The organism is Bartonella sp. JB63 (assembly GCF_002022665.1).
Taxonomy (GTDB): Bacteria; Pseudomonadota; Alphaproteobacteria; order Rhizobiales; family Rhizobiaceae; genus Bartonella.
This window is the reverse complement of the sequence record NZ_CP019788.1, coordinates 1,038,087-1,095,757: the sequence shown is the minus strand read 5'-3', so window position 1 is coordinate 1,095,757 and position 57,671 is coordinate 1,038,087. Positions and strand designations below refer to the sequence as shown.

At 36.5% G+C, this 57,671-nt stretch carries 34 protein-coding genes and 2 pseudogenes (1 of these 36 only partly in view); 27 read left to right on the top strand and 9 right to left on the bottom strand.

All coding sequences use genetic code 11. From position 1 onward, the window contains the following. Nucleotides 1-51 precede the first annotated feature (51 nt). The 18 genes and pseudogenes from BJB63x_RS06805 to BJB63x_RS04670 form a co-directional block, all read left to right on the top strand. Nucleotides 52-2,289: pseudogene (locus BJB63x_RS06805) on the top strand (Vomp family autotransporter); the annotation flags it as partial. A 1,001-nt stretch (nucleotides 2,290-3,290) separates the two neighbouring features. Then, nucleotides 3,291-4,460 (top strand): hypothetical protein, encoded by a 1,170-nt coding sequence (locus BJB63x_RS04750; protein WP_078719662.1) that lies wholly within the window; start codon nucleotides 3,291-3,293, stop codon nucleotides 4,458-4,460. Continuing rightward, entirely contained in the window at nucleotides 4,429-16,620 is a 12,192-nt protein-coding gene (locus tag BJB63x_RS06675) for a YadA-like family protein (protein WP_236823848.1), read from the top strand. The genes BJB63x_RS04750 and BJB63x_RS06675 overlap by 32 nt, the downstream gene beginning before the upstream one ends. 496 nt (nucleotides 16,621-17,116) lie before the next feature. Continuing rightward, nucleotides 17,117-21,280, top strand: coding sequence for a YadA-like family protein (locus BJB63x_RS04740; RefSeq protein WP_078719215.1), 4,164 nt, complete (start codon nucleotides 17,117-17,119; stop codon nucleotides 21,278-21,280). Next, a complete protein-coding gene (locus BJB63x_RS04735; protein WP_078719214.1) occupies nucleotides 21,280-21,861 on the top strand; it encodes an invasion associated locus B family protein in 582 nt (193 codons plus the stop codon). Before BJB63x_RS04740 ends, BJB63x_RS04735 begins: the two co-directional genes overlap by 1 nt. Before the next feature lie 1,016 nt (nucleotides 21,862-22,877). Further along, nucleotides 22,878-23,594, top strand: a complete 717-nt coding sequence (locus BJB63x_RS04730) for an RlmE family RNA methyltransferase (RefSeq protein ID WP_078719213.1) — start codon at nucleotides 22,878-22,880, stop codon at nucleotides 23,592-23,594. 174 nt (nucleotides 23,595-23,768) lie between these two features. Continuing rightward, nucleotides 23,769-24,782 (top strand): GTPase ObgE, encoded by a 1,014-nt coding sequence (gene obgE, locus BJB63x_RS04725; RefSeq protein ID WP_078719212.1) that lies wholly within the window; start codon nucleotides 23,769-23,771, stop codon nucleotides 24,780-24,782. Between the two features lie 15 nt (nucleotides 24,783-24,797). Next, nucleotides 24,798-25,931: a glutamate 5-kinase gene (proB, locus tag BJB63x_RS04720; RefSeq protein WP_078719558.1), complete on the top strand. Its 1,134-nt coding sequence runs from the start codon at nucleotides 24,798-24,800 to the stop codon at nucleotides 25,929-25,931. A gap of 52 nt (nucleotides 25,932-25,983) precedes the next feature. After that, complete coding sequence (locus BJB63x_RS04715; RefSeq protein ID WP_078719211.1) at nucleotides 25,984-27,240, top strand: glutamate-5-semialdehyde dehydrogenase; 1,257 nt, start codon at nucleotides 25,984-25,986, stop codon at nucleotides 27,238-27,240. Between the two features lie 29 nt (nucleotides 27,241-27,269). Then, nucleotides 27,270-27,863: a nicotinate-nucleotide adenylyltransferase gene (locus tag BJB63x_RS04710; protein WP_078719557.1), complete on the top strand. Its 594-nt coding sequence runs from the start codon at nucleotides 27,270-27,272 to the stop codon at nucleotides 27,861-27,863. A gap of 59 nt (nucleotides 27,864-27,922) precedes the next feature. Continuing rightward, a complete protein-coding gene (gene rsfS, locus BJB63x_RS04705) occupies nucleotides 27,923-28,366 on the top strand; it encodes a ribosome silencing factor (RefSeq protein WP_078719210.1) in 444 nt (147 codons plus the stop codon). A gap of 1 nt (nucleotide 28,367) precedes the next feature. Then, nucleotides 28,368-28,850 carry a 23S rRNA (pseudouridine(1915)-N(3))-methyltransferase RlmH gene (rlmH, locus tag BJB63x_RS04700; RefSeq protein WP_078719209.1) on the top strand — a complete coding sequence of 161 codons (483 nt, stop codon included), beginning with the start codon at nucleotides 28,368-28,370 and terminating at the stop codon, nucleotides 28,848-28,850. Nucleotides 28,851-29,031: 181 nt separating this feature from the next. Then, the gene (locus BJB63x_RS04695) at nucleotides 29,032-30,225 is read left to right on the top strand and encodes a murein hydrolase activator EnvC family protein (protein WP_442855938.1); all 1,194 of its coding nucleotides are present in this window, start codon (nucleotides 29,032-29,034) and stop codon (nucleotides 30,223-30,225) included. Next, entirely contained in the window at nucleotides 30,215-31,525 is a 1,311-nt protein-coding gene (locus BJB63x_RS04690) for a S41 family peptidase (protein WP_078719207.1), read from the top strand. Before BJB63x_RS04695 ends, BJB63x_RS04690 begins: the two co-directional genes overlap by 11 nt. 60 nt (nucleotides 31,526-31,585) lie before the next feature. Continuing rightward, a complete protein-coding gene (locus tag BJB63x_RS04685; protein ID WP_078719206.1) occupies nucleotides 31,586-32,107 on the top strand; it encodes an RNA pyrophosphohydrolase in 522 nt (173 codons plus the stop codon). A 106-nt stretch (nucleotides 32,108-32,213) separates the two neighbouring features. Then, entirely contained in the window at nucleotides 32,214-32,771 is a 558-nt protein-coding gene (locus BJB63x_RS04680; RefSeq protein ID WP_078719205.1) for an invasion associated locus B family protein, read from the top strand. A gap of 313 nt (nucleotides 32,772-33,084) precedes the next feature. After that, entirely contained in the window at nucleotides 33,085-33,378 is a 294-nt protein-coding gene (locus tag BJB63x_RS04675) for a YggT family protein (protein ID WP_078719204.1), read from the top strand. Nucleotides 33,379-33,412: 34 nt separating this feature from the next. Further along, on the top strand, nucleotides 33,413-33,745 hold the full coding sequence (locus BJB63x_RS04670; protein ID WP_078719203.1) for a DUF167 domain-containing protein: 333 nt from the start codon (nucleotides 33,413-33,415) through the stop codon (nucleotides 33,743-33,745). A gap of 46 nt (nucleotides 33,746-33,791) precedes the next feature. On the opposite strand, the gene ppa is transcribed toward BJB63x_RS04670, so the two are convergent. The 3 genes from ppa to mgtE all read right to left on the bottom strand — a co-directional run bounded on the left by ppa (nucleotide 33,792) and on the right by mgtE (nucleotide 37,749). Then, on the bottom strand, nucleotides 33,792-34,319 hold the full coding sequence (gene ppa, locus BJB63x_RS04665; protein ID WP_078719202.1) for an inorganic diphosphatase: 528 nt from the start codon (nucleotides 34,317-34,319) through the stop codon (nucleotides 33,792-33,794). Between the two features lie 67 nt (nucleotides 34,320-34,386). Further along, nucleotides 34,387-36,210: a translational GTPase TypA gene (typA, locus tag BJB63x_RS04660; RefSeq protein ID WP_078719201.1), complete on the bottom strand. Its 1,824-nt coding sequence runs from the start codon at nucleotides 36,208-36,210 to the stop codon at nucleotides 34,387-34,389. 159 nt (nucleotides 36,211-36,369) lie between these two features. Beyond that, nucleotides 36,370-37,749 (bottom strand): magnesium transporter, encoded by a 1,380-nt coding sequence (mgtE, locus tag BJB63x_RS04655; protein ID WP_078719200.1) that lies wholly within the window; start codon nucleotides 37,747-37,749, stop codon nucleotides 36,370-36,372. Nucleotides 37,750-38,070: 321 nt separating this feature from the next. On the opposite strand from mgtE, the gene BJB63x_RS04650 reads away from it, so the two are divergent. Then, nucleotides 38,071-40,089: a M3 family metallopeptidase gene (locus BJB63x_RS04650; protein WP_078719660.1), complete on the top strand. Its 2,019-nt coding sequence runs from the start codon at nucleotides 38,071-38,073 to the stop codon at nucleotides 40,087-40,089. Nucleotides 40,090-40,350: 261 nt separating this feature from the next. Here the strand turns inward: BJB63x_RS04650 and BJB63x_RS04645 are convergent, their stop codons facing one another. Further along, on the bottom strand, nucleotides 40,351-41,613 hold the full coding sequence (locus BJB63x_RS04645; protein ID WP_078719687.1) for a lytic murein transglycosylase: 1,263 nt from the start codon (nucleotides 41,611-41,613) through the stop codon (nucleotides 40,351-40,353). A 250-nt stretch (nucleotides 41,614-41,863) separates the two neighbouring features. Between BJB63x_RS04645 and galU the strand changes: the two genes are divergently transcribed. Beyond that, entirely contained in the window at nucleotides 41,864-42,796 is a 933-nt protein-coding gene (gene galU / locus BJB63x_RS04640; RefSeq protein ID WP_078719659.1) for a UTP--glucose-1-phosphate uridylyltransferase GalU, read from the top strand. Nucleotides 42,797-42,798: 2 nt separating this feature from the next. Then, nucleotides 42,799-43,795 (top strand): annotated as a pseudogene (locus BJB63x_RS04635) (KpsF/GutQ family sugar-phosphate isomerase). 237 nt (nucleotides 43,796-44,032) lie between these two features. Here the strand turns inward: BJB63x_RS04635 and BJB63x_RS04630 are convergent. Further along, nucleotides 44,033-44,407: a hypothetical protein gene (locus tag BJB63x_RS04630; protein ID WP_078719198.1), complete on the bottom strand. Its 375-nt coding sequence runs from the start codon at nucleotides 44,405-44,407 to the stop codon at nucleotides 44,033-44,035. A 211-nt stretch (nucleotides 44,408-44,618) separates the two neighbouring features. On the opposite strand from BJB63x_RS04630, the gene BJB63x_RS04625 reads away from it, so the two are divergent. The 3 genes from BJB63x_RS04625 (at nucleotide 44,619) to guaB (ending at nucleotide 49,500) form a co-directional block, all read left to right on the top strand. Next, the gene (locus tag BJB63x_RS04625) at nucleotides 44,619-46,001 is read left to right on the top strand and encodes a sigma-54-dependent transcriptional regulator (RefSeq protein ID WP_078719556.1); all 1,383 of its coding nucleotides are present in this window, start codon (nucleotides 44,619-44,621) and stop codon (nucleotides 45,999-46,001) included. 277 nt (nucleotides 46,002-46,278) lie between these two features. Continuing rightward, nucleotides 46,279-47,850: a phospholipase D family protein gene (locus BJB63x_RS04620; RefSeq protein WP_078719555.1), complete on the top strand. Its 1,572-nt coding sequence runs from the start codon at nucleotides 46,279-46,281 to the stop codon at nucleotides 47,848-47,850. 150 nt (nucleotides 47,851-48,000) lie between these two features. Further along, nucleotides 48,001-49,500, top strand: a complete 1,500-nt coding sequence (gene guaB / locus BJB63x_RS04615) for an IMP dehydrogenase (RefSeq protein ID WP_078719197.1) — start codon at nucleotides 48,001-48,003, stop codon at nucleotides 49,498-49,500. A 572-nt stretch (nucleotides 49,501-50,072) separates the two neighbouring features. Here the strand turns inward: guaB and BJB63x_RS04610 are convergent. Next, a complete protein-coding gene (locus BJB63x_RS04610) occupies nucleotides 50,073-50,939 on the bottom strand; it encodes a universal stress protein (protein ID WP_078719196.1) in 867 nt (288 codons plus the stop codon). A gap of 243 nt (nucleotides 50,940-51,182) precedes the next feature. Here BJB63x_RS04610 and BJB63x_RS04605 point away from each other — a divergent pair, with 243 nt between their 5' ends. From BJB63x_RS04605 to BJB63x_RS04595, 3 genes are all read left to right on the top strand, one after another. Then, nucleotides 51,183-52,469 (top strand): RsmB/NOP family class I SAM-dependent RNA methyltransferase, encoded by a 1,287-nt coding sequence (locus tag BJB63x_RS04605; RefSeq protein ID WP_078719195.1) that lies wholly within the window; start codon nucleotides 51,183-51,185, stop codon nucleotides 52,467-52,469. Between the two features lie 131 nt (nucleotides 52,470-52,600). Beyond that, nucleotides 52,601-54,157 carry a glutamine-hydrolyzing GMP synthase gene (gene guaA, locus BJB63x_RS04600; RefSeq protein ID WP_078719194.1) on the top strand — a complete coding sequence of 519 codons (1,557 nt, stop codon included), beginning with the start codon at nucleotides 52,601-52,603 and terminating at the stop codon, nucleotides 54,155-54,157. A 165-nt stretch (nucleotides 54,158-54,322) separates the two neighbouring features. After that, complete coding sequence (locus BJB63x_RS04595) at nucleotides 54,323-55,045, top strand: glycerophosphodiester phosphodiesterase (RefSeq protein WP_078719193.1); 723 nt, start codon at nucleotides 54,323-54,325, stop codon at nucleotides 55,043-55,045. 265 nt (nucleotides 55,046-55,310) lie between these two features. Here the strand turns inward: BJB63x_RS04595 and BJB63x_RS06800 are convergent, their stop codons facing one another. The 3 genes from BJB63x_RS06800 to ugpE form a co-directional block, all read right to left on the bottom strand. Next, nucleotides 55,311-55,487, bottom strand: coding sequence for a type ISP restriction/modification enzyme (locus BJB63x_RS06800; RefSeq protein ID WP_442855937.1), 177 nt, complete (start codon nucleotides 55,485-55,487; stop codon nucleotides 55,311-55,313). 390 nt (nucleotides 55,488-55,877) lie between these two features. Next, complete coding sequence (locus BJB63x_RS04585; RefSeq protein ID WP_078719192.1) at nucleotides 55,878-56,915, bottom strand: sn-glycerol-3-phosphate import ATP-binding protein UgpC; 1,038 nt, start codon at nucleotides 56,913-56,915, stop codon at nucleotides 55,878-55,880. A gap of 2 nt (nucleotides 56,916-56,917) precedes the next feature. Next, nucleotides 56,918-57,671, bottom strand: the 3' portion of a protein-coding gene (ugpE, locus tag BJB63x_RS04580) for a sn-glycerol-3-phosphate ABC transporter permease UgpE (RefSeq protein ID WP_078719191.1). Its footprint extends 98 nt past the window's final position; 754 of the gene's 852 nt are visible here — the last part of the coding sequence; its start codon lies off the right edge, out of view — the gene reads right to left on this strand; its stop codon occupies nucleotides 56,918-56,920.

Below are 57,671 nucleotides of genomic sequence, written 5' to 3'. Positions count from 1 at the left end.
GGTAAAGCTCCAGATTATGTGATTAATGAAGTTACCTATAATGATGTTGGTTCGGCATTTGAAGGTGTTGATGTTGCTTTTACGGAGATTAACGAAACAATATCGGATTTAAAGGAAAATAATCTTGTCCAGCAAAATGGAAATATGGGCCTTATTACTATTGGTAAGAAAACGGGTGGTAATGAAATTAATATTAAAAATAGTGCGGGTAAAGAGCGGAGGATTTCTGGTGTTGCAGATGGAACGCTCTCTAACAAATCAAAGGATGCCGTGAATGGTTCACAGCTTTGGACGACGAATCAAAATGTTCAGGAGCTGAATGATAATGTTGATAAGGTAAGTGGAAACGTAACAACTATTGCGAAAAATGTATCCAAGTATTTTGGTGGTGATACAGATGTTATGAGCGGTAAAGCACCGACTTATGTAATCAAAGGTGTTAAATATAACGATGTTGGTTCTGCTTTTGTTGGTGTTGATGGTTCTATTACACAAATTAATAATCAAATATCTGAAATTACAAAGAATAATCTTGTTCAGCAAGACATAAATACGCAGCTTATTACTATTGGTAAAGGAATGGGTGGTACTAAAATTGATATTTCAGAAGGACAAGGGAAAGATCGAACACTTTCGGGTGTGAAAGATGCGGTAAGAGACAATGAAGCCGTTAACAAAGCTCAATTGGATCAAAGTTTGAAGGATATTACTCAAGATTTCGAATTTTTAAGTGGTGCTGTGGTTCTTTATGATAAGAAGTCAGATGGCAGCGTTGATTATGAAAATATCACTTTGGGTGGGAATAGTAAACCGGTTGCTCTTCATAATGTTAAAGATGGTAAAATTTCTAGTGAATCGAGTGATGCTGTTAATGGAAAGCAGATTAATAAGTTCTCTAACGAGATTGCGAACATTTTTGGTGGTGGCACAAGATTCGGCAATGGTGCTTTTACACGTCCAACTTATACTTTATCCGATGTGACAACAGAAGGAGAGGTGCAAAGAAAGATCTATAATGATGTTGGTTCAGCTTTTGTAGGGCTTGATATGAATATCAGGAATATAAATAAACACATCGAGTATGTGGTTGATGATTTTAATGAGAAAATTACCAATTTTTCTAGTGATGCTTTGTTGTGGAGCGATCAAGAAAAAGCCTTTGTTGCGCTTCATGGCTCTAAGGGACAAGTAAAAGAAAATAGCAGACTGACATTTCTTTTAGATGGAGAAATTGCTGTTAATTCGACAGATGCCATTACAGGGAATCAACTTTTCGAGACAAATAGTAAGCTTGCTTCTTATTTTGGGGGGAGTGCTGAATATAAGAATGGCCAGTGGAAAGATCCTACTTTTACAGTTTATCAATTTGGTCCTAATGGTTTAGTTTCCCAAAAGGGTTATAATAATGTTACTGATGCTTTTGCTGGTGTAAATGGTGGGATGTCTGCTTTAAATGATCGGATTAAAAAGATTGAAAATCAAGGTGGACAGGGTGGACAAGGTGGTTTTGATCCAGATGCTTTAAAATGGAATGAAGAAAAAGGTGCCTATGATGCAAGTCGATACGGGGAAGATGGTAAGATTACCAATGTTGCGGATGGTAAAGTTGAAAAAGACGCGAAAGATGCAGTAAATGGTGGGCAACTTTGGGATACCAACCAACGTGTGACCAATGTTGAAAATAAAGTAGAAAACATCTCAAACACAATTAACGGTGTGGTTGAGGGCGCTGTTCAGTATGACAAAGATGAAAAGGGAAAGAAAACCAATAAAATCACTTTAGCAGGAGGTGATGCCGGGAAGCCTGTTGTTATTGATAATGTTGCGGATGGCAAGATCGAAAAAGGCTCGAAAGAAGCAGTAAATGGTGGTCAGCTGCATGATTACACCAAGCAACAGATGGAGGTTGTTCTTGACGATGCGAAAAAATATACAGATGAAAAGGTCAAGAATATTGTTGTAGATGCTATTGATGACGCTGTAGATAAGGCAAAAGACTACACGAATATGAGATTTGATCTTTTAAATTATGGCATTGAAGAAACACGTAAAGAAGCGAGACAAGCTGCAGCGATTGGTTTAGCAGTTTCTAATTTGCGGTATAATGACACTCCTGGTGCGTTAAGTGTTGCATTTGGAGGTGGTTTATGGCGCAGCCAATCTGCTCTTGCTGTTGGTGCCGGTTATACCTCTATTAATGGAAATGTTCGCTCCAATGTTTCTGTGACAGGTGCTGGAGGTCATTGGGGTATTGGTGCAGGATTAACCTTCACTCTACCAGTGCGCTGATATAGAGATTTAGCTGTGATTGCTATGTATTGCTATTAATAAAAATGCATTAATATTTAATACAAAAATAGATAATTTTATTAAATTTCCGTTGCATCTTTTTCTAAAAAATGAGAAAAAGATGCAATTTTTTGATGAATATAAGTTTATGTAAATTAATAAAGCAATTTTTGTAGTTATTATTAATAAAATACACACTTTACACTACATAACCTCTGTTATTAGATTATATAGTTTATTTCGATTTTTTCTGTTCTATAAATCATTTTCTTTAAAAACACAACAATAGTTATTGTTGCAAGTGATAAAATAAATCTAAATTCTAACAGAGCTGTTATTAAACAACAACTTTGAAAGAAAAATTAAAAAACTCATCTTCTTAAAGACAGAGTTAAGAACAATAGCAAAGAATTCTATAAAAATAAAAACACTGAGAAAACTGATATAACCACACCTTAACGAATCACAATAACAGAATCACAACCTTTTAAATCGCTAATTACGAATCACCACTTTACAAGATTCACCCTATGAAACTCTCTTAAATATCAAATTTCCCTAGGGCTATGAACACAAAACCCACCCAAAACAAAAAATACCTTGAAATCCCACTCATTGTGCTTTATGCAAGAAGAGGGAGCATACATAAAAATATTAATAAAAACCTCATTATGTATTTCACTTTAAAGAAAACATCAACAGCTATTAAGGAACAAACTTAGATAACACTCTTTAGCACTCCACAATAACCCTTAAACACAAACAAAAAACCAAAGGACTCACTTTTAATAAATAAACCACTCTAATCTGCAAACTCTAAATATAAGGTAAATATGTCTTTTTAATGTCATCTCTTACATAATTTACCAAACACAACACCATCTTCATTGTAGTTATCACCTACAAGGATTACAAATCTGACTTCAGGATACCTAGTAATGTCTAAATGTGTTTTTTTGATGTCTAAAATTTATTTTTAATTTTTATTGAGGAATTTCTTCATGAAAAAAGTATGTTCTGCACAAAAGGTCAATAATTTAAAAGATTGTTCTTTTTCTTTTCGTTCACCTTTATTAAAAGCTGTTTCGTTAGGGACAGCGATGACATCACTTTTATCGAGTGTTTCACCTGTTATTGCAGCAAATTTTGTTCCAACGGAGCAACAAATAACGATTCAAGATTCAAAAAATTTACAGATTGGTCATTTACTTTCTTCAAATGTTTTTCATAAAAGTTCAAAGGATTGTAATGAGAATGTTTATTTTTCTACTAATCGGTTCTGTGGTGTAGATATTGTTGCTTTTAATTCTTTTGATTCAAAGAAAATAGTTTCAGAGAGGATAATCACTGAAGGGAATTACGACAATCTCATTGAGCGTAAAAAGGTTGTTGGTTATAAGCCTGAGAATTCTACGATTTGGCATGTTGATGGTAGAATGACTATTGTAGATCCTATTGATTCTAGAAGATTATACCTAGCTATAGGTCAGGATCCAGTATCGGAAGGCTATTCGTCTGTTGCAATAGGTAATGTTGTTGTACAATCGGGCCATGTGACAAATGAGGGGAATAGTATCCGAGTAGATGGGGGGAGTGTTGTAGGTGATGGTGCAGAAGCAAAAGGACTTAATAGTATTGCACTAGGTGTTTATGGAAGATATCCTAATAATATTGGTGGTATGAAGCGCTTGTCCGGTCCACAAGCATTATCTACAGACGCGATTGCTATAGGCGCTTCAGCTCATGTCGGCGAAGGCGTAGACGAAGGGGTTGCTATTGGTGCGAGAGCCCGTGTTAACGTATTGGGGGGTGTCGCTGTAGGAACGTTTAGCATCTCTAATAGACCCAGAGGTGTAAAGGGCTATGATCCTCTGGGGAAACAAAATTTAGGTGTGGTGTGGGTAGGTCTGAATGGTGGCTTTGAAGTTGGGAATCGACAAATTACCGGGGTGTCCGCTGGGAGTGAACTTAGTGATGCTGTGAATGTTGCTCAGTTAAAATCTTTACAAGAATGGGTGAAAAACAATGCAGGGGGTTGGAAGCTTTCTGTTAATGGACACCTTGCATCAGATGTTTATTCAGGGAGTGTTGTTGATTTTTCACCATCTCTTAATAATAATCTTATAGTTTCAGTGTTCAGTGATAGAGGCGGTAATAGAAGTAGTATTTGACCTTGCGAAGGAGATTACTGTTGATAGCGTAAAATTAGGAGCATCTACCTTAAGCGAAAACAGCTTAGTGTTTGCAAGTAGTGTAAGTATAGGGCATAATGGGATCTCCGCGGGAAACAGAAGAATCATAAACTTGGCAGATGGTGCTGCAGAGAGTGATGCTGTTAATTTTAAACAGTTGAAGGAAGTAAAAGAATTAGCAGAAAAAGCAGGGGGTTGGAAGCTTTCTGTTAATGGGACATCTGCAACAGATGTTGCTTCAGGGAGTATTGTTGATTTTTCATCATCTGGTAGTAATCTTATAGTTTCAAAGGACGGTGATAAAGTAAAATTTGACCTTGCGAAGGAGATTACTGTTGATAGCGTAAAATTAGGAGCATCTACCTTAAACAAAGACAGCTTAGTGTTTGCAGGTGGTGTAAGTATAGGGCATAATGGGATCTCCGCGGGAAACAAAAAAATCACAGGATTGGCAGATGGTGCTGCAGAGAGTGATGCTGTTAATTTTAAACAGTTGAAGGAAGTAAAAGAATTGGCAGAAGGTAAGACAGGAGGTTGGAAGCTTTCTGTTGGTGGAGCAGCTGCAACAGATGTTGCTTCAGGGAGCACTGTTGATTTTTCATCATCTGATAAAAACCTTGTAGTTTCAAAGGATAGAGGTAATTCTAATAAAGTAATATTTAGCCTTGCGAAGGAGATTACTGTTGATAGCGTAAAATTAGGAGGAGCATCTACCTTAAGCAAAGACAGCTTAGCGTTTGCAGGTGGTGTAAGTATAGGGCATAATGGGATCTCCGCGGGAAACAAAAAAATCACAGGATTGGCAGATGGTGCTGCAGAGAGTGATGCTGTTAATTTTAAACAGTTGAAGGAAATAGAAAAAAAAGCAGGGGGTTGGAAGCTTTCTGTTAATGGAACAGTTGCATCAGATGTTGCTTCAGGGAGTATTGTTGATTTTTCATCATCTGATAAAAACCTTGTAGTTTCAAAGGATAGAGGTAATTCTAATAAAGTAATATTTAGCCTTGCAAATGATATTACTGTTGATAGCGTAAAATTAGGAGCATCTACCTTAAACAAAGACAGCTTAGTGTTTGTAGGTGGTGTAAGTATAGGGCATAATGGGATCTCCGCGGGAAACAAAAAAATCACAGGATTGGCAGATGGTGCTGCAGAGAGTGATGCTGTTAATTTTAAACAGTTGAAGGAAGTAAAAGAATTGGCAGAAGGTAAGACAGGAGGTTGGAAGCTTTCTGTTGGTGGAGCAGTTGCAACAGATGTTGCTCCAGGGAGCACTGTTGATTTTTCATCATCTGGTAGTAATCTTATAGTTTCAAAGGATAGTAAAAAAGTAAAATTTGACCTTGCAGATGATATTACTGTTGATAGCGTAAAATTAGGAGCATCTACCTTAAACGAAGACAGCTTAGCGTTTGCAAGTGGTGTAAGTATAGGGCGTGATGGGATCTCCGCGGGAAACAAAAAAATCACAAACTTGGCAGATGGTACTGCAGAGAGTGATGCTGTTAATTTTAAACAGTTGAAGGAAATAGAAAAAAAAGCAGGGGGTTGGAAGCTTTCTGTTGGTGGAGCAGTTGCAACAGATGTTGCTCCAGGGAGCGCTATTGATTTTTCATCATCTGGTAGTAATCTTATACTTTCAAAGGATAGTGATAAAGTAAAATTTGACCTTGCAAGTGATATTACTGTTGATAGCGTAAAATTAGGAGCATCTACCTTAAACGAAGACAGCTTAGCGTTTGCAAGTGGTGTAAGTATAGGGCGTGATGGGATCTCCGCGGGAAACAAAAAAATCACAAACTTGGCAGATGGTACTGCAGAGAGTGATGCTGTTAATTTTAAACAGTTGAAGGAAATAGAAAAAAAAGCAGGGGGTTGGAAGCTTTCTGTTGGTGGAGCAGTTGCAACAGATGTTGCTCCAGGGAGCACTGTTGATTTTTCATCATCTGGTAAAAACCTTTTAGTTTCAAAGGACGGTGATAAAGTAAAATTTGACCTTGCGAAGGAGATTACTGTTGATAGCGTAAAATTAGGAGCATCTACCTTAAACTCAAGTGGTTTAGTGCTGAAAGGTTCTGGAGATCGGAACGAAGTAGGAGGAGTTTCTTTAAATTCGGGCGGCTTAAAATTTACAGATGCTAAAGGTAGCATAACTGGTCCAGTTATATCAGTCGCTGGAATCAGTGCTGGAAATGAAAAAATTACAAATTTGAAGGATGGAACGATTTCAGCGCAATCTACAGAAGCGATTACGGGAAAGCAGCTTTTAAAGACGAATAGCATGGTTGCTGAATATTTAGGAGGAGGGGCCAATTCTACAACTGAAACAGCACCGACGTATAATATTCGAGGCAAATCGCATCGTGATGTAGGATCTGCATTTGTTGGAGTTAATGATTCTCTTACAGATATTTATTCGCAGCTTACGAATGTAGAGGGAGGTAGTCTTGTACAGCAAGAAGAAAGTGAAGATGACAGTGGTCGTATCACGGTAGGAGCGAAGGTTGGTGGTACAGAAATTAATCTTTCGAACAAGGACGGACAAGGACGGACACTTTCAGGTTTGAAAGATGGAAAGGTTTCAGAGCAATCTACAGAAGCGATTACAGGAAAGCAGCTTTTTAAAGTTGAAAGTGAGATTACCGGTACGAATAACAAGCTCACTGAGACTAATCAGAAACTTTCTGATTTGAGTATGGGTGTTGATGATTTATCTGTTGAAGTTAAACAATCTACCTTTAATATAGGAAAGCTTGAAAAGAATGCTTCTGCTTATTTAGGAGGTGGAGCAGATCTTTTAGCCGAAACAGCACCGACGTATGAGATTCAAGGCGAGTTGCATCGTGATGTAGGATCTGCATTTGTTGGAGTTGATGATTATCTTACAAAGCTTAAAAGTACTGTAACTGGAAATATTGAGGATATTGAACAAAATAGTTTGTTGTGGAGTGACAGTGATGATGCTTTTGTTGCGCTTCATGTTAAAAAAGAAGAAAAAGGAGAAAAGAAAGAAAGAAGCAAACTTAAGTTTCTCCTTGATGGAGATATAGCAGAGGCTTCTACAGAAGCGGTTACAGGTGGACAACTTTATGAGACGAATACTAAAGTTGCTGAATATTTAGGGGGTGAATCAGGTTATGCAGAAGGTGAATGGACAGCTCCGACATTTGCACTTAAGTTACTTCGAGAAGATGGTTCTACTGAAGAGAAAAAATACAATAACGTAGCAGATTCGTTAAAAGGATTGAGTGAGTCATTTGTAGAGAATAATCTTATTCAGAAAGAAACAAGTGAGAGAGAAGATGTTAATGGTCGTATCACGATAGGAGCGAAGGTTGTTGGTACAGAAGTTAATTTTTCGAACAAGGATGGACAAGGACGGACACTTTCAGGTTTGAAAGATGGAAAGGTTTCAGCGCAATCTACAGAAGCGATTACGGGAAAGCAGCTTTTAAAGACGAATAGCATGGTTGCTGAATATTTAGGAGGAGGGGCCAATTCTACAACTGAAACAGCACCGACGTATAATATTCGAGGCAAATCGCATCGTGATGTAGGATCTGCATTTGTTGGAGTTAATGATTCTCTTACAGATATTTATTCGCAGCTTACGAATGTAGAGGGAGGTAGTCTTGTACAGCAAGAAGAAAGTGAAGATGACAGTGGTCGTATCACGGTAGGAGCGAAGGTTGGTGGTACAGAAATTAATCTTTCGAACAAGGACGGACAAGGACGGACACTTTCAGGTTTGAAAGATGGAAAGGTTTCAGAGCAATCTACAGAAGCGATTACAGGAAAGCAGCTTTTTAAAGTTGAAAGTGAGATTACTGGTACGAATAACAAGCTCACTGAGACTAATCAGAAACTTTCTGATTTGAGTATGGGTGTTGATGATTTATCTGTTGAAGTTAAACAATCTACCTTTAATATAGGAAAGCTTGAAAAGAATGCTTCTGCTTATTTAGGAGGTGGAGCAGATCTTTTAGCCGAAACAGCACCGACGTATGAGATTCAAGGCGAGTTGCATCGTGATGTAGGATCTGCATTTGTTGGAGTTGATGATTATCTTACAAAGCTTAAAAGTACTGTAACTGGAAATATTGAGGATATTGAACAAAATAGTTTGTTGTGGAGTGACAGTGATGATGCTTTTGTTGCGCTTCATGTTAAAAAAGAAGAAAAAGGAGAAAAGAAAGAAAGAAGCAAACTTAAGTTTCTCCTTGATGGAGATATAGCAGAGGCTTCTACAGAAGCGGTTACAGGTGGACAACTTTATGAGACGAATACTAAAGTTGCTGAATATTTAGGGGGTGAATCAGGTTATGCAGAAGGTGAATGGACAGCTCCGACATTTGCACTTAAGTTACTTCGAGAAGATGGTTCTACTGAAGAGAAAAAATACAATAACGTAGCAGATTCGTTAAAAGGATTGAGTGAGTCATTTGTAGAGAATAATCTTATTCAGAAAGAAACAAGTGAGAGAGAAGATGTTAATGGTCGTATCACGATAGGAGCGAAGGTTGTTGGTACAGAAGTTAATTTTTCGAACAAGGACGGACAAGGACGGACACTTTCAGGTTTGAAAGATGGAAAGGTTTCAGCGCAATCTACAGAAGCGATTACAGGAAAGCAGCTTTATGAGACGAATACTAAAGTTGCTGAATATTTAGGAGGAGGGGCCAATTCTACAACTGAAACAGCACCGACGTATAATATTCGAGGCAAATCGCATCGTGATGTAGGATCTGCATTTGTTGGAGTTAATGATTCTCTTACAGATATTTATTCGCAGCTTACGAATGTAGAGGGAGGTAGTCTTGTACAGCAAGAAGAAAGTGAAGATGACAGTGGTCGTATCACGATAGGAGCGAAGGTTGGTGGTACAGAAGTTAATTTTTCGAACAAGGACGGACAAGGACGGACACTTTCAGGTTTGAAAGATGGAAAGGTTTCAGCACAATCTACAGAAGCGATTACAGGTGGACAACTTTATGAGACGAATACTAAAGTTGCTGAATATTTAGGGGGTGAATCAGGTTATGCAGAAGGTGAATGGACAGCTCCGACATTTGCACTTAAGTTACTTCGAGAAGATGGTTCTACTGAAGAGAAAAAATACAATAACGTAGCAGATTCGTTAAAAGGATTGAGTGAGTCATTTGTAGAGAATAATCTTATTCAGAAAGAAACAAGTGAGAGAGAAGATGTTAATGGTCGTATCACGATAGGAGCGAAGGTTGGTGGTACAGAAATTAATCTTTCGAACAAGGACGGACAAGGACGGACACTTTCAGGTTTGAAAGATGGAAAGGTTTCAGAGCAATCTACAGAAGCGATTACAGGAAAGCAGCTTTTTAAAGTTGAAAGTGAGATTACCGATACGAATAACAAGCTCACTGAGACTAATCAGAAACTTTCTGATTTGAGTATGGGTGTTGATGATTTATCTGTTGAAGTTAAACAATCTACCTTTAATATAGGAAAGCTTGAAAAGAATGCTTCTGCTTATTTAGGAGGTGGAGCAGATCTTTTAGCCGAAACAGCACCGACGTATGAGATTCAAGGCGAGTTGCATCGTGATGTAGGATCTGCATTTGTTGGAGTTGATGATTATCTTACAAAGCTTAAAAGCACCGTAAATGAAGGTATTGGGAATATTGAACAAAATAGTTTGTTGTGGAGTGACAGTGATGATGCTTTTGTTGCGCTTCATGTTAAAAAAGAAGAAAAAGGAGAAAAGAAAGAAAGAAGCAAACTTAAGTTTCTCCTTGATGGAGATATAGCAGAGGCTTCTACAGAAGCGGTTACAGGTGGACAACTTTATGAGACGAATACTAAAGTTGCTGAATATTTAGGGGGTGAATCAGGTTATGCAGAAGGTGAATGGACAGCTCCGACATTTGCACTTAAGTTACTTCGAGAAGATGGTTCTACTGAAGAGAAAAAATACAATAACGTAGCAGATTCGTTAAAAGGATTGAGTGAGTCATTTGTAGAGAATAATCTTATTCAGAAAGAAACAAGTGAGAGAGAAGATGTTAATGGTCGTATCACGATAGGAGCGAAGGTTGTTGGTACAGAAGTTAATTTTTCGAACAAGGATGGACAAGGACGGACACTTTCAGGTTTGAAAGATGGAAAGGTTTCAGAGCAATCTACAGAAGCGATTACAGGAAAGCAGCTTTATGAGACGAATACTAAAGTTGCTGAATATTTAGGAGGAGGGGCCAATTCTACAACTGAAACAGCACCGACGTATAATATTCGAGGCAAATCGCATCGTGATGTAGGATCTGCATTTGTTGGAGTTAATGATTCTCTTACAGATATTTATTCGCAGCTTACGAATGTAGAGGGAGGTAGTCTTGTACAGCAAGAAGAAAGTGAAGATGACAGTGGTCGTATCACGATAGGAGCGAAGGTTGGTGGTACAGAAATTAATTTTTCGAACAAGGACGGACAAGGACGGACACTTTCAGGTTTGAAAGATGGAAAGGTTTCAGAGCAATCTACAGAAGCGATTACAGGAAAGCAGCTTTTTAAAGTTGAAAGTGAGATTACCGGTACGAATAACAAGCTCACTGAGACTAATCAGAAACTTTCTGATTTGAGTATGGGTGTTGATGATTTATCTGTTGAAGTTAAACAATCTACCTTTAATATAGGAAAGCTTGAAAAGAATGCTTCTGCTTATTTAGGAGGTGGAGCAGATCTTTTAGCCGAAACAGCACCGACGTATGAGATTCAAGGCGAGTTGCATCGTGATGTAGGATCTGCATTTGTTGGAGTTGATGATTATCTTACAAAGCTTAAAAGTACTGTAACTGGAAATATTGAGGATATTGAACAAAATAGTTTGTTGTGGAGTGACAGTGATGATGCTTTTGTTGCGCTTCATGTTAAAAAAGAAGAAAAAGGAGAAAAGAAAGAAAGAAGCAAACTTAAGTTTCTCCTTGATGGAGATATAGCAGAGGCTTCTACAGAAGCGGTTACAGGTGGACAACTTTATGAGACGAATACTAAAGTTGCTGAATATTTAGGGGGTGAATCAGGTTATGCAGAAGGTGAATGGACAGCTCCGACATTTGCACTTAAGTTACTTCGAGAAGATGGTTCTACTGAAGAGAAAAAATACAATAACGTAGCAGATTCGTTAAAAGGATTGAGTGAGTCATTTGTAGAGAATAATCTTATTCAGAAAGAAACAAGTGAGAGAGAAGATGTTAATGGTCGTATCACGATAGGAGCGAAGGTTGTTGGTACAGAAGTTAATTTTTCGAACAAGGATGGACAAGGACGGACACTTTCAGGTTTGAAAGATGGAAAGGTTTCAGCGCAATCTACAGAAGCGATTACAGGAAAGCAGCTTTTTGAGACGAATACTAAAGTTGCTGAATATTTAGGGGGTGAATCAGGTTATGCAGAAGGTGAATGGACAGCTCCGACATTTGCACTTAAGTTACTTCGAGAAGATGGTTCTACTGAAGAGAAAAAATACAATAACGTAGCAGATTCGTTAAAAGGATTGAGTGAGTCATTTGTAGAGAATAATCTTATTCAGAAAGAAACAAGTGAGAGAGAAGATGTTAATGGTCGTATCACGATAGGAGCGAAGGTTGGTGGTACAGAAATTAATCTTTCGAACAAGGACGGACAAGGACGGACACTTTCAGGTTTGAAAGATGGAAAGGTTTCAGAGCAATCTACAGAAGCGATTACAGGAAAGCAGCTTTTTAAAGTTGAAAGTGAGATTACCGATACGAATAACAAGCTCACTGAGACTAATCAGAAACTTTCTGATTTGAGTATGGGTGTTGATGATTTATCTGTTGAAGTTAAACAATCTACCTTTAATATAGGAAAGCTTGAAAAGAATGCTTCTGCTTATTTAGGAGGTGGAGCAGATCTTTTAGCCGAAACAGCACCGACGTATGAGATTCAAGGCGAGTTGCATCGTGATGTAGGATCTGCATTTGTTGGAGTTGATGATTATCTTACAAAGCTTAAAAGTACTGTAACTGGAAATATTGAGGATATTGAACAAAATAGTTTGTTGTGGAGTGACAGTGATGATGCTTTTGTTGCGCTTCATGTTAAAAAAGAAGAAAAAGGAGAAAAGAAAGAAAGAAGCAAACTTAAGTTTCTCCTTGATGGAGATATAGCAGAGGCTTCTACAGAAGCGGTTACAGGTGGACAACTTTATGAGACGAATACTAAAGTTGCTGAATATTTAGGGGGTGAATCAGGTTATGCAGAAGGTGAATGGACAGCTCCGACATTTGCACTTAAGTTACTTCGAGAAGATGGTTCTACTGAAGAGAAAAAATACAATAACGTAGCAGATTCGTTAAAAGGATTGAGTGAGTCATTTGTAGAGAATAATCTTATTCAGAAAGAAACAAGTGAGAGAGAAGATGTTAATGGTCGTATCACGATAGGAGCGAAGGTTGTTGGTACAGAAGTTAATTTTTCGAACAAGGACGGACAAGGACGGACACTTTCAGGTTTGAAAGATGGAAAGGTTTCAGCGCAATCTACAGAAGCGATTACAGGAAAGCAGCTTTATGAGACGAATACTAAAGTTGCTGAATATTTAGGGGGTGAATCAGGTTATGCAGAAGGTGAATGGACAGCTCCGACATTTGCACTTAAGTTACTTCGAGAAGATGGTTCTACTGAAGAGAAAAAATACAATAACGTAGCAGATTCGTTAAAAGGATTGAGTGAGTCATTTGTAGAGAATAATCTTATTCAGAAAGAAACAAGTGAGAGAGAAGATGTTAATGGTCGTATCACGATAGGAGCGAAGGTTGGTGGTACAGAAGTTAATTTTTCGAACAAGGACGGACAAGGACGGACACTTTCAGGTTTGAAAGATGGAAAGGTTTCAGAGCAATCTACAGAAGGGATTACAGGTGGACAACTTTATGAGACGAATACTAAAGTTGCTGAATATTTAGGGGGTGAATCAGGTTATGCAGAAGGTGAATGGACAGCTCCGACATTTGCACTTAAGTTACTTCGAGAAGATGGTTCTACTGAAGAGAAAAAATACAATAACGTAGCAGATTCGTTAAAAGGATTGAGTGAGTCATTTGTAGAGAATAATCTTATTCAGAAAGAAACAAGTGAGAGAGAAGATGTTAATGGTCGTATCACGATAGGAGCGAAGGTTGTTGGTACAGAAGTTAATTTTTCGAACAAGGATGGACAAGGACGGACACTTTCAGGTTTGAAAGATGGAAAGGTTTCAGCGCAATCTACAGAAGCGATTACAGGAAAGCAGCTTTTTGAGACGAATAGCATGGTTGCTGAATATTTAGGAGGAGGGGCCAATTCTACAACTGAAACAGCACCGACGTATGAGATTCAAGGCGAGTTGCATCGTGATGTAGGATCTGCATTTGTTGGAGTTGATGATTATCTTACAAAGCTTAAAAGCACCGTAAATGAAGGTATTGGGAATATTGAACAAAATAGTTTGTTGTGGAGTGACAGTGATGATGCTTTTGTTGCGCTTCATGTTAAAAAAGAAGAAAAAGGAGAAAAGAAAGAAAGAAGCAAACTTAAGTTTCTCCTTGATGGAGATATAGCAGAGGCTTCTACAGAAGCGGTTACAGGTGGACAACTTTATGAGACGAATACTAAAGTTGCTGAATATTTAGGGGGTGAATCAGGTTATGCAGAAGGTGAATGGACAGCTCCGACATTTGCACTTAAGTTACTTCGAGAAGATGGTTCTACTGAAGAGAAAAAATACAATAACGTAGCAGATTCGTTAAAAGGATTGAGTGAGTCATTTGTAGAGAATAATCTTATTCAGAAAGAAACAAGTGAGAGAGAAGATGTTAATGGTCGTATCACGATAGGAGCGAAGGTTGGTGGTACAGAAATTAATCTTTCGAACAAGGACGGACAAGGACGGACACTTTCAGGTTTGAAAGATGGAAAGGTTTCAGAGCAATCTACAGAAGCGATTACAGGAAAGCAGCTTTTTAAAGTTGAAAGTGAGATTACCGATACGAATAACAAGCTCACTGAGACTAATCAGAAACTTTCTGATTTGAGTATGGGTGTTGATGATTTATCTGTTGAAGTTAAACAATCTACCTTTAATATAGGAAAGCTTGAAAAGAATGCTTCTGCTTATTTAGGAGGTGGAGCAGATCTTTTAGCCGAAACAGCACCGACGTATGAGATTCAAGGCGAGTTGCATCGTGATGTAGGATCTGCATTTGTTGGAGTTGATGATTATCTTACAAAGCTTAAAAGCACCGTAAATGAAGGTATTGGGAATATTGAACAAAATAGTTTGTTGTGGAGTGACAGTGATGATGCTTTTGTTGCGCTTCATGTTAAAAAAGAAGAAAAAGGAGAAAAGAAAGAAAGAAGCAAACTTAAGTTTCTCCTTGATGGAGATATAGCAGAGGCTTCTACAGAAGCGGTTACAGGTGGACAACTTTATGAGACGAATACTAAAGTTGCTGAATATTTAGGGGGTGAATCAGGTTATGCAGAAGGTGAATGGACAGCTCCGACATTTGCACTTAAGTTACTTCGAGAAGATGGTTCTACTGAAGAGAAAAAATACAATAACGTAGCAGATTCGTTAAAAGGATTGAGTGAGTCATTTGTAGAGAATAATCTTATTCAGAAAGAAACAAGTGAGAGAGAAGATGTTAATGGTCGTATCACGATAGGAGCGAAGGTTGTTGGTACAGAAGTTAATTTTTCGAACAAGGATGGACAAGGACGGACACTTTCAGGTTTGAAAGATGGAAAGGTTTCAGCGCAATCTACAGAAGCGATTACAGGAAAGCAGCTTTATGAGACGAATACTAAAGTTGCTGAATATTTAGGAGGAGGGGCCAATTCTACAACTGAAACAGCACCGACGTATAAGATTCAAGGCGAGTTGCATCGTGATGTAGGATCTGCATTTGTTGGAGTTGATGATTATCTTACAAAGCTTAAAAGCACCGTAAATGAAGGTATTGGGAATATTGAACAAAATAGTTTGTTGTGGAGTGACAGTGATGATGCTTTTGTTGCGCTTCATGTTAAAAAAGGAGAAAAAGGAGAAAAGAAAGAAAGAAGCAAACTTAAGTTTCTCCTTGATGGAGATATAGCAGAGGCTTCTACAGAAGCGGTTACAGGTGGACAACTTTATGAGACGAATACTAAAGTTGCTGAATATTTAGGAGGTGAAGCTAAATATGGCCCTGATGGATGGATTGCTCCAACGTTTCAGATTATTCAATTCAATTCTGGTAACAAGACCGGTGAACAACAGTATAAGACGTATAATAATGTAGCTGATGCTTTTGGTGGTGTTAATGAAAGTATGAAAAACCTAAACAATCGTGTAGGTAATCTTGAACAGAAGGAAGAGCCGGATAGTATAAAATGGAATGAAAATAAAGGTGCCTATGATGCGAGTCGAGAAGAAGATGGTAAAATTACTAACAGTAAACTTACTGGTGTTGCAGATGGTGCTGTAGAAAAAGGATCTAGCGATGTAGTTACTGGAAATCAACTTTGGGAAACGAATCAAAAAGTTAATAGTCTTGAAAACAAGGTCAATGAATTTGAAAATTCAGTTGGTCAGATGGCAGAGAGTGCTGTTCAGTATGATAAAGATGAAGATGGGAATAAAACCAATAAAATCACTTTAGTAGGGGGTGATGCAAGTGCACCTGTTATTATTGGTAATGTTGGTGATGGTAAAGTTGAAAAAGATTCAAAAGAAGCTATTAATGGTGGACAATTATATGAGAAAATGCAGGTTGTTCTCGATGATGCAAAAAAATATACAGACGAAAAGATAGGAAGTGCTATTTCTGAAGCTAAAGAATATACCGATATGAAGTTTGATACCCTAAGTTATAACCTTGAGGGTGTAAGACAAGAAGCAAGGCAAGCAGCAGCTATTGGTTTAGCAGCTTCAAACCTTCGCTATAATGAACTTCCTGGAAAATTGAGCATTGCATTTAGTAGCGGTTTATGGAGAAGTCAATCTGCCTTTGCTTTTGGAGCTGGTTATACATCTGAAAATGGCAATATTCGCTCTAACATATCTATAACAACAGCTGGAGGAAACTGGGGTATAGGCGGAGGCATACAATTCACGCTCAACTAAAAAATAAAAAAAAATAAAAATCCACTTGAGATTCTATTTCTTATACTTTATAGCATAAAAAAAGATTCTTACACTAAACTGCATCTACAAACATATAATCATAAAAAACAGAAAGAAAAAAACCTCAATTAAATAAATACCAACCTCCTTCTAATTTAAACTCATACTAAAAATTTATTTTAACATACCACAATTTAATTACCCCATAACCAACAATAGAACTTATATAAGTAAATTATGTTTTTTTGATGTCATACATTTTATTTTTTAATTTCAAATACAGAATAAAGCACCCCTCTCGTGAAAACGGATAAAATCACCATAAACATTTCAAGCCACCCTTCAAAATGACTTTTAATTAAGATTTTAGACAACTTTTCTCATTGATTTAAACCTCTTTACGCTGATTGCAAATCCGTTTCCGGAGCTTAGTAGCGTCTAAATGTGTTTTTTTGATGTCTAAAATTTATTTTTATTTTTTTTTGGAGAATTTGTTATGAAGAAACCATCTCTTACCTTAAAGAAAGGTGATTTAAGTTATTATCCTTGTTCTTCTTGGTTATCTTTATTAAAAGCTGTTTCGTTAGGGACAGCGATGACATCACTTTTATCGAGTGTTTCACCTGTTATTGCAGCAAATTTTGTTCCAACGGAGCAACAAATAACGATTCAAGATTCAAAAAATTTACAGATTGGTCATTTACTTTCTTCAAATGTTTTTCATAAAAGTTCAAAGGATTGTAATGAGAATGTTTATTTTTCTACTAATCGGTTCTGTGGTGTAGATATTGTTGCTTTTAATTCTTTTGATTCAAAGAAAATAGTTTCAGAGAGGATAATCACTGAAGGGAATTACGACAATCTCATTGAGCGTAAAAAGGTTGTTGGTTATAAGCCTGAGAATTCTACGATTTGGCATGTTGATGGTAGAATGACTATTGTAGATCCTATTGATCCTGAAAGATTATACCTAGCTATAGGTCAGGATCCAGTATCGGAAGGCTATTCGTCTGTTGCAATAGGTAATGTTGTTGTACAATCGGGCCATGTGACAAATGAGGGGAATAGTATCCGAGTAGATGGGGGGAGTGTTGTAGGTGGTGGTGCAGTAGCGGAAGGACTTAATAGTATTGCACTAGGTGTTTATGGAAAATATCCTCGTTTTCCACAGGGTATTGTTTGGCATCGGACTCCCGGTCCACAAGCAATGGCTGATGACGCGATTGCTATAGGCGCTGACAGTTTTGTCGACGAAGGCGCAGGCAAAGGGATTGCTATTGGTAAGGGTACCCGTGTTAACGTATTGGGGGGTGTCGCTTTAGGCTATTATAGCACTTCTAGTAGAGAAGGAGGTGTAAAGGGCTATGATCCTCTGGGGAAATCAAATTCAGGTTCGACGTGGATAAGTCAGTATGGTGGCTTTGATATTGGGGGTCGACAAATTACCGGGGTGTCCGCTGGGAGTGAACCTGGTGATGCTGTGAATGTTGCTCAGTTAAAATCCTTACAAGAATGGGTGAAAAACAATGCAGGGGGTGGTTGGAAGCTTTCTGTTAATGGAACATCTGCAACAGATGTTTATTCAGGGAGTATTGTTGATTTTTCATCATCTGGTAGTAATCTTATAGTTTCAAAGGATAGTAATAAAGTAAAATTTGACCTTGCGAAGGAGATTACTGTTGATAGCGTAAAATTAGGAGCATCTACCTTAAGCAAAGACAGCTTAGCGTTTGCAGGTGGTGTAAGTATAGGGCATAATGGGATCTCCGCGGGAAACAAAAAAATCACAGGATTGGCAGATGGTGCTGCAGAGGGTGATGCTGTTAATTTTAAACAATTGAAGGAAGTAGAAAAAAAAGCAGGGGGTTGGAAGCTTTCTGTTGGTGGAGCAGTTGCATCAGATGTTGCTTCAGGGAGCACTGTTGATTTTTCATCATCTGGTAGTAATCTTATAGTTTCAAAGGATAGTAATAAAGTAAAATTTGACCTTGCGAAGGAGATTACTGTTGATAGCGTAAAATTAGGAGCATCTACCTTAAACGAAGACAGCTTAGTGTTTTCAAGTGGTGTAAGTATAGGGCGTGATGGGGTCTCCGCGGGAAACAAAAAAATCACAAAATTGGCAGATGGTACTGCAGAGAGTGATGCCGTTAATTTTAAACAATTGAAGGAAGTAGAAAAAAAAGCAGGGGGTTGGAAGCTTTCTGTTGGTGGAGCAGTTGCAACAGATGTTGCTCCAGGGAGCGCTATTGATTTTTCATCATCTGGTAGTAATCTTATACTTTCAAAGGATAGTAATAAAGTAACATTTGACCTTGCAAAGAAGATTACTGTTGATAGCGTAAAATTAGGAGCATCTACCTTAAACGAAGACAGCTTAGCGTTTGCAAGTGGTGTAAGTATAGGGCGTGATGGGATCTCCGCGGGAAACAAAAAAATCACAAACTTGGCAGATGGTACTGCAGAGAGTGATGCTGTTAATTTTAAACAGTTGAAGGAAATAGAAAAAAAAGCAGGGGGTTGGAAGCTTTCTGTTGGTGGAGCAGTTGCAACAGATGTTGTTCCAGGGAGCACTGTTGATTTTTCATCATCTGGTAAAAACCTTTTAGTTTCAAAGGACAATAATAAAGTAACATTTGATCTTGCGAAGGAGATTACTGTTGATAGCGTAAAATTAGGAGCATCTACCTTAAACAAAGACAGCTTAGTAGTTAAAGGTGTTGGCAAACCAAGCGAAGTGGCTACTTTAAACTCAAGTGGTTTAGTGCTGAAAGGTTCTGGAGATCGGAACGAAGTAGGAGGAGTTTCTTTAAATTCAGGCGGCTTAAAATTTACAAATGCTAAAGGTAGCATAACTGGTCCAGTTATATCAGTCGCTGGAATCAGTGCTGGAAATGAAAAAATTACAAATTTGAAGGATGGAACGATTTCAGCGCAATCTACAGAAGCGATTACGGGAAAGCAGCTTTTTGAGACGAATAGCATGGTTGCTTCATACTTTGGAGGTAAAGCAGGTTATGCAGAAGGTAAATGGACAGCACCGACGTATAATATTCGAGGCAAATCGCATCGTGATGTAGGATCTGCATTTGTTGGAGTTAATGATTCTCTTACAGATATTTATTCGCAGCTTACGAATGTAGAGGGAGGTAGTCTTGTACAGCAAGAAGAAAGTGAAGATGACAGTGGTCGTATCACAGTAGGAGCGAAGGTTGGTGGGACAGAAATTAATTTTTCGAACAAGGATGGACAAGGACGGACACTTTCAGGTTTGAAAGATGGAACGGTTTCAGCGCAATCTACAGAAGCGATTACGGGAAAGCAGCTTTTTGAGACGAATAGCATGGTTGCTTCATACTTTGGAGGTAAAGCAGGTTATGCAGAAGGTAAATGGACAGCACCGACGTATGAGATTCAAGGCGAGTTGCATCGTGATGTAGGGTCTGCATTTGTTGGAGTTAATGATTCTCTTACAGATATTTATTCGCAGCTTACGAATGTAGAGGAAGGTAGTCTTGTACAGCAAGAAGAAAGTGAAGATGACAGTGGTCGTATCACAGTAGGAGCGAAGGTTGGTGGGACAGAAATCAATCTTGCTAACAAAGATGAAGAAACTCGAAAGCTTTCAGGTTTGAAGGATGGAATGGTTTCAGCGCAATCTACAGAAGCGATTACGGGAAAGCAGCTTTTTGAGACGAATACTAAAGTTGCTGAATATTTTGGAGGTAAAGCTAAATATGGCCCTGATGGATGGATTGCTCCAACGTTTCAGATTATTCAATTCAATTCTGATAACAAGACCGGTGAACAACAGTATAAGACGTATAATAATGTAGCAAGTGCTTTTGATGGTATTAATAGAAATATGGAAGATCTGGACAAACGTCTTAATAATATGCAAGGCCAGTTAGGAAATAATGGTTTACATTGGAATGAAGATAAAGGTGTCTATGATGCAAGCCGAGAAGAAGATGGTAAAATTAATAACAGTAAACTTACTGGTGTTGCAGATGGTGCTGTAGAAAAAGGATCTAGCGATGTAGTTACTGGAAATCAACTTTGGGAAACGAATCAAAAAGTTAATAGTCTTGAAAACAAGGTCAATGGATTTGAGAATTCAGTTGGCCAAATGGTAGAGAGTGCTGTTCAGTATGATAAAGATGAAGATGGGAATAAAACCAATAAAATCACTTTAGTAGGGGGTGATGCAAGTGCACCTGTTATTATTGATAATGTTGGTGATGGTAAAGTTGAAAAAGATTCAAAAGAAGCTATTAATGGTGGACAATTATATGAGAAAATGCAGGTTGTTCTCGATGATGCAAAAAAATATACAGACGAAAAGATAGGAAGTGCTATTTCTGAAGCTAAAGAATATACCGATATGAAGTTTGATACCCTAAGTTATAACCTTGAGGGTGTAAGACAAGAAGCAAGGCAAGCAGCAGCTATTGGTTTAGCAGTGTCTAATCTGCGTTACGAAGATGCTCCTGGTGCGTTAAGCATTGCATTTAGTAGCGGTTTATGGAGAAGTCAATCTGCAATTGCTTTTGGAGCTGGTTATACATCTGAAGATGGAAATATCCGTTCCAATGTTTCCATAACAACTTCTGGTGGTCATTGGGGTATAGGTGCAGGTATAAGCGTGAGATTGAAGTAATGATGAGATATCAGAGTATTTTGGGATGTATAATAAGTTGTTTTTTCGCCTTTGTCTTATTAGGAAAAGGCGAAGGTTTTGCTGATGGAAAAAATAACATGTATACACTGTATCCACCCCAACTGTCTGTACCTTCTGGAAAACCTGGAGAAATACGACGGCTCATTATGCAGTTTTATAATTGGACTTTGATTTGTGATGAAAACAAAATCCTTAAGCAGGGTATATGTAATGTAACGCAAACGGTACATGATGAAGAAGATAATACGGTTTTTAGTTGGTCTCTTGTTTCTACAAAAAATGGTCAACCAGCTATGCTTTTCCGTACATTGCCAAATGCTGATACAACTATTCCTATAAAAATATCTATGGAAGGTGTTAAAGAACCTATTTTGGTTCGTTATACGCAGTGTGATCAAGTAGTCTGTTTAGCGCAATCGGTTTTGAGTCCAGTCTTAAGTGATCAAATAGAGAAAAAGAAAAATGTATGTGTTTCCTATAATCTTAAAAAAGGAAAAACATTCTTTTTTAGCTTACCATTTAATGGGTTGAGTGACGCACTGTTTTCTTTACAACGATAAGAGATGTAATAAGTTGAGATGTTTGTTTCAGATAAGTAGTAACTTTTATTTTTTAAGTAAAATAATAATGTAAGATCAAGAATAGAGACCTCTCTTCTTTAATAGATAATTTTGAGCAATCTTATTAAAATGGCAGAAATAAAGTATAAATGCTGGAGAATATTATACTAAAGCTGTTTTCTGTAACCGCTACAGCAAGAAAAAAGTGAAGATGACAGTGGTCGTATCACGATAGGAAAAAAGGTTGGTAGGACAGAAATCAATCTTGCCAACAAATTAGTTATTAGTTTTTAATGCTAAAAACTTTTAAGAAAAAATGATTTTTATTAGATTTCATTTTTTCTTTTTTAAGAGACTTCAAATTTTCATACAAAATTTAAGAATTTAAAAAGCAGAGATATATTTTTTTATTTTTCAGTTTGTGCACATGAAAATTGATTTTTTTGTATTGAAAACTGTTCATTGGAAATTGCTCTTCTTGATATTTTCAAAAAGTTTTCTTTGACATTTGGTTAAATAAATTACGGTTTCGATATTTCTCTACTCATTGATATTGCTGTGCCCGCTAAGTATTTTTAGGGGAAAAATATGCGTTTGGGAAGTTTTATTGCAAAGCTAGAAATTTTATCTTTTTTGAGCTTCTGGAACAATGATGATTTTAGTAAGAATCTATCTCAATTCTAAATATACGATCGGAGTCAAATCGATGATATTTTTATGAAGAGTGCAGATATGGCTATTAATGATAGAAAATTTATTGTCGTGGGATTATCAAAAAACGTGTGACTAATTTTTGCATTAGGTATGATAGGGAAAATTTAATTTTAGCTGGCCATCTTTGTTTGAGATGTTATTGAAGGAAGTTTTGTTCGGTCAGTGATTTAAGAGTTGCGGATTGTGAATTGAGATAAGGGGGTTAAACAGAGTTGGATGTTGAGCAATGGTGTTTAGGGTTCGTCATAAAAACAAATATTTCTAAGTATTAGAAATTGTCAGAATATAGGAATGATAAATTTATGAAAAAAATAACATCAAAAGGTGGTAGAGGTGGTTCGGGATCGTATTTACTATATCAGCGTGTAAAAAAGAAAGCAGGAAAAATTAAGGCATCATCACGGCGATGGTTAGAGAGGCATTTGAATGATCCTTATGTTCATCAATCAAAGGTAGATGGTTATCGCTCGCGTTCTGCTTATAAACTAATTGAAATTGATGAACGTTATAAGATTTTCAAAAAAGGTCAGAAAATCATTGACCTAGGAGCTGCTCCTGGGGGATGGTGTCAGGTAGCGGCCCATAAAGTAGAATCAAGTAGTCAAAAGCCTAGCGTCGTTGGTATTGATTATTTACCGATGGATCCACTGCCCGGAGTTATGGTGCTAGAGATGGATTTTTTATATAAAAATGCACCGCAGAAATTGATGAATGCTTTAGGAGAACAGCCAGACATAGTTCTTTCTGATATGGCAGCACCAACAACGGGTCATCGTCAAACGGATCATTTGAGAACAGTATATTTATGTGAAATGGCGGCTGATTTTGCTCTTTCTGTTCTTAAATCTGGAGGGCATTTTTTGGCAAAGACTTTTCAGGGAGGAGCAGAAAAGACTCTTCTCACTACATTGAAACAGAATTTTAAAACGGTTCATCATGTCAAACCTCCTGCAAGTCGGTCAAGATCAGTTGAACTATATCTTTTAGCTCTTGAATTTAAGGGTATAATTGAAACATAAAAATAGTTTTTTCATTTATAAAAGGTTAAAAATTACTTGACTTTATGTACAGTGTAGAAACTTTTTTAACCAGTTTGTAGTAGTTATTATGTGGTTTTTGTGCATAATGAAAATCTATAAAATAGACGTATTTTTTGTATAGATAAAATAAGTTAATTCCTCAGTAGGCATTTTATGAAATTTCTTGATCAGGCTAAAGTCTATATTCGTTCTGGTAATGGCGGAGCAGGAGCAGTATCATTTCGTCGTGAAAAGTTTATAGAATTTGGGGGGCCAGATGGAGGAAATGGAGGACGTGGTGGTGACGTATGGGCTCTTGTAGTAGATGGGCTCAACACACTGATCGATTATCGTTATCAGCAGCATTTTAGAGCAAAAACAGGGGGACATGGTAGGGGACGTAATATGACAGGCGTAAAGGGTGATGATATCATTCTTAAAGTGCCGGTTGGAACACAGATTTTTGAAGAAGATAATAAAACGTTGATTTGTGATTTGATAGAAATTGGTCAACGTTACTGTCTTGCCAAAGGAGGCAATGGCGGTTTTGGTAATCTTCATTTTACAACTTCTACGAATCGGGCACCTCGGCATGCAAATCCAGGCTTGAGTGGAGAAGAGCGTACACTTTGGCTACGTTTGAAATTGATTGCTGACGGAGGGCTTGTCGGTCTGCCGAATGCTGGGAAATCGACTTTTTTGGCTTCAGTAACGGCTGCAAAGCCAAAAATCGCAAATTATCCTTTTACTACTTTATATCCCCATCTTGGTGTTGCATCTATTGATGCTCGTGAATTTGTTTTAGCTGATATTCCTGGTTTGATCGAAGGAGCTCATGAAGGTGTTGGAATCGGTGACCGTTTTTTAGGGCATGTAGAACGTTGTCGTGTTTTACTCCATTTAGTTTCTGCTCAAGAAGAAGATGTGGCAAAAGCTTATCAAATTATTCGCCATGAGCTCGAGGCATACGGAAATCATTTGAGTGATAAAACTGAGATTGTGGCTTTAAGCCAAATCGATACTCTTCCTGTTAAGGAACGTGAAGTCAAACAGGAAATTTTGCAAAGGGTATCTGGTAAGTCGGTTATGATGTTTTCTGCGGTTAGTCATGAAGGTTTAGATAATGTATTGCGTGCTATTGCACATATCATTGAAAAAGAACAAAAGAATAATGTTTGTGAAGAATGAACAGGATTTATGACAATGGCGGTTGGAATACAAAAACTTTCGCAATATAAACGTATTGTGATTAAGATTGGTTCTGCGCTTTTAGTTGATCCTCAAACAGGTTTAAGGGTTGAGTGGCTTAAAAGTTTAATCAGTGATGTTGTTTTACTACGCCAAAAGGGAGTTGAGATTTTATTAGTTTCTTCTGGTGCTATTGCTTTAGGGCGCAACTCACTTAATTTTTCTAAGGGTTTTTTAAAATTAGAAGAGAGTCAGGCATGTGCTGCCTTGGGCCAAATTGAACTTGCCAAAGCTTATGGTGATGTACTTGCTCAATATGGATTGAGAACAGGTCAGATTTTGCTGACATTATCCGATACGGAAGAGCGTCGGCGTTATCTTAATGCGCGTGCTACTATTGATACACTTTTACGTTTTGGGGTTGTTCCTATTATCAATGAAAACGATACTGTAGCAACAAGTGAAATTCGCTATGGTGATAATGACCGTTTAGCAGCACGTGTTGCAACGATGATGAGGTCGGATCTTTTGATCCTTTTATCAGATGTTGATGGCCTTTATACGTGTTCTCCTCATTTGAATCCAGAGGCTGAATTTGTTTCTTTTGTTGCATCAATTACATGTGATATTGAGAAAATGGCAGGTGTTGCTGCTTCAGAGTTTTCACGGGGTGGAATGAAGACCAAAATTGATGCCGGGAAAATAGCTACTGCTGCTGGAACAGCAATGATTATTACCTCAGGAAAGCGCATGAATCCCCTTGTGGCAGTTGACAAAGGAGAACGCAGTAGTTTTTTTGCTGCAAGAGAGAAACCGGTAAATGCTTGGAAAACATGGATTTCTGGTCATTTAGATCCCTCTGGTGTTTTGATTATTGATCAGGGAGCTGTTAAAGCACTTGAATCTGGAAAATCGTTGCTCGCTGCTGGTGTTATTGCGGTTGAGGGGATATTTGATCGTGGAGATACAGTTGCGATTGTTGATGAAAATCGAATTGAGATTGCCCGTGGTCTTATAAATTATGGGGTGGATGAAGTGAAAATTATTATAGGTCGTAAGAGTGAAGAAATAGAATATATTCTTGGGAATGGAGTACGTTCCACTGTAGTGCATCGCAATGATATGGTTTTACGTCTATTATCAGGTTGAATGTAAAAATTCTTCTTTGATTTATACTCCTTTTGGGTGAATAAGTGATCATATGACTTTAGAAAAACAGATGAGAGTTATGGGGCAGAAAGCACGTGATGTTGCTTCGATACTTGCAAGTGCTTCTGCTGATCAAAGAAAAAATGCTTTAGAAATGATCGCTCTGAGCTTAGAGGCTCAGTCGTGTGAAATTTTATATGCTAATCGTCAAGATTTAGAAAATGCTGTTCGGAATAATTTAACATCTGCGATGGTTGATCGGCTGAAGTTGGATGAATTACGTTTACATGCAATGATCGATAATGTTCGGCAGATTGCTTGCTTACCGGATCCTGTTGGAGAAGTAATCAGTGAATGGACACGTCCAAATGGGCTTCATATTCGTCGCGTGCGAACACCACTTGGTGTAATTGGTATTATTTATGAAAGTCGGCCAAATGTTACTATTGATGCAAGTGCCTTGTGTTTGAAATCTGGAAATGCTGCGATTTTGCGTGGTGGTTCAGACAGTTTTCATTCTTCACTTGCGCTTCATTCTGCATTAGTAAAAGGGTTGGAACAGGCTGGTTTACCTAAGAGTACTATTCAAATAGTTAAAACAAAAGATCGCGATGCTGTTGGAGAAATGCTTAAAGGTTTAGATGGTGCAATTGATGTTATTATACCCCGTGGTGGGAAAAATCTTGTTACACGTGTTCAATCTGATGCACGTGTTCCTATTTTTGCACATTTAGAAGGCCTCTGTCATATCTATATTGATAAATCAGCGGATTTAGATATGGCACGTAAAATCGTACTGAATGCAAAATTAAGGCGTACAGGTATATGTGGAGCTGTTGAGACAGTTTTGATTGACAGTCAGGCATTAAAAAAATTTCTTCCTGTTCTTGCTGCTTTACAGGAGAATGGGTGCGAAATTCGTGCAACAGAGGATATTTTTTTTCTCATGTCTGGAATTAGATTAGCCTCTGAAGAGGATTGGTCTTGTGAATATCTTGATGCAATTTTATCTGTCAAAACTGTTGAGGGTGTTGAGGGAGCTATTGCACACATTAAGCGTTATTCATCAGGACATACTGAATCAATTATTAGTGAAGATATGGAGGTGGTTAAAATGTTTTTTGATCATTTGGATTCAGCCATTTTGCTTCATAATGCATCTACACAGTTTGCTGATGGAGGTGAATTTGGTTTTGGAGCGGAAATTGGTATTGCGACAGGGAAAATACATGCACGGGGACCAATAGGGGTTGAACAGTTGACATCATTTCAATATCACATTAGTGGAAATGGACAGGTTAGACTTTGAAGCAATTATTTTTTCCATGGGAAAATCGTATACCACATGTTGAGAAGTCTAATGTTATTGGCCTTTTCGGTGGGTCCTTTAATCCACCGCATGCAGGTCATATTCTTGTTGCAAAGACTGCAATTTTGCGTTTGCGTCTTAACCAATTATGGTGGATGGTGACTCCGCGAAATCCTTTAAAAAATTGTGTACAATTGCCATCTTTACACCGGAGAATGGAGTTAAGTTTGGAACTTCTTAACCATCCAAAGATTCGCGTAACAGGTTTTGAGAGGGCTATAGGAAGCAAAATATCAATTGACACAATTTCTCATATTTTTACCCGCCATAAGGGAGTATATTTTGTGTGGATTATGGGGGCAGATAATTTAGCAACATTTCATTATTGGCATAGGTGGCATGATATCATGTCTATGCTTCCTGTCGCAATTGTTAACCGTCCTTCAGTACGTATGTCTGCGCTTTCTTCTCCTATGGCCAGAACTTATCGCTATTTTCGTGTGGGTGAGAGAGCAAGTACAATATTGCCTTTTATGAAACCACCTGCGTGGATTTATTTGCATGGACCTTTATCTTTTCAATCTTCAACGAAGATTCGTTTAGAAGGGAATAATTCTTCTTGAACATTGTATAGGATTCTACAACTATTTGAAAGTAGATCCTCTTCACTCTTATGTTGTAAATAATGAGAAAGGATATTAATCTGGAAAAATTTGTACAAAAACACTGTAATATTATTGCTACTTCGGCAAAAGAAAAATGCTTATCAGTTACTCATGGTCTTAAAATTATTCTCAGCAGTTTAGAAGATATAAAAGCAGAGAATGTTATTTCTATTGATTTGCAGGGGAAGTCTTTTTTGGCTGATTATATGGTTATTGCTTCTGGTTATTCGCAGCGTCATGTTTCGGCTATCACTGATCATCTTTTACATGTTTGGAAAGAAAGTGGATACGGTAAGGCAAGGGTAGAAGGAATGGCTGGAGGAAATTGGGTGCTGATTGATACAGGCGATATCATTATCCACCTTTTTCGTCCGGAAATTCGTACTTTTTATAATTTAGAAAAAATGTGGCTCGATTCAGGTTTGGATAATATTGAATCAGTTTTTGTTGGAGACAACTGACATGCAAATTTCTATTTTTGCTGTTGGTCGTATGAAACAAGGTGCTGAACAAGTATTAGTTCACCGTTATTTGGATCGTTTTTCTAAAAGTGCTAGAGCTGTAGGGTTTCATTTTGGGAAAATGCAGGAAATATCAGAAAGTCGTGCTCAGACAGTCTGTCAGCGTGTAGAAGAAGAAGGGAAAAAACTTTTTGAGTCTTTGCCTGAAAAATGCCGATTGATTGTATTGGATGAGCGTGGAAAGTCGATATCATCATTTGTTTTTGCTGAAAAATTAGCATTTTATCGTAATGAAGGTGTTCCTGATTTGATACTTGCTTTAGGAGGACCTGATGGACATAGTGAACAGGTTAGAAATCGAGCTAATTTTCTTTTATCTTTTGGTTTTATGACATGGCCGCATCAAATTGCACGTGTATTACTTACAGAACAACTTTATAGGGCCGTAACAATCATTAGTCAGCACCCTTATCATCGTTTCTAAGTTTCATATGTTTTATATCTATTTATTTGCTTATTAACATTGTTTTAGGTGACAGCATTTAAAACATCCTTAGTTTATGTAATTTAGCTTTATGGTTAGGTAAATGAAGAGGTTTCTTCATGAAAAGATAAAAATACATTATTTATGCAATAAGGTGATATTTCTAATACTGATATTAAGCATGGGTATGGGGATATCTATATTGCATGCTGAAGATATAGACAGTCGTGAAGTAGTAAGAAAAACATTGCAGGATATTCGCAATAATATTTCTGTATCAAGTGAGTATATTGCTTTATTGATACAAAAAGTTGATCGCTTAAAAAAAGATCAACGTACTTTGACTGATAAACTTATAAAAGTTGCTAAAATAGAACGTAATTTCGCAAATAATGTTATTGAAAGAGAAAAAAAACTTAAACAACTTTTAGAACAACAGATGCAAGTGTATCAAAATTTAAAAAATCGTCGAGCTGAATTTGCAGAAATATTAGCCATTTTAGCGCGCGCAGGATTAAAACTGCCTCCTGCTCTTATAGCAAGACCTAAAGATGTTCTTGCTTCTATACGCAGCTCTATTTTATTGGGAGCAGTCATTCCTGATATGCTAGAAAAAACACAGGATTTAACAAAAAGTCTAAAAAAATTAACCGATTTAAACCGTGTAATTACTACAGAATGCGCGAATTTAAAAGCTAAAATGCAGAGTCAGGCTGAACAGCTTAAACATTTAGAGTTTTTATTAGGTGAAAAAGCGAAATTACAGAAAAGATCAGAAAAAGAGCTTATAATGCTGCGACAAAAAAATATTACTCTTATAAAAAAAGCTCAGTCTTTAGAAGAATTAATTTTAGAGCTTGATCATCAAGCACAATCCGATTCTTCTTTATCAGAAGAGATGCAAAAGAATTTACAATTATTAGAACGGATGGATTTTAAAAACAAAAAAGGTCGCTTATTTTTACCTGTTTTAGGAAAAAAAATTCAACAGTTTAATAATAGTTCGCATGTTGCACGCTTTGGTGAAATTATTGCAACAGAACCAGCAGCTGTGGTTGTTGCTCCTACTGACGCTCTTGTTGCTTTTGCTGGATCGTTCCGTTCTTATGGGCAATTAATCATTCTTAGTGTTGGAAATGGTTATTATATTATTCTTATCGGAATGGCTAAAATCAATGTAAATCAGGGACAGTTTGTTCTTTCAGGTGAACCTATTGGTATGATGGGAACGCAATTTCTTGCGAGTACTCTCGCATTAGATATAGGCAAAAGAACTCCAATGCTTTACATTGAGTTTAGAAAGCATGGAAGACCTGTGAATCCAAATCCTTGGTGGCAGACTGAACAATTGAAAAGGAACAAAAATGATTCGTAAAGTTATTCTTTCGGTCGCTGTGATGTTGCTCAGCGCTGGTTCAATAATTATGGTGCAGTCTGTTTCTGCCAATAATGACAGTAATACTTATAAACAATTGGCTATATTTGGTGATGTATTTGAACGAGTGCGTGCGCACTATGTGACAGTTCCAAATGATAAAAAGCTTGTTGAAAATGCTATTAACGGTATGCTTTCTTCACTTGATCCCCATTCTTCTTATATGGATGCTGAAGCAGCAAAAGATATGCGAGCTTCTACTAAGGGAGAGTTTGGTGGTCTTGGTATTGAGGTGACCATGGAAAAGAACCTCCTTAAAGTTGTTTCCCCAATTGAAGATACGCCAGCTTCAAAAGCTGGTATTTTAGCAGGAGATGTTATTTCAAAGATTGATGGTAAACAGGTAAACGGTCAATCCTTGAATGAAGCTGTGAAGCAGATGAGAGGTAATATTGGTACACCGGTTACACTGACAATTATTCGTTCTGGTGTTGATAAACCATTTGAGATCAAAGTTATTCGTGATGTTATCAAGGTGAAGGTGGTTAAATATCGTATTGAAAATGATATTGGTTATTTAAGACTCATTCAATTTTCTGAACAGACTTTTGGTGATCTGCAAGCTGCAGTTAAAGATATTCAATCCAAAATTTCTAAAGATCGTTTAAAAGGATATGTGCTTGATTTACGCCTTAACCCTGGAGGACTCTTAGAACAAGCTGTTAGTATTTCAGGTGCTTTTCTTAATAAAGGTGAGATTGTATCAATTCGTGGTCGCAGAAAGAAAGATGTGACGAGATTTGATGCTAGACCAGGAGATTTAATTAATGGTAAACCTCTCATTGTACTTATTAATGGTGGTTCAGCAAGTGCTTCTGAAATTGTCGCAGGAGCTTTACAAGATCATCGCCGTGCTACAATTTTAGGAACGCAATCTTTTGGTAAGGGATCTGTTCAAACGATTATTCCTTTAGGTGAAAATGGAGCCTTACGTTTAACGACAGCACTTTATTATACACCAACTGGTACATCGATTCAAGGAACTGGGATCACACCTGATATTATTGTAGAGCAACCATTACCTGAAAAATATAAGGGTTATAATGTAACACTTGGTGAATCTGAGTTACAAGGACATATCAGAGGAAAACAAGAAAGTGATAAAGGTTCTGGTTCAGCCGCTTTTGTTCCTAAAGATCCTAAGGATGATGTGCAATTAAATGAAGCTTATAAGCTTTTACGAGGTGAGATAACGCATAAGGCATTTCCACCGGATCCTCATCAAGATACTTTAAAGTAAGGAGAAATGTGTACAGTATATATTTTTTATGAGTTGCACTTTAATATAGGGGATAATGAGATGGATAGAATTATTGCTTTTAAAGCTCTCCCTTATCGGAAATGTGTTGGAATTCTTGTGTTTAATCATGAAGGTAAGGTTTGGGTTGGACGTCGTTTTATGACAATTTCTCATGCACACGTTGACATGTCTAAACTTTGGCAGTTGCCACAGGGGGGAATTAATCAGGGAGAAAAGCCAATAGATGCAGCACGGCGTGAACTTTATGAAGAAACAGGTATCAAGTCAGTTAAGTTAATTAAGGAAGCTCAAGATTGGTTTAAATATGATTTTCCACAAGAACTTATGGGACATGTTTTAAACAATAAATATCGTGGTCAAACACAAAAATGGTTTTCTTTTCAATTTACGGGAGAAATTTCTGAGATTATGATTAATCCACCACCTGATGGCAATAAGGTAGAGTTTGATCAATGGAAATGGGTTGATTTAGAAGAGCTTTCTTCAATTGTTGTTTCTTTTAAGAAATATGTTTATACACAAGTTGTGAAAGAGTTTCGGAATAGTTTTAGGTGTTTATAAACCTATAGTTGTAAAAGCTATTCTTTTCTTAAGATACTTTGTATTATGCCTTTTATCAGAAATAATAGAAATGATTCTATTGTATGTTTAAAAACTAGGATGTGAGATGAAAAAAATATTCAATTTGTTTATAACTTTTACACTTTTAAGTGTTTCTATTGCGTTTGCGCAGAATACAAAGCCAACTACAAAAAAATTTTCTGAAGCCTCATTGCCGAATGGCGCTTCTTCTTTATCTGAGACTTATGGTTTGTGGAGTGTTAACTGTAATCTACAGGAAGGAAAAAAAGTTTGCTTTATGTATCGCCAAGAAGTTAATGATCAGAATCGTGTCATATTAGCTATGAATATTTCTTCCAATTCCGATGGTTCTTTGTCAGGAAATTTGACAGTTCCTTTTGGTATTTTAGTTTCTAAGCCTGTTCGTTTACAAGTGGATGATGGGAAAAATGTTATTGAAACTAGTATTCGAACTTGCGTACCAGCAGGTTGTGTTGTTCCAGTAAGTTTTGACAAAAGTTATGTGGCAGCTTTACGTGCTGGAAAGAAGTTGAATTTAGCGATGGTAGTTGCTACTCCAGGGGAGCCAGCTCTGAATGATTTATTTGTGCAGTTAACTGGTTTTAGTGATGCACTTAACCGTTTTATTGCTTTGCAGATGTAATTTTATAATTAAAAAGGAAATCGGCCTTTTAAGGCCGAGTCTGTTTAGAAATAGTTTGTAAGCTAAAGCAAAGATTAAATTGGCTAAATGGTGAGGTTTTGTAAATTCTTTTTCTATTTTGGTGTGCTATTGGTTTATTTTAATATTTTTATTATATTGCATCATGACGATATATGCTAAAAGCATTAATTTTTATCTTGTTTTCTTAGCAATGAAAAAGAAGAATAATTGGTGAGACTATTTTTTGAAGAATTTATTTTGTTAAATTTTTTATATGAGTTTTCATTCTATTGATTGGTAAAGGAAATCAGGAATGATCTATGCTTTGCTTAGTGTGCTGGATTTGATATTTAGTATTTACGTTACTATTTTAATAGCTCACACTATTTTTTCTTGGCTTTATACATTTAATATTATCAATACACGGAATACCCTTGTTACTATGATAGGGGATTTTCTATATCGTACAACAGAACCAGTTCTGCGCTGTATTAGACGTTTTTTACCTAATCTTGGGACGATTGATATTTCACCTATTGTGGTCTTTATGATTATTTATTTTATTCGTATCTTTATGTGGCGTGCTTATGCAGGGATGTTTTTATAAAAGTGAAAATAGATAGCTTCTCAGGCGAATAAAAATGTTTTATCGAGTTGATACTCATCGTTTGATTTTATTTGTTCGTTTGATTCCGAAATCCTCAGTTGATAGTGTAATAAAGGTTGAAGATAGAGATGATGGGAAGCAGCATTTGATTATCCGTCTGCGTGCTATTCCCGAAAATAATAAGGCAAACAAAGCATTAATTAAATTTTTAGCGAAACAGTGGAAAATTCCATCATCCTGCATCTTACTTGGAAGTGGTGCAACATCACAGTATAAACAGCTTTATTTTTCAAAATATTTAAAAGAAATAGAGCAAATATTACAATCTTTTAGAAATTATGATCCTATAGAAAAATCAAAAAAATGATAGCCTGTTTAAAGTACAGGCTGTACATTTTCTTCAAAGAGAACAATTATTTTTTATTGCGCTCAATAGCCTTTTTAATCAATTCAAGTGCATAGTCTTTATCACGCCAGCCTTCAATTTTAACCCATTTTCCAGGTTCAAGATCTTTGTAATGTCCAAAAAAGTGCTCAATTTGTTTTAATATAATTTCGGGAAGATCTGTATAATTATGAACATTGACATAGCGTTTTGTTAATTTTGGAGCAGGAACGGCAATAATTTTTTCATCTTTACCACTATCATCTTCCATCATGAGAACACCGATTGGGTATACATTAATGACACAGCCTGGAATAAGTGGGCGAGTATTGCTGATGAGAACGTCAATGGGATCACCATCTTCTGAAAGTGTATGCGGGATGAAGCCATAATTTCCAGGATAAACCATTGGTGTATGAAGAAAACGGTCAACAAATAATGATCCAGACTTTTTATCCATTTCATATTTTATTGGTTGGCTACCAAGAGCAACTTCAATGATAACATTGACGTCTTCTGGCGGATTTTTGCCAACAGGTATTTCATTAATATTCATGTCATTATCCTTTCTAAGGATTAAGTAAAATTAAACAGAATAGTACATTGAGGTGAAGAGATCATTGTCAAACAAGTGATGAACGTGTTTTTTCGAAACGTTTACGTTCATTTGGGTCTAGGTAGAGTTTACGTAGACGAATATTTTTAGGTGTCACTTCTACCAGCTCATCATCTTGTATCCATGACAATGCACGTTCTAAGGTCATTTTAATTGGAGGACTCAATTTTACGGCTTCATCTTTACCAGAGGCGCGCATGTTAGTTAGCTTCTTTCCTTTTAAAACATTTACTTCTAAGTCATTATCACGTGAGTGTATGCCAATAATCATACCTTGATAAACTTTAACGCCAGCATCGATCATCATAGGACCACGATCTTCAAGATTGAAAAGTGCATAAGCAACGGCTTCACCATTATCATTTGAAATCATTACACCATTGGTACGGCCACCAATTTCTCCCTTATAAGGCTCGTAGGCATGGAAAAGACGATTCATAATTGCTGTCCCACGTGTATCAGTTAAAAGTTCAGATTGGTAACCAATAAGCCCGCGGGTTGGTGCGTAAAAAACAAGGCGTACACGATTTCCACCAGATGGACGCAGTTCAATCATTTCTCCTTTGCGTTCTGACATTTTTTGAACAATAGTTCCAGAATATTCTTCATCAACATCAATCACAACTTCTTCAATTGGTTCTAAAGTTATTCCATTTTCATCTTTTTGCATTACTACGCGTGGTCGTGAAACACTTAGTTCAAATCCTTCACGACGCATATTTTCAATAAGAACTGCAAGTTGTAATTCTCCTCGTCCTGAAACATAAAAGGAGTCCTTATCGGCTGATTCCTCAATTTTAAGGGCGACATTTCCTTCTGCTTCCTTTAACAAACGATCACGGATAACGCGACTTGTTACCTTATCTCCTTCTGTACCAGCAAGGGGACTATCATTTACAAGAAAGCTCATAGTGACAGTAGGGGGATCAATTGGTTGAGCTATAAGAGATTCATTAACGGAAGGATCACAAAAGGTATCAGCAACAGTTCCTTTTTGGAGTCCTGCAATTGCTATAATATCCCCAGCAGCACTCTCTTCGATAGGCTGTCGTTCTAGTCCACGGAATGCTAAAATTTTTGAAATACGCCCAGTTTCTAAAAGTTTTCCATCTTGTCCCAGAACTTTAACATTTTGATTGGGCTTAATTGAGCCTGAATGGATGCGTCCTGTAATGATTCGTCCCAGAAAGGGATCTGCTTCAAGAATAGTACCGATCATGCGGAACGGTCCTTCAGCAATGGTTGGTGTAGGGACATGACGAATTACAAGATCAAACAAGGCATTTAATCCTTGATCTTTTGGTCCTTCAGGTAATGCAGCCATCCATCCATCACGACCTGACCCGTAAAGAATGGGGAAATCAAGTTGTTCATCGGTTGCATCAAGAGCAGCGAAAAGATCAAAAACTTCATTGACAACTTCTTCAGCACGAGCATCAGGTCGATCAATTTTATTGATCGCAACAATAGGACATAATCCTACTTTTAATGCTTTTCCAACAACAAATTTGGTTTGCGGCATAGGGCCTTCAGCAGCATCAACAAGAACAATGGCTCCATCTACCATATTAAGAATACGTTCTACTTCACCACCAAAGTCAGCGTGACCAGGAGTATCAACAATGTTAATTCGGGTATCTTTCCAAACAACAGATGTTACTTTTGCTAGAATTGTAATACCGCGTTCTTTTTCGATATCATTTGAATCCATCATGCGCTCACTTGTGCGCTGATTATCACGAAAATTTCCTGATTGTTTGAGGAGTTCGTCTACAAGTGTTGTTTTACCGTGGTCAACGTGGGCAATGATAGCAATATTACGCAATTGCATAAATTTTCTTCTTTTCGTTTAATAAAATTTTATTTGAGGTAAAGTTTTTTATGTTTTTTATTTACAGTTTGAAATACCTTACAGTTTTTTTTAGAATTTGGGAAGAGGGAGAACATTCTTTATAAAAAAATGGTATAAGATATTTTAGTATTTTCTATCTTAGAGCAAGATTCCAGATAAAACAAAAGAGGCGACAGAAAAGTAGATTATAATGCCCATGACATCTACTAAGGTTGCAACAAAGGGAGCTGAAGCACTTGCTGGGTCAAATTGTAAACGTTTAAGAATAAAGGGTAACATAGATCCGGCTAAGGAACCGAATGTAACAATTCCAACTAAAGCTGCTCCTACAGTTATAGCAATAAAAAACCAATATTCACCATAATTATAAATTCCGAGTTGTTGCCAGAAAGCAATTCGCATAATACCTATGATTCCGAGTAAAATACCAAGAGATATGCCTGTTGGGATCTCACGAATGATAACTTTCCACCAGTCTTTGAGTGTGAGTTCCCGTAAGGCTAGTGCACGAATAATAAGAGATGTTGCTTGTGAACCAGAGTTTCCTCCTGAACTCATAATGAGAGGAATGAATAATGTAAGGGCAATTACTTTTTCAAGTTCTGTTTCGAAATATTGCATAGCACTTGCTGTCAACATTTCACCCATAAAGAGTAAAGCCAGCCAGCCACCGCGTTTTTTCATCATTCCAAAAAAATTTATCTGCATATATGGTTTATCTAAAGCTTCCAATCCACCAAATTTATAAGCATCTTCACTCATTTCATCGACCATGGAGTCAAGTACATCGTCAACTGTTACAATACCGATAACGTGATTACTGTCATCGATAACAGGTACAGAGAGAAGATCATGACGTTGAAAAAGGCGAGCAATATCTTCATGATGGGTAAAAGGTGATATTGTGATAGGTGTTTCATGTGTGGAGACATTTAAAATTTTGTCATCAGGTGAGGCAAGAATAAGATTACGGAGAGAAACAGCTTTGAGAAGAGTAGTTGTTTTCGGATCGATTACATAACTTGTGTAAACTGTCTCGCGTGTTCTTTCAACATCACGAATATGATCTAAAGTTTTTTTTACAGTCCAATTTGCTGGTACTGTTATAAACTCTGTTGTCATTAATGCACCAGCTGTATGATCAGGGTAACTGGTAAGTTTTTTTAATTCAGTTCGAGTTAAAGGTTTTAGCAATGCATAAAGCCGTGTACGAGTTGCTTTATCGATTTCTTGGAAGACATCTGCAGCGGCATCTGCAGACATACCATCAAGAATTTCAACGGCAAGATTCATTGGCAAAAGTTCAAGAATAGCTGCTGGTTTTTCAAGTTCCGGTTTGTCAAAAAGTTCAATGGCATAATCAAGAGGTAAAAGACTGAGAATAGTTACCCGCTCCATAATATCAAGGTCATTGATGATATCAATCGAGTCAGCAAAATGAAGATTTTTTAATTCTTCAGCAAGAACTTCAGAAGGTAAGTCTTTGAGATTGCGAGTGGTTGTTTTGATTTCAGTCATAGTAAAGCACCTTCTAAAAGATTAGCAATATATAGATAGCAATGAATCAAAATTATAGACAACTTAGAATATCAGTATTTTCAATTGTTAATATTCAAAGTAAAGTCAAGGATAGATTGTAATCTGTAAATAATTTTATTTGATTAGAAAAAGAGATCTTTTTATTTAGTGCGTAATTATAAAATAATATTTTTTATTTTTACATAAAAATTTCAATTTAAAAGGCTGTTTTGGGATATGAAAAGTTATTGTTAATGGATCCGTTTATTTGCATCATATAGGTGATTATTCTATTTTGAATTTATTAATAGAGGCAATATTATGACACAAACAGCAATGTTAGACTGGATGAAATTTTCAGGGCTTCCTGATTTTGCTTCAATAAATGATGGTGATTTTAGATCTGCTTTTGAACAGGCACTTAAAGAAGCTGAAGAGGAAATAGAAGCCATTGCTGCTGTAGAGGAGCTACCAACACTTGAGAATTTTTTGCAACCTTTTGAGCTTGCTGGGACGAACCTTGACCGTGTATGCTCGATATTTTTTTTGTATGCGAGTGCATACAGCAATGAATTGATTCAAAAATTAGAACAAGAATTTGTTGTAAGACTTTCGCATTATTCTTCAAAAATTATGATGAATACACGAATATTTGCGAAAATGGATATGCTCTATCAACAAGCACAACAAGGTTTGTACGATGACGAAACTAAACGTGTAATTGAATTGTGGTGGAAGAGATTTATTCATAATGGTGCAAGACTTTATGAAAAAGATAAAAAACGTCTTATTGAAATTGACGAAAGGCTTGCCCTTTTAGGTGCTATTTTTGGTCAACATATCTTAAAAGATGAAGCTGAATGGGTTTTGTTTTTAGAACAAACAGATTTATCTGGTTTGCCCGATGATCTTGTTGCTTCTATGAAGGAAATTGCTTGTGAAAGAGGTCATGATGGACTGTATGCATTGATATTAACGCGCTCGATTATTGAACCTTTTTTAAAATTCTCTCATCGTCGTGATTTGCGCAAAACGGCGTTTCAAGCTTGGTCCCAACGAGGTGAGAATACTAATGATAATAGAACAATTATTGCTGAGATAATTGCGCTTCGAAGTGAAAAGGCTAAATTGCTTGGTTATAAATCTTTTGCGGATTTGAAGCTTGACAATACTATGGCTAAAAGTATTGACTCAGTTATGAATTTTCTTACATCTATATGGGAGCGCGCAAAAATTAAGGCTGCTACTGAACAAGCAGAATTACAAAATTTTGCAAAAAATCAAGAAAATAATGAGTCCTTAAAAGCTTGGGATTGGCGTTATTATGCTGAAAAACTGCGTACTGAGAAATTTTTGTTTGATGAAACAGAAGTTAAATATTATTTGCAGCTTGATCACATGATTGAAGCAGCTTTTTTTGTCGCAAAAAAACTTTTTGGAATTTCATTTGAAGAAAAAACTGCTGTTGCACTTTGGCATTCTGATGCACGATTATGGGAGGTCAAAAAATCTGATGGAAGTTTAATTGGCTATTTTATTGGTGATTATTTTGCACGTTCTTCAAAACGATCTGGAGCGTGGATGAGTAGATTACAATCACAGCATAAATTGGATGGAGGAAGAAAACCTATCGTTTACAATGTATGCAATTTTGCTAAGCCTCCTAAAGGAAAGACTGCTCTTTTATCACTTGATGATGCACGAACTCTTTTCCATGAATTTGGGCATGGGTTGCATGGTCTGCTTTCTGATGTAACATGGCCATCTGTAGCAGGAACATCAGTTGTACTTGATTTTGTTGAGTTTCCCTCTCAACTTTATGAACATTGGTTAATTGTACCAGAAGTGTTGCAATTTTATGCTACGCATGTCGAAACAGGTACTCCTATACCGCAAGCTCTGTTGGATAAAATTTTGTCAGCACATACATTTAATGCTGGTTTTAATGCTGTTGAGTTTCTTTCATCTGCTTTAGTAGATATGGCTTTCCATCAAGAAGAAAAGGTTGTGGATCCAACACTTTTTGAGCGTAAGGAACTAGAAAAGCTAGGGATGCCTGACTCAATTATTATGCGTCATCGCCCTCCGCATTTTGCGCATGTATTTTCAAGTGATGGTTATGCGGCTGGTTATTATTCTTATATGTGGTCAAAAGTACTTGATGCTGACGCTTTTCAGGCCTTTGAGCAAACAGGTGATGTTTTCAATTCAGAACTTGCTGATCGATTAAAGCGTTTTATCTATTCTGCTGGAGGGAGTTGTGATCCCGAAGAACTCTATAAATCTTTTCGAGGGCGATTGCCTTCATTAGAGCCAATGATAAAGAAACTTGGCCTGTAAAGATAAATAATTTTGAAATATAATTGTATTTGAATAATGCAATGAAGTCCTTATTCTTGAAACGCATAGTGGGCAGCCATAGCGTTTTCTTATAATTGCATAATACATTCCATATAGTGAAAAATTTCATTTCAATTTATTTTAGAAATTTTTTAAAAATAAAAAAACTCCTAAAATAAAAGTTTTTCCAATTTGAGAATGTTAGATGATCAAAAATAAAAAATTCAATAAATCAAGTTAAAGTGAGACAAGCATTTTACTTTAAGGATGTTGTTTTCTGATATGAGAAAGAGTTTCGTAGCTTGGATATCCATTTGCTTCTAAACCATGACGTAGCTGAAAAGCTTTAATTGCTTTCTTGGAGGCTGTACCAATTTTACCATCAATTTCCCCTTCATAATCTCCAAGTGTTGCTAAACGAGATTGCAGCTCTATACGTTCTTTGAAAGTCATAGGTTTAAATGGTCGATTCCAATCTTGAAATAGTTTAGGATGTCCAGCGATACGGTCGGCAAGAAGGCCAACAGCAAAAGCATAACGATCAGCATTATTATAACGTTTAATAACAAAGAAATTTTTTGTTACTAGAAATGCAGGTCCTTTTGGGCCATCAGGAAATTTCAATATTGCTTGTTCAGATAAAGAAGGAAAAGGTTTTCCATGTGCGTGTTGAACACCTAATTCTTTCCATTCTTCAAAGGATAACCAGTTTTCAGGTAGTTGTTTGTTATTTGGTAATTTAACTTCAATTCCCCATGTGAGATTAGATTGCCAACCATTCATATGGAGAAGGTTAGCAGCAGTAGCAAGTGCATCTGGAATCGAATTCCAAATATCAGAGCGACCACTTCCATCCATATCAATAGCATAGATAAGATAACTGCTTGGAATAAATTGCGTATGTCCTAGCGCTCCAGCCCAAGATCCTACGAGTTGAGAGCGATGAATTTCACCGCTTTGTAAAATTTTCATTGCAGCAATAAGTTGTGCATGGGCATATTTTTTACGTTTTGGGTCGGCATAAGCTAAAGTTGCGAGTGAACGGATGGTATCACGCATTACATCTTTATTTGTTAAAACTTTTCCATAGCTACTTTCCATAGACCAAATAGCAAGGAGGAAATTTCGGTTAACACCAAAACGTTTTTCAATTTTTGGTAGCCATTGCTCCCATTGTTTAGCTTGCTGCTTTCCTTCTAAAATTGCATCATCATGAATACGATTATCAAAATATTCCCATGCCATATCAACAAATTCTGGTTGATATGCTGCTTTTTTTAAGACTTCTTGGTCAATTGTATTAATTGTTTTAAAAGCTATATCAAATGTGGATGATGAAATATTATTAGCTAAAGCCATTTTTTTAAATTCATTGATCCAGTGTTGAAAACCATTATCAGCGTATGTAAGTGAGGAAAAAACTATTGGAAGAGAGGCAAAGATAGAGAATAAACTAATAAACAGGGGTCTTCGATTTTTGATTTTTTCTGAAAAAAATAATGTACTAAATTTTGTAATTTTCATTTTCTGATTTTTATCTGTGTATAAAGTGTTTGGATGTGTAGTCATTTGTTTTTGTATTTAGTAATTTATATAGCATGTTAAGTAAAACTGTTCAAATTGTTGTTTTAAAATAAAGCAATTTATTAAAATTCATCATTTTTATGTTTATTATATAAAATATCCGATAGAATAAAAAATCCTTATTTAGTTGTAGTTAAAATATATTGTATCAGAAAAGTATACGATAAATATTGTATTGGTAAGTAGGAAGATGAGCGTACGTAAAATCCGTAAGGCAGTATTTCCTGTAGCAGGTCTTGGTACTCGTTTTCTTCCAGCAACAAAAACAGTTCCTAAAGAAATGCTAACTATTGTTGACAAACCTGTTATTCAGTATGTTGTGGATGAGGCACGTGAAGCAGGTATTGAGCATTTCATTTTTGTTACTGGGCGCAATAAAGCAGTTATTGAAGATTACTTTGATGCTCAAGTTGAATTATATACAACTCTTGCTAAATGTGGAAGAATAGAGGAGCTAGAGCATTTAAAAGATTTGCAATTACAGCCAGGAACAACTTCTTTTACTCGGCAACAGCAACCTTTGGGATTAGGGCATGCTGTTTGGTGTGCGCGTGAACTCATTGGAAATGAACCCTTTGCCTTATTATTGCCCGATATGCTTATGCAAACTGAAAAAGGTTGCCTTTCTGAAATGATCCAACTTTATGAAAAAACAGGAGGAGGTAATGTTATTGCTGTTCAAGAGTGCAATCCTGAAGAAGTATATAAATATGGTATTGTGGGAAAAGGAAAGCAGGTTGCAAATGGTTTTGAAATCACACAGATGGTAGAGAAACCAGCTGTAGAAATAGCTCCATCTAATCTGTATATTAATGGGCGTTATATTTTGCAGCCAGAGATTTTTGATATTTTATCTGATCAAAAACAAGGAACAGGAAATGAAATTCAATTAACAGATGCTATGGTACGACTTTCAAATAAGCAGACTTTTTTTGGTTTTCAGTTAGATGGATACACTTTTGATTGTGGTTCTAAAATTGGTTTTATTGAAGCTAATGTTGCATTCGCTCTTTCACGTACTGATATGTATCAACAACTTTCTGTATCGTTGAAAATTTACTTGCAAAAATTAACATTGAAAAATGATATAGACTTTGAATATGATTTCATTTATCGAATTTAGTTATGATGATGCAGCCCCCTCATACGTTAACTTTACAAAATGCTGTTATCTTTAGCGCTTAAAACTATTTCTATTGAAAAACGAGGACTTGAAGTTCTTGAGAAGGCTTTTCATGAGAAGCTTGCTGATTCTTTTAGTGAAACTGTTCAAACTATTAGCAATGCGAATGGTCATGTAGTGATTACTGGTCTTGGCAAGAGTGGTCATATAGGAACGAAAATTGCTGCGACTTTAGCTTCAACTGGAACACCTGCTTTTTTCATCCATGCCGCGGAAGCTAATCATGGTGATCTTGGTATGATTGGTTCTGATGATGTTATTCTTGCTTTATCATGGTCAGGAGAAACTACAGAGTTAAGTGGCATTATAAGCCATGCTGCACGTTTTCGTATACCATTGATTGCAATAACATCTGGTGAACACTCTATATTAGGGCGGCAAGCTGATATTGTCTTATTATTGCCAAAAGTAGAGGAAGCTTGTCCTCATGGACTTGCTCCGACAACTTCAACAACTATGCAATTGGTAGTAGGGGATGCATTAGCTATTGCTCTTTTGGAAATGCGAGGTTTTACTGCAACTGATTTCAAAATTTATCATCCTGGAGGTTCTCTTGGTGCAAACCTTAAATATGTGCGTGATATTATGCATCAAGGTGATCGTTTGCCTTTGGTTGCACAGGGAATGTCTATGATCGAAGCTATGCAGATTTTGGTTAGAAAACATTTTGGTTGTGTTGGTGTTGTGAATTCAAGAGGTGAATTAATTGGAATTGTAACGGATGGTGATCTTGCTCGAAATATTCACAAGGATTTATCACGATTCAATGTTGATGAGGTAATGACTAAAAATCCAAAGACCGTTAGTCCAGATACACTTGTTGGTGCTGCGACAGCATTTATTACTGATCATCATATTGGCGCGTTTTTCGTGATTGAAAATAAGAAACCTATAGGAATTGTTCATTTTCATGATCTTTTACGTATTGGTGTAGTGTAATTTGATTAATACTGACGATCCAATGTCATTTTATTATTTGGTAACAAAAAATAATGAAACAATAGCAGTATCTTTAAGAGAAGCGATTTTTGAGATATCTATTGATAGGTGATCATTTTTTTAAGTTCATGATATAGCGTAACCTTAGAAATATTATAATGTGTTCTCGCCTAACAATTTACCAAAAGGAAGAGGAAACCTCTTCCTGTGAGAGTGCTGAGAAGTTTTAACTTTTGTTTAGGTTTTGCGTTTGAGGGGAAATTGTGAACCAGTATCTGATGTACAGAGAAGTCGCATTGTATCGTGGGATATTGTACAACTTGCTCTAGAGATGGTTCCACGAAGAAGTGAATGTATTTCAATTTCTACGTGGTGAGTGTTGATATAATGATAGGTTCCTTCTGAAAGTTTTTCTTTTGTATCTGCTGCTCTTGTTTCAAAAATACCATTATGAAAAGAGGAAGTAATACCATTTGTATCGATCCATTCTCCATCGATTCCAGTTGGTATATTGTTGACAAATATATATTGTCCGTTATTTCTTGAAAAATTACAAGCAACTAATATCAAAGTAGTGATTGTTAGGTACAAAATACAGCAGATGTGTTTCATTTTCTTTACTCTATTTGTTTTGGTGTTTTCTATTACTTTAATTATGACAGTTTTAAAGTAAAAGCAAAAAATTGAAAAAATTCTTAACATTGTGTTTAATGAGTAATTTGCTAAAATTAGCATGCCGGTTACAAAAGGTAAAATATATTTTGTGGTTTTTAATGAATCTTATTATAAAGATTTAGTAGTCTCAGAGGAAATTGTTAAAGTTATGGTTGGTCCTGTTCTTGTTGCGGGTGAAGATCACAGGAAGCGTGCGGAGCTTTCTACCATGCTTCGAGGGTTTGGCTACCGCGTTATTGAAGCAGAAAATAGCTTACGTACAGTTGATCTTTTATATAAGCGTAAAAATATTATGCTTATTTTGCTTGATATTGCTATGAGTGATCTAAGCATAAGTGACCTAATTAAAATGGTTAGAACAGTTGGAATTTCTGCTCCTATTGTTGTTATAGCAAAACAAGATACTCAGGAACTCATTCAAAAAGCTTTAAACGCTGGAGCTATTGATTATTGGATCTATCCAGTTACACCGCTGCGGTTAAGAGTTACTCTAAATAATCTTGCACTCATCACTGCATTGAAAAGTGAAGTGCAGTCTATTCGTAAACAAAAAGAAAATCATTTGCAATTCTCCAATATCTATAAAAAAAGCAGTTTAATGCAGGTGATTCTAGAAAAATCCAAAAGTGCAGCGACTTCTTTACAGAATCTTTTGATAGAAGGTGAGGTAGGAACTGGTCACGAGAAATTAGCCCGCGTTATCCACCATGAAAGTTCTTTTTCGAAGGGGACTTTTGTCCGTTTTCAATGTTTACCGGTTTTTGATTTACAGGAAGAGAATCGTTTGTGGTTTGAAGATTTTTTACCATTGATTTCTTCTCTTGAACATGGAACGCTTTGCTTATGTGATATTGATCGGCTTGAGCCTATACAGCAAAAACGTTTTGCGCATTACCTTAAAGAGAGAGCAGAAGCAATAAAAGGCACAAATCCACCTTTTCGCATTATTTCTCTTTCAACATCACGTCTTGCAGATTTAGTTCAGGAAGGTTTTTTTATACATAGTTTTTTTGAACAAATCTCACAATTATATATCAGCATTCCGTCTTTGCGAGAGTTAAGGGATGATCTTCCAGAAATTTCTCAGTGTTTAATTGACCATATTATTACTGAAACAGGGCAATCGCATGTGCATGGTTTAGCAGGGGCAGTTATTTCTATGTTTATGCAATATGATTGGCCTGGTAATTATAGAGAACTGGAAAATTTACTCTTCCGTGCGGTTTTGATGAGCGAAGGGCCATTGTTAACTGTGCGAGATTTTCCGCAATTAATAAAAAATCCACTCATGATTGTTTCAAAGATGATTGATTATGATATTCAAGAACGCAACGAGAAAAAATTTATACAGTTTTTTAACACCGATGGGCATGTACGCACTTTTTCTGAGATGGAGCGTGATATTATTGAAAAGGCAGTTGCACATTATAAAGGGCGTATGAGTGAAATTGCTCGGCGTCTTCAGATTGGGCGCTCTACGCTTTATCGTAGAATAGAGGAATTGAAGACAATTAATAATCAAAAACAGTAATAAAATCTGTAGCAAAACATCTTTCCTAAAAACTATAATGGTTCAAAAGAGTGTGCTTATCTTAATCATCAAAAAAAGAAGTTATTCTAAAAGTAGCAATGGAAGTAATTTATTATAATAATTTGTTCGTTTAAAATATTTTCAAACGATGATGTTCTTTATATATTTTGGAAATATGATCACATTTACAGATTAAGATATAGAGACATTGATTCTAATGTTTTTTTACGTATTTATTGAATGTGTTGTGATAATTTTAGAAAGAAAGTTCATCTCCTTGACACTGTTAAACATTATTGTTGGTTTTACCACACTTTTTATTATTGCTTCTATGTTCGCAATTTATGCTTATGGTTGTTTTGTTAGAAGTGCTAGGGGAGCGTGTTCTTATGCATTGAGTGTTGAGAAAAGTGAGACCAAAATTGATCGTATAGTTAACCGATTAGCAAAAGAAACAAATGGGGTAGGGATTGATAAAGATGCTCTTTCACTTATTGTCAGCAATCTAGATGCATTTTGTGTTCGTGCGATAGGCGCAGCGCAAGCTGGACGAAGTCTTGATCTGATGTATTACATTTGGGATGATGATTTAACAGGTCGCTTGTTGCTTAGCGAAGTAGTAGAGGCAGCTGATCGTGGTGTACGGGTGCGTCTTCTTTTGGATGATATTAATGCTCAGGGGCGTGATCCAGCCTATATTGCGCTTAATAAACATCCTCATATTGAGGTGAGAGTGTTTAATCCAGGACGCGCGCGTAAGGGTGGATTACGTCGTGGTTTGGAGATTATATTGCGGGCAATTATGGTAACACGCAGAATGCACAATAAAGCTTTTGTTGTTGATGGGCGAGTGGCTTTTGTAGGAGGACGAAATCTTGCAGATTCTTATTTGGGTGCAAGTAAAAAATCAAGTTTTCGAGATTTAGATCTCATGTTAATTGGTCCATCGGTTAAAAAAGTAGAAACCATTTTTGATAATTTTTGGAATAGCCCTGTAGTTTTACCGATCCACACTTTGGTTGTTCCTAACAGAGTAAGAGACCTCGATATTTGGAGAGCTAAATTACGTAGATTTCGTAACTCAAAAATTGCCAAAATTTATTTAAATTATGTCAATGAACATATCAATTTTGAATATTTTTTTCAAACAGGCAAACGCTTATTTGTTGCAGATAAAGTTGATGTTCTTTCAGATCCTCCAGAAAAGGCATTGCGTAAGCATACAGCAAATTGGCTAATGGAAGCGCTTTCACAGGTTATTAATGGTGCAAAAAAAACAATCCAGATTACATCGCCTTATTTTGTTCCTGGCAAAGCAGGGACTCAGAGTTTTCGCAAGTTGGTATCAAAAGGTATTGATGTTAAAATTCTTACTAATTCTTTAGCAGCTACTGATGTAGCCATTGTACATGGTGGTTATGCGCCTTATCGTAAGATGTTATTGAAAAGTGGTGTTCAACTTTATGAACTAAAACCAGATGGAGGAACTCATCGATTGCGATTGTTTAGATCTAATAAGGCGAGCTTGCATACAAAGGCTTTTTTAATTGATTGTAAAACTGCTTTTATTGGATCTTTAAATTTTGATCCTCGTTCAGTTTCGTTAAATACAGAAATGGGTATTCTTTTTGAATGTGCACCAATTGCAGCGAGATTAGATTTACTTTTTTCTGAAGAAATAACCGGTGAAATGAGTTATTGTTTACGTCTTGGTGATAATAATCGCATTTATTGGGATTTTATTGAAAATGAAAAAAAACGCAGTGTTGATTATGAACCAAAAAGTAATTTGAAACGTCGTGCATTTGCAAAAATAATGAGTTGGTTGCCCATTGAATCGCAATTATAAACTGTATAAGTTCTGTTTTAGAAAAATATTTATTTTCTCTTTTCATTTTATCAGTCACATGGCATAATTGATTGCCAATTTGCGACTTATAGAGAATTAAAGTTGCGTCCTATAACTATTGCAGTGTTTTAGTATTAGAGGAATTTGGCGATGGCAAAAATTATTGAAACAAGCACAGGTGCGTTGGCACTAACTTTTGATGACGTGCTTTTACAACCAGGCCATTCTCTCGTCATGCCTAGCCAAGTAGATCTTAAAACACGTATTGCAGGGGATATTGAATTAAATTTGCCACTTCTTTCTGCTGCAATGGATACAGTGACAGAGTCGCGTTTAGCGATTGCTATGGCTCAAGCTGGTGGTCTTGGTGTTATTCATCGGAATATGTCTCCTGTAGAGCAAGCTGAAGAAGTACGTCAAGTGAAAAAATTTGAGTCTGGTATGGTTGTCAATCCAGTGACAATTGGTCCTGATGCAACACTTGAAGAAGCCAAGGCTTTGATGCGTTCTTATAGTATTTCAGGTATTCCAGTTGTCGAAAGTGGTTCTAAGAGCGGAATTTCAGGTCGACTTGTTGGCATTTTGACTAATAGGGATGTGCGTTTTGCATCGGATCCAAAACAAAAAATCCATGAACTCATGACGCATGAAAATTTAATTACAGTACGTGAAAATGTTCAACTAGATGAAGCAAAATATCTTTTACATCATCACCGTATTGAAAAGTTACTTGTTGTAGATGAACAAAATCGCTGTGTTGGTTTGGTGACAGTGAAAGATATTGAAAAGGCACGATTAAATCCGAATGCTGCAAAAGATTCTCAGGGTCGTTTACGTGTTGCCGCTGCAAGTGGTGTTGGGGATGAAGGAATTGAACGTGCTGAACGGTTAATCGATGCGGGTATCGATCTATTAGTGATCGATACAGCTCATGGGCATTCTCAACGTGTGTTGGACATGGTTGAGCGTATAAAAAAAATGGCGCTTTCTACGATTGTTATTGCTGGTAACGTAGCAACTCCTCAAGCAACACAAGCTTTGATTGATAGTGGTGCTGATGCGGTAAAGGTTGGTATTGGACCTGGTTCTATTTGTACAACGCGAATTGTTGCAGGTGTTGGTATTCCTCAGCTTGCAGCTATTATGGGAGCTGCAGAAATTGCTGATAAAGCAGGAATTCCCGTTATTGCTGATGGTGGTATTAAAGCTTCGGGTGATTTTGCTAAAGCTTTAGCAGGTGGCGCTTGTGCTGCTATGATTGGTTCTCTTCTTGCTGGTACAGAAGAAAGTCCAGGAGAAGTTTATCTCTATCAGGGTCGATCCTTTAAAGCTTATCGTGGTATGGGGTCGGTCGGTGCTATGGCAAGAGGATCAGCAGATCGTTATTTTCAGGCTGAAGTTCGAGATACACTCAAATTAGTTCCTGAAGGTGTTGAAGGACAAGTCGCTTATAAAGGTCCTATAGCATCAGTTTTACATCAACTGGCGGGTGGGTTACGTGCTTCTATGGGGTATGTGGGAGCGCAAAATTTAGTTGAGTTTCGTGAAAAAGCAACTTTCGTACGTATTACGAATGCTGGTCTTTATGAGAGTCATACACATGATGTTTCTATTACGCGCGAAAGTCCAAATTATCGCGGTCCTATTTGATAGGTATAGGCTAAAATTTTATTATGAAGAAATTCTTGGAAGGAAATAATTAGGTTGCCGGTCATTTTTTAGATAAGTTTTCCTATTTAAATATTTCAGATCTATAAAAGGAAAGAATTGGATATTAATACTCCAATTCTTTCTGGAAGTTGTAGTTATGTAGAAGTTATATAAATGAAAAATTAGCTTTTTATATTCTTCCGTCCTGTTTTCGACGCACATTGGCGATTGTTAAGTAGACTACTTTGGACGGATTTCTTGCCACTGTTTGAGGGCATTTTATTTTGGCTGCTTTTGGATGCAGTTATTTTTCCATGACTAGAAGTCTTCATTATTTTCTCCTTTTTAATTATCTGGCATACACCACTGTAAGACAAACGGTCATGCTAGAGAGTAGTTCCAATAATTTTCTAAAAAGTTCATTTATGCTTTTTGAGAAGAAGAGATGAACCTATATAATATTTTCAGACGTATTTTTATTTTTCACGGAAAAAACTTTACCGGTTATCTATGTTTCAATATTTAGTCGCTTATTGAGACAATAAATGCTTATGTTATGGATTTGATAATAACTATAATTCTCTCATAATCATAACTGGAACAGGTGCTTTGTGGATGATAGCTTGACTTTTGGAGCCAAATAAAAAATTATGCATTTTAGAATGATGGAAAGCACCCATAAGGATCATATTAAGATTAAGTGGTTCTATGTTATGAAGAATCATTTGCTCAAAATTAATTTCTGTTTTAAGTGATTCAGTATTAAATCCAGCAGATTGTAACCGTGCTAATGCTGCGTTAAAGCTATTTTGTATGGCTTGTGTTTGCCGTTCTGCCATCCCTAATATAAAAGTTATATTTTTAAAAGATTCTTTTGAGCAAATAAAATCAATAGCTTTCATAATTAATGGGCCACCATCAAAAGCTATCAGAATTCGTTGAATAGGATGAGGGTGACGTGAGGCAACAAGGATTGGAAGCTCAGAAGAGCGTACGACATTTTCAAAGTTGAGTCCTAACCGCTTTTTGTCAGACGCTGTTTGTTCACCACGTTTTCCCATCACAATCATTGATGATTGATTGCTATAAATATTTAATGCATCCAGAAGAGTTCCATGACGTAGACGTGTTTCAATTTCGATTTCACTATGAGAGTTGAGGTAATTTTTCGCTTCTTCTAAAATGGTTTGTCCAACCTTTTGAGCAAAAAGTGCTTTAGCAAAAGTAGGATCTGTCTGTTCTAGGATCGACAGATCTGGGATATTATTGTTAATATTTATTTGTTTTGTATTTGGTAAACTAATTTCTTCTTCTGATTTATCCAATACATGCAACAGTCGGATTGTTGTTTGCATAGATTTAGCAGCCCATAAAGCTAGGTCACATACAGGGTTTGCATATATTGAAGAATCAATAAGAGCGAGTATTGGTTTTTTCATTTTTAGTCTTTCGATGTGTTCGTGTTATGGAATACTTCATTAGCTTCTTTAAGATTTATAGATTATAAAAATAATGGTTCCTCTTTCACTTTAGAGTAAAACATTTCAGATCAGAACACTAGAACTATTCGACTTAAGTATCACTTTTTAGACTGTTTTTAAAGTTCATGCTAAAAAATAAGAAGGTAATTTTTATTTTTGAGTTAAATCATTTAGATTTTAGAGATTGAATAGGAGAAATAAATGCGATTGGGTGGGCGATTGCAGGCGGCAATAGATATTCTACAGGAAATAGAAATGCGTTATCGCCCTGCAGGTGAAGCTTTAAAAGATTGGGCGCTTTCTCATCGTTTTGCTGGAGTAAGTGATCGTGCAGCAATTGGAACAATTGTGTATGATGTTTTAAGGCGGCGTTATTCGTTGCAATGGCGTATGGATAGTGACAATCTTCGAGATATAGTTTTTGGTACTTTGTTCGATTCTGGTATGATGACAATTGAGCAAGTTGATAAAATTTTAGAGGGAGATCGATTTGCACCGCAATTATTAGCACCTCAGCAGAGGCAAGCATGGCAGCAACGCCAGTTAGTAAATGCGCCAGACTACATTCGCGCTGATATTCCTCAATGGTGTCAAGCTCATCTGTATCCTTTATTTGCAGATAATTGGATTAGGGAAGCTGCTGCTTTAGCAACACGTCCTTCTTTAGATTTACGTGTGAACAGTTTAAAGGCAACACCTAAGAAAGTAATCAAAGCATTAGAAAAAACAAAAGTTAAGTCCTTTTCGTGGTTTCAGCAAGCGTTGAGGATTGAACCGATTGAAAAATTTGATCGCCATCCTAATGTTCAGGCTGAGCCCGCTTTTCAAAAAGGATATTTTGAAATACAGGATTTGGGATCTCAAATTGTTTCTTATCTTATAGAAGCAAAGGCAGGTATGCAGTTATTAGATTATTGTGCAGGAGCCGGAGGAAAAACACTAGCTTTAGCTGCCAATATGGATAATAGAGGTCAAATTTATGCTTATGATTCAGAGAAAGTTCGTTTGACTCCTATTTTTAATCGGCTTCGGCGAGCTGGTATTCGTAACGTACAACCACGAGCGTGTAAAGAGGAATTAAAATCATTAATAGGTCAAATGGATATCGTTTTATTGGATACTCCATGTAGTGGGACAGGAACATGGCGCCGTCGTCCAGATGCGAAATGGCGTTTGACATTACAACAAGTGAAACAACGTCAGGAAGAACAGTTCGCTATTTTGAATGAAGCTTTGATTTATATAAAGCCAGGAGGGCGTTTAGCTTATATTACATGTTCTCTTTTTAATGATGAAAATGAAGAACAAATTTCCCGGTTTCTTCAAAAGTATTCTAATTTCTCTCCAGTCAATATGAAGACACTTTGGCACCAGCATTTTAGTCATTCAATTATGCAACCAGCATTTTCAAGTTATGGACTGACTTTATCACCAGCAGCAACTAAAACGGATGGTTTCTTTTTATCTATTTTACAAAAGGAACTCTAATGGGTATTTTAACTTTTCTATTTCGCACTTTAATATTGGAAAGAATCTTCTTCTTATATCAATAGACTTGTGAAAACAGAAAGATTGAATAATACATTTTTTTATTTTAGGTAATTATTGATTGGTTTTTTATGAGCATATTGCGTTCAGATACTGTTCTTATCATTGATTTTGGTTCACAAGTTACACAACTTATTGCACGGCGGGTGCGAGAAATAGGTGTTTATTCCGAAATTATTCCTTTCCAATCTGCTTTAGGGGAATTTAAGCGAATTAAGCCTCGAGCTGTTATTTTATCAGGCAGTCCTTATTCAACTGTCGATGATGGTTCACCACGTGTTCCAATGGAGATTTTTAATGCCGGTATTCCGGTTCTTGGAATTTGTTATGGTGAACAAGTCATGTGTGTTCAGCTTGGCGGAAAAGTTGAAGCAGGACATGAACGTGAATTTGGACGTGCTTTGTTAGATGTAAAAGAAGAAAGTGCTCTTTTTGATGGTGTTTGGGAGAAAGGATCATGCCATCAGGTTTGGATGAGTCATGGTGATTGTGTAGTTGCTTTGCCAGAAGGTTTTCATGTCATCGGAACATCAAAAGGAGCTCCTTATGCTGCTATTGCTGACGAAAAACGACGTTTTTATGCAGTACAATTTCATCCTGAAGTTGTTCATACAACGGATGGTGCGAAACTCTTAAAAAATTTTGTTCATAAAATTTCTGGTCTTAAAAGCAATTGGTCAATGGCCGCTTATCGTGAACAGGCAGTTGTTGCGATACGCAAGAAGGTTGGAAAAAGTCGTGTAATTTGCGGTCTTTCAGGTGGTGTTGATTCATCAGTTGTGGCTGTATTACTTCATGAGGCTATAGGTGATCAATTAACATGTGTTTTTGTCGATCATGGGTTGATGCGTAAAAATGAGGCAGAAGAAGTTCTTACGATTTTCCGGGATCATTATGATATAAAACTGGTTCATGTTAATGCTGCTGATATGTTTATTAATGCGCTTGAAGGTGAAATAGATCCAGAAAAAAAGCGAAAGATAATTGGTCGCCTTTTTATTGAAGTTTTTGAAGAAGAAACAAAAAAAATAGGCGGCGTGGAGTTTTTAGCACAAGGAACGCTTTACCCAGATGTCATTGAAAGTGTTTCAGCGATTGGTGAATCCATAACGATTAAAAGTCATCATAATGTAGGTGGGCTACCAGAACGTATGAAGATGCAACTTGTAGAACCATTGCGTGAACTTTTTAAGGATGATGTTCGTTCTTTGGGGCGAGAATTAGGTTTACCTGAGCAGTTTATTGGACGTCATCCTTTTCCAGGGCCTGGTTTGGCAATTCGATGTCCAGGTGCAATTACGCGTGAAAAATTAGAAATTTTGCGTGAAGCAGATGCTATTTACCTTGATGAAATCCGCAAAGCTGGTCTTTATGATAAAATTTGGCAAGCTTTTGCTGTTCTTCTTCCTGTTCAAACCGTTGGTGTAATGGGTGATGCACGTACTTATGAGTTTGTCTGTGCTCTTCGTGCTATAGTATCTATAGACGGTATGACTGCTGACTTTTATCCGTACGATATGGAATTTTTGAGTAAAGCAGCAACACGTATTATTAATGAAGTTCGAGGTATTAATCGTGTTGTTTATGATATAACTTCAAAGCCTCCTGGCACTATTGAGTGGGAATGATTGAAATCAAGGATATTAAAGATATGGTGCTTTTAGGATTTAGCATTTCAAAAAGTTAGCAAATAAAAAGAAAAAATTATTATATGTCTTGTATTCATGATTTCAAATTATCATTAATTTCATTTTAACGAGTATTGTTTGAAATTAAGAGAAGTGTAAAATAATATGCTTAAACAAAAAATTATTGCTCATCGTGGTGGAGCTAGTCTTTATTCTGAAAATACACTTTCAGCATTTCGCCATGCGATTGCATTGGGAGTGGATGAAATTGAATGTGATATTCATCTTCTTAAAAGTGGTGAAGTTGTTATATTTCACGATTTTTCCCTTGAACAGTTGGTTGGGAAAAAAGGATATATTCATGAGATTGATAATGAAACACGTCAGCAACTCTGTGTGAAAGGGAGTAATGAAGCACCTCCTTTATTAGAAGAATTGCTTGATCTTTTGGTGCCAACCGATGTAGCACTTCATCTTGAAATCAAAACATGTGGTGAGGTTGAGCGTGAAACTCTTTTATCCCAAAAAGCACTTGAATTGATCAAAAGTCGACACTTAGAAAAACGAGTTTCAGCAATTAGTTTTGATGCTACGAGTCTTCGTTCTTTTATTGAAGCAGGAATACCATCGGGTCCATGTATTGATAATTTTAAAGGTGATATATCTTTCTGTTTTTCTGAATGGAAAAAATTAGGCTATTCTGATCTCAGTTTGGATAGCTCTATTGTATCACGAGACTTTATTGAAGCTGCCTTTGATGCTGGTTTCACTGTAGGCGTATGGACGGTCAATGGGGTGTCTCGTTTGTCCCATTGGCTTGATATGCCAGTGCATTATATTACAACGGACCAACCTGATCTTGCTTTACGATTGCGTTCACAAAAATAAAAGTAAGGATTCAATAATTATTGATATCCTATACAATCTTGTAAGGTGAGGATGTGTCTCTTATCTTTTTTAATGTCCAATTTTGGAAAATTGTGAATGGTTTTCATTATTTCTAAACTGACAGTAATAGTCTATTGAAATTGATGGGTAAACAGAATTACTAACCGTTTCTTCAATAGCAGAGAGATCAGTGTCATTTAATAGTATCACTTTTTTATCGATCTTAACACATTGGCGTTCCTTTATCCATTCAAAAGCAGGTTTGCTATTCACGATAGTTATAGATTTCAAGAGGGATATCTGTCATTATGATATTGCTATTGTAAATCACTGTAGATTTACCTTTTATCTTATCTTTACTAGCGAATTTCATTTCTGTGACGTAATAAAGCTCTTCAGGATTAAAGATATCCGCAAGTTTAAGATCACCTTTTGAAAGCAACTGGATAAGATTTTATGCTCTCTTCTATTTAGATGTAAATGACTAAGTTTCTATCTAACAGTGACAAATGTTCAAAAATGTTCAACACTTTTTACATAAGGGTTACAAGGCGATTCTTTAGAGAAGTTATGGACATAACAAACGCGGTAATGTTCTGAATACAAAGGTCTGTAAATATAGTGAAATAAATCACCTTTTTAATATAAATATGACTTTGATTATAGATTTTGGTAGTTCATTTAAAAATTATCAAAAATTACATTTATCATTTATTTTACAAATAATCGTGAAATAATGTAATGGATCCTTTGGCTTGATAAAGGATGAAAATGATAAAGGAGGAACTCTGCTTGATTAATTGATCTGGAACTCAAAATTTTCCCAGGGTGATTATGTACGTTTTCCTGTGCATTTATTAAAAGTATGAAAATTCTGATGGGGAACAGTGAAGCTTAATTTTTGTCCATAATCGTTTGTGAGACGCTCTTTTATTTCAACAGTAAAAATAATATTATTCCAGCGTGTTAAAACATGACATCCTGTACCTACTGGTTTTATAAGTTCAATTTGTGCGTGAAAAACAGGTCCTTTTTCTGGATATTCACCCAATAAAGTTGCTTCTGGTCTAAATGCAAAAATATCAGTCTCTTTATTACAAGAAAATGAGCTGCCTAAATGTTGTTCTAAGATCTGACGATCAAGAAAATTAATAGGAGGAGAACCAATGAAACCAGCAACAAAGGTTGTAGCTGGATAATCATAGATTTCCATTGGAGTTCCAATTTGTTCAATATGTCCTTTATTCATGACAACTATTCTATCGGCTAATGTCATAGCTTCTAGTTGATCATGTGTGACATAAAGGCTCGTTGTTCCTAATGAACGCTGGAGCGTTTTAATTTCAATACACATTTGAGCTCGTAATTTCGCGTCAAGATTTGAAAGTGGCTCATCAAAGAGAAAAACACGTGGTTGGCGAACAATAACACGGCCCATTGCAACACGTTGGCGTTGTCCTCCTGATAACTGCCTCGGTTTACGGTCAAGAAATGGTTCTATTTCCAAAAGTTTTGCAGCATGAGCAATACGTTTATTCATTTCCTCTTTGGGAGTTTTTCGATTTTTGAGGCCATATTCCAGGTTTCCACGTACAGTCATATGTGGATAGAGTGCATAATTTTGAAAAACCATAGCAATATCACGGTCTGCTGGTTCACGATTATTAATGAGCTCATTGTCAATATAAAGTTCACCGGAGGTAACTTGTTCAAGTCCAGCAATAATACGTAATAGAGTTGATTTTCCACATCCTGATGGACCAACAAGAACGAGGAGTTCTTTGTCAGAAACAGTTAAATTTAAATTATTAATAACCAAACTATCGTTGTCATACTGTTTTGTTACATTTAGTAGTTGGATTGTAGCCACAATTATTTCTCCGTTTCAATGAGGCCTTTGACAAAAAGCCGTTGCATGAAAATAACCACTAAAACAGGAGGAGCCATAGCAACAACTGATACTGCCATAAGGATGTTCCATTGAGGATCATGTTGAAGTGATTCTACAACAAGTTGTTTCAAGATAACAAGAATGGTTTGATGGTCTTGATCTGTTGTGATAATAAGAGGCCAGAGATATTGTATCCATCCGTATATGAACATAATAATAAATAAAGCAGCGATATTGCTTTTGCTAAGGGGAAGAAGAATATCCTTAAAAAATTTCAATGGTCCTGCGCCATCAACACGGGCAGCTTCTAAGAGTTCATCAGGAACAGTGAGAAAAAATTGACGAAATAAAAATGTGGCGGTTGCTGATGCAATTAATGGAATAATCATTCCACTATAGGTATTTATCATTCCTAGCTGTGCTACTATTGCATATGTTGGAATAATGCGAATTTCAATAGGGAGCATTAATGTAATAAAAATAAGAGCAAAAGCAGTTTTACGAAAGGGGAAGCGCATATAGACAATTGCATAAGCAGAGAAGAGTGAAATAATAATTTTTCCAATACTAATACCAATAGCCATAATGAATGAGTTCATTAAGAGTGGCCAAAGACGTGGAAGACCCAGTTGTACAAGGCCATCACCAAAGATTATTTTATAATTTTCTAAACCATATTGCCCTGGTAAGAGAGGAAGCGTTCCTGTATTAAATGTCCCTGAATTATGGGTTGAT

Excerpts from the sequence above, each read along its gene's own strand:
- BJB63x_RS04675 (WP_078719204.1), top strand. The coding sequence starts at position 33,085 with ATGATCTATGCTTTGCTTAGTGTGCTGGATTTGATATTTAGTATTTAC.
- BJB63x_RS04690 (WP_078719207.1), top strand. The coding sequence starts at position 30,215 with ATGATTCGTAAAGTTATTCTTTCGGTCGCTGTGATGTTGCTCAGCGCT.
- BJB63x_RS04735 (WP_078719214.1), top strand. The coding sequence starts at position 21,280 with ATGATGAGATATCAGAGTATTTTGGGATGTATAATAAGTTGTTTTTTC.
- BJB63x_RS04645 (WP_078719687.1), bottom strand. The coding sequence starts at position 41,613 with ATGAAAATTACAAAATTTAGTACATTATTTTTTTCAGAAAAAATCAAA.
- guaB (WP_078719197.1), top strand. The coding sequence starts at position 48,001 with ATGGCAAAAATTATTGAAACAAGCACAGGTGCGTTGGCACTAACTTTT.
- BJB63x_RS04715 (WP_078719211.1), top strand. The coding sequence starts at position 25,984 with ATGACTTTAGAAAAACAGATGAGAGTTATGGGGCAGAAAGCACGTGAT.
- BJB63x_RS04730 (WP_078719213.1), top strand. The coding sequence starts at position 22,878 with ATGAAAAAAATAACATCAAAAGGTGGTAGAGGTGGTTCGGGATCGTAT.
- mgtE (WP_078719200.1), bottom strand. The coding sequence starts at position 37,749 with ATGACTGAAATCAAAACAACCACTCGCAATCTCAAAGACTTACCTTCT.
- BJB63x_RS04610 (WP_078719196.1), bottom strand. The coding sequence starts at position 50,939 with ATGAAAAAACCAATACTCGCTCTTATTGATTCTTCAATATATGCAAAC.
- BJB63x_RS04625 (WP_078719556.1), top strand. The coding sequence starts at position 44,619 with ATGGTTGGTCCTGTTCTTGTTGCGGGTGAAGATCACAGGAAGCGTGCG.
- BJB63x_RS04595 (WP_078719193.1), top strand. The coding sequence starts at position 54,323 with ATGCTTAAACAAAAAATTATTGCTCATCGTGGTGGAGCTAGTCTTTAT.
- BJB63x_RS04680 (WP_078719205.1), top strand. The coding sequence starts at position 32,214 with ATGAAAAAAATATTCAATTTGTTTATAACTTTTACACTTTTAAGTGTT.
- BJB63x_RS04685 (WP_078719206.1), top strand. The coding sequence starts at position 31,586 with ATGGATAGAATTATTGCTTTTAAAGCTCTCCCTTATCGGAAATGTGTT.
- BJB63x_RS04605 (WP_078719195.1), top strand. The coding sequence starts at position 51,183 with ATGCGATTGGGTGGGCGATTGCAGGCGGCAATAGATATTCTACAGGAA.
- obgE (WP_078719212.1), top strand. The coding sequence starts at position 23,769 with ATGAAATTTCTTGATCAGGCTAAAGTCTATATTCGTTCTGGTAATGGC.
- BJB63x_RS04630 (WP_078719198.1), bottom strand. The coding sequence starts at position 44,407 with ATGAAACACATCTGCTGTATTTTGTACCTAACAATCACTACTTTGATA.
- ppa (WP_078719202.1), bottom strand. The coding sequence starts at position 34,319 with ATGAATATTAATGAAATACCTGTTGGCAAAAATCCGCCAGAAGACGTC.
- BJB63x_RS04650 (WP_078719660.1), top strand. The coding sequence starts at position 38,071 with ATGACACAAACAGCAATGTTAGACTGGATGAAATTTTCAGGGCTTCCT.
- BJB63x_RS04750 (WP_078719662.1), top strand. The coding sequence starts at position 3,291 with ATGAAAAAAGTATGTTCTGCACAAAAGGTCAATAATTTAAAAGATTGT.
- BJB63x_RS04670 (WP_078719203.1), top strand. The coding sequence starts at position 33,413 with ATGTTTTATCGAGTTGATACTCATCGTTTGATTTTATTTGTTCGTTTG.
- galU (WP_078719659.1), top strand. The coding sequence starts at position 41,864 with ATGAGCGTACGTAAAATCCGTAAGGCAGTATTTCCTGTAGCAGGTCTT.
- rlmH (WP_078719209.1), top strand. The coding sequence starts at position 28,368 with ATGCAAATTTCTATTTTTGCTGTTGGTCGTATGAAACAAGGTGCTGAA.
- BJB63x_RS04695 (WP_442855938.1), top strand. The coding sequence starts at position 29,032 with ATGGGTATGGGGATATCTATATTGCATGCTGAAGATATAGACAGTCGT.
- typA (WP_078719201.1), bottom strand. The coding sequence starts at position 36,210 with ATGCAATTGCGTAATATTGCTATCATTGCCCACGTTGACCACGGTAAA.
- guaA (WP_078719194.1), top strand. The coding sequence starts at position 52,601 with ATGAGCATATTGCGTTCAGATACTGTTCTTATCATTGATTTTGGTTCA.
- proB (WP_078719558.1), top strand. The coding sequence starts at position 24,798 with ATGGCGGTTGGAATACAAAAACTTTCGCAATATAAACGTATTGTGATT.
- BJB63x_RS04740 (WP_078719215.1), top strand. The coding sequence starts at position 17,117 with ATGAAGAAACCATCTCTTACCTTAAAGAAAGGTGATTTAAGTTATTAT.